This window comes from Sphingobacterium sp. WOUb80 (genome assembly GCF_050058145.1).
In the GTDB taxonomy this organism is placed as follows: Bacteria; Bacteroidota; Bacteroidia; order Sphingobacteriales; family Sphingobacteriaceae; genus Sphingobacterium.
In genome coordinates this window covers 4,613,721-4,671,391 of sequence record NZ_CP165617.1, presented here as the reverse complement: position 1 = coordinate 4,671,391, position 57,671 = coordinate 4,613,721, and the positions used below count along the sequence as shown (strand labels likewise).

The 57,671-nt window shown below is 40.7% G+C and carries 45 protein-coding genes (2 of these 45 cut by a window edge); 25 read left to right on the top strand and 20 right to left on the bottom strand.

The features are described 5' to 3' along the window. On the top strand, positions 1–19 hold the 3' end of the coding sequence (locus tag AB1Z56_RS19360; RefSeq protein ID WP_426789909.1) for a glutaminyl-peptide cyclotransferase. 1,010 nt of this gene lie to the left of the window's left edge; only the last 19 of its 1,029 coding nucleotides appear in the window; its start codon lies beyond the left edge, outside the window; the stop codon is at positions 17–19. Between the two features lie 452 nt (positions 20–471). Here the strand turns inward: AB1Z56_RS19360 and AB1Z56_RS19355 are convergent, their stop codons facing one another. Then, positions 472–1,494 (bottom strand): Kelch repeat-containing protein, encoded by a 1,023-nt coding sequence (locus AB1Z56_RS19355; RefSeq protein ID WP_426789908.1) that lies wholly within the window; start codon positions 1,492–1,494, stop codon positions 472–474. A 3-nt stretch (positions 1,495–1,497) separates the two neighbouring features. Further along, a complete protein-coding gene (locus tag AB1Z56_RS19350; RefSeq protein ID WP_426789907.1) occupies positions 1,498–2,865 on the bottom strand; it encodes a DUF4270 family protein in 1,368 nt (455 codons plus the stop codon). Between the two features lie 119 nt (positions 2,866–2,984). On the opposite strand from AB1Z56_RS19350, the gene AB1Z56_RS19345 reads away from it, so the two are divergent. Together AB1Z56_RS19345 and AB1Z56_RS19340 are read left to right on the top strand one after the other, a co-directional pair. Continuing rightward, entirely contained in the window at positions 2,985–4,421 is a 1,437-nt protein-coding gene (locus tag AB1Z56_RS19345; RefSeq protein WP_313269451.1) for a sensor histidine kinase, read from the top strand. 120 nt (positions 4,422–4,541) lie between these two features. Next, complete coding sequence (locus AB1Z56_RS19340) at positions 4,542–5,216, top strand: response regulator transcription factor (RefSeq protein ID WP_075994521.1); 675 nt, start codon at positions 4,542–4,544, stop codon at positions 5,214–5,216. A 39-nt stretch (positions 5,217–5,255) separates the two neighbouring features. Here the strand turns inward: AB1Z56_RS19340 and AB1Z56_RS19335 are convergent, their stop codons facing one another. Continuing rightward, positions 5,256–7,997 carry an outer membrane beta-barrel protein gene (locus AB1Z56_RS19335; RefSeq protein WP_426789906.1) on the bottom strand — a complete coding sequence of 914 codons (2,742 nt, stop codon included), beginning with the start codon at positions 7,995–7,997 and terminating at the stop codon, positions 5,256–5,258. A gap of 217 nt (positions 7,998–8,214) precedes the next feature. On the opposite strand from AB1Z56_RS19335, the gene AB1Z56_RS19330 reads away from it, so the two are divergent. Together AB1Z56_RS19330 and AB1Z56_RS19325 are read left to right on the top strand one after the other, a co-directional pair. Further along, positions 8,215–8,757 carry a TetR/AcrR family transcriptional regulator gene (locus tag AB1Z56_RS19330; RefSeq protein ID WP_309365450.1) on the top strand — a complete coding sequence of 181 codons (543 nt, stop codon included), beginning with the start codon at positions 8,215–8,217 and terminating at the stop codon, positions 8,755–8,757. A 464-nt stretch (positions 8,758–9,221) separates the two neighbouring features. Beyond that, a complete protein-coding gene (locus AB1Z56_RS19325; RefSeq protein WP_309365452.1) occupies positions 9,222–10,928 on the top strand; it encodes a glycoside hydrolase family 3 protein in 1,707 nt (568 codons plus the stop codon). Between the two features lie 94 nt (positions 10,929–11,022). Here the strand turns inward: AB1Z56_RS19325 and AB1Z56_RS19320 are convergent, their stop codons facing one another. Beyond that, the gene (locus AB1Z56_RS19320; protein ID WP_309365454.1) at positions 11,023–12,570 is read right to left on the bottom strand and encodes a glycoside hydrolase family 10 protein; all 1,548 of its coding nucleotides are present in this window, start codon (positions 12,568–12,570) and stop codon (positions 11,023–11,025) included. Between the two features lie 215 nt (positions 12,571–12,785). On the opposite strand from AB1Z56_RS19320, the gene AB1Z56_RS19315 reads away from it, so the two are divergent. The 7 genes from AB1Z56_RS19315 (at position 12,786) to AB1Z56_RS19285 (ending at position 21,035) form a co-directional block, all read left to right on the top strand. Further along, positions 12,786–14,213 carry an L-serine ammonia-lyase gene (locus tag AB1Z56_RS19315; RefSeq protein ID WP_309365456.1) on the top strand — a complete coding sequence of 476 codons (1,428 nt, stop codon included), beginning with the start codon at positions 12,786–12,788 and terminating at the stop codon, positions 14,211–14,213. Between the two features lie 76 nt (positions 14,214–14,289). Continuing rightward, positions 14,290–15,102, top strand: coding sequence for an MBL fold metallo-hydrolase (locus tag AB1Z56_RS19310; protein WP_426789905.1), 813 nt, complete (start codon positions 14,290–14,292; stop codon positions 15,100–15,102). 387 nt (positions 15,103–15,489) lie between these two features. Further along, on the top strand, positions 15,490–16,206 hold the full coding sequence (locus tag AB1Z56_RS19305; RefSeq protein WP_426789904.1) for a DUF4198 domain-containing protein: 717 nt from the start codon (positions 15,490–15,492) through the stop codon (positions 16,204–16,206). A 115-nt stretch (positions 16,207–16,321) separates the two neighbouring features. Beyond that, positions 16,322–18,736: a TonB-dependent siderophore receptor gene (locus AB1Z56_RS19300; protein ID WP_426789903.1), complete on the top strand. Its 2,415-nt coding sequence runs from the start codon at positions 16,322–16,324 to the stop codon at positions 18,734–18,736. 27 nt (positions 18,737–18,763) lie between these two features. Then, positions 18,764–19,096, top strand: coding sequence for a hypothetical protein (locus tag AB1Z56_RS19295; RefSeq protein WP_426789902.1), 333 nt, complete (start codon positions 18,764–18,766; stop codon positions 19,094–19,096). 10 nt (positions 19,097–19,106) lie between these two features. Further along, positions 19,107–19,385 carry a hypothetical protein gene (locus AB1Z56_RS19290; RefSeq protein WP_309365465.1) on the top strand — a complete coding sequence of 93 codons (279 nt, stop codon included), beginning with the start codon at positions 19,107–19,109 and terminating at the stop codon, positions 19,383–19,385. Positions 19,386–19,391: 6 nt separating this feature from the next. Beyond that, on the top strand, positions 19,392–21,035 hold the full coding sequence (locus tag AB1Z56_RS19285; RefSeq protein WP_426789901.1) for a PepSY-associated TM helix domain-containing protein: 1,644 nt from the start codon (positions 19,392–19,394) through the stop codon (positions 21,033–21,035). A 302-nt stretch (positions 21,036–21,337) separates the two neighbouring features. Here the strand turns inward: AB1Z56_RS19285 and AB1Z56_RS19280 are convergent, their stop codons facing one another. Beyond that, complete coding sequence (locus AB1Z56_RS19280) at positions 21,338–22,753, bottom strand: PLP-dependent aminotransferase family protein (protein ID WP_426789900.1); 1,416 nt, start codon at positions 22,751–22,753, stop codon at positions 21,338–21,340. A 2-nt stretch (positions 22,754–22,755) separates the two neighbouring features. After that, positions 22,756–23,127: a hypothetical protein gene (locus AB1Z56_RS19275; protein ID WP_426789899.1), complete on the bottom strand. Its 372-nt coding sequence runs from the start codon at positions 23,125–23,127 to the stop codon at positions 22,756–22,758. A gap of 172 nt (positions 23,128–23,299) precedes the next feature. On the opposite strand from AB1Z56_RS19275, the gene AB1Z56_RS19270 reads away from it, so the two are divergent. The 3 genes from AB1Z56_RS19270 (at position 23,300) to AB1Z56_RS19260 (ending at position 26,159) form a co-directional block, all read left to right on the top strand. Next, positions 23,300–24,877 (top strand): Na+/H+ antiporter, encoded by a 1,578-nt coding sequence (locus AB1Z56_RS19270; RefSeq protein WP_309365473.1) that lies wholly within the window; start codon positions 23,300–23,302, stop codon positions 24,875–24,877. Between the two features lie 64 nt (positions 24,878–24,941). Further along, the gene (locus AB1Z56_RS19265) at positions 24,942–25,580 is read left to right on the top strand and encodes an NAD-dependent epimerase/dehydratase family protein (protein ID WP_426789898.1); all 639 of its coding nucleotides are present in this window, start codon (positions 24,942–24,944) and stop codon (positions 25,578–25,580) included. Between the two features lie 330 nt (positions 25,581–25,910). Next, positions 25,911–26,159, top strand: a complete 249-nt coding sequence (locus AB1Z56_RS19260; protein ID WP_426792397.1) for a DUF4143 domain-containing protein — start codon at positions 25,911–25,913, stop codon at positions 26,157–26,159. 2 nt (positions 26,160–26,161) lie between these two features. Here the strand turns inward: AB1Z56_RS19260 and AB1Z56_RS19255 are convergent, their stop codons facing one another. From AB1Z56_RS19255 to AB1Z56_RS19245, 3 genes are all read right to left on the bottom strand, one after another. Next, complete coding sequence (locus AB1Z56_RS19255; RefSeq protein ID WP_426789897.1) at positions 26,162–27,007, bottom strand: HEPN domain-containing protein; 846 nt, start codon at positions 27,005–27,007, stop codon at positions 26,162–26,164. 92 nt (positions 27,008–27,099) lie between these two features. Then, the gene (locus tag AB1Z56_RS19250) at positions 27,100–28,788 is read right to left on the bottom strand and encodes a HEPN domain-containing protein (RefSeq protein WP_426789896.1); all 1,689 of its coding nucleotides are present in this window, start codon (positions 28,786–28,788) and stop codon (positions 27,100–27,102) included. A 22-nt stretch (positions 28,789–28,810) separates the two neighbouring features. Then, positions 28,811–30,082 carry a hypothetical protein gene (locus AB1Z56_RS19245; protein WP_426789895.1) on the bottom strand — a complete coding sequence of 424 codons (1,272 nt, stop codon included), beginning with the start codon at positions 30,080–30,082 and terminating at the stop codon, positions 28,811–28,813. A gap of 183 nt (positions 30,083–30,265) precedes the next feature. Between AB1Z56_RS19245 and AB1Z56_RS19240 the strand changes: the two genes are divergently transcribed. The 3 genes from AB1Z56_RS19240 to AB1Z56_RS19230 all read left to right on the top strand — a co-directional run bounded on the left by AB1Z56_RS19240 (position 30,266) and on the right by AB1Z56_RS19230 (position 32,531). Beyond that, positions 30,266–30,682 (top strand): hypothetical protein, encoded by a 417-nt coding sequence (locus AB1Z56_RS19240; RefSeq protein ID WP_309365479.1) that lies wholly within the window; start codon positions 30,266–30,268, stop codon positions 30,680–30,682. 29 nt (positions 30,683–30,711) lie between these two features. Next, positions 30,712–31,092, top strand: coding sequence for a hypothetical protein (locus AB1Z56_RS19235; protein WP_426789894.1), 381 nt, complete (start codon positions 30,712–30,714; stop codon positions 31,090–31,092). Between the two features lie 218 nt (positions 31,093–31,310). After that, positions 31,311–32,531 (top strand): hypothetical protein, encoded by a 1,221-nt coding sequence (locus tag AB1Z56_RS19230; RefSeq protein WP_426789893.1) that lies wholly within the window; start codon positions 31,311–31,313, stop codon positions 32,529–32,531. Positions 32,532–32,728: 197 nt separating this feature from the next. On the opposite strand, the gene lipB is transcribed toward AB1Z56_RS19230, so the two are convergent. The 10 genes from lipB to AB1Z56_RS19180 all read right to left on the bottom strand — a co-directional run bounded on the left by lipB (position 32,729) and on the right by AB1Z56_RS19180 (position 45,582). After that, the gene (gene lipB, locus AB1Z56_RS19225) at positions 32,729–33,424 is read right to left on the bottom strand and encodes a lipoyl(octanoyl) transferase LipB (RefSeq protein ID WP_426789892.1); all 696 of its coding nucleotides are present in this window, start codon (positions 33,422–33,424) and stop codon (positions 32,729–32,731) included. Between the two features lie 60 nt (positions 33,425–33,484). After that, positions 33,485–34,675 (bottom strand): GTPase HflX, encoded by a 1,191-nt coding sequence (hflX, locus tag AB1Z56_RS19220; protein WP_293900791.1) that lies wholly within the window; start codon positions 34,673–34,675, stop codon positions 33,485–33,487. Between the two features lie 512 nt (positions 34,676–35,187). After that, positions 35,188–37,293, bottom strand: coding sequence for an ATP-dependent DNA helicase RecG (recG, locus tag AB1Z56_RS19215; protein WP_426789891.1), 2,106 nt, complete (start codon positions 37,291–37,293; stop codon positions 35,188–35,190). A gap of 36 nt (positions 37,294–37,329) precedes the next feature. Next, entirely contained in the window at positions 37,330–38,043 is a 714-nt protein-coding gene (locus AB1Z56_RS19210) for a hypothetical protein (RefSeq protein ID WP_426789890.1), read from the bottom strand. A gap of 44 nt (positions 38,044–38,087) precedes the next feature. Next, entirely contained in the window at positions 38,088–38,498 is a 411-nt protein-coding gene (locus tag AB1Z56_RS19205) for a hypothetical protein (protein ID WP_426789889.1), read from the bottom strand. 357 nt (positions 38,499–38,855) lie between these two features. Further along, the gene (locus AB1Z56_RS19200) at positions 38,856–40,526 is read right to left on the bottom strand and encodes a RagB/SusD family nutrient uptake outer membrane protein (protein ID WP_426789888.1); all 1,671 of its coding nucleotides are present in this window, start codon (positions 40,524–40,526) and stop codon (positions 38,856–38,858) included. Positions 40,527–40,622: 96 nt separating this feature from the next. After that, on the bottom strand, positions 40,623–43,682 hold the full coding sequence (locus AB1Z56_RS19195) for a SusC/RagA family TonB-linked outer membrane protein (protein WP_426789887.1): 3,060 nt from the start codon (positions 43,680–43,682) through the stop codon (positions 40,623–40,625). Positions 43,683–44,115: 433 nt separating this feature from the next. After that, complete coding sequence (locus AB1Z56_RS19190; protein WP_426789886.1) at positions 44,116–45,048, bottom strand: EamA family transporter; 933 nt, start codon at positions 45,046–45,048, stop codon at positions 44,116–44,118. Between the two features lie 3 nt (positions 45,049–45,051). Next, the gene (locus AB1Z56_RS19185; protein ID WP_075994494.1) at positions 45,052–45,438 is read right to left on the bottom strand and encodes a RidA family protein; all 387 of its coding nucleotides are present in this window, start codon (positions 45,436–45,438) and stop codon (positions 45,052–45,054) included. A 12-nt stretch (positions 45,439–45,450) separates the two neighbouring features. Further along, entirely contained in the window at positions 45,451–45,582 is a 132-nt protein-coding gene (locus AB1Z56_RS19180) for a DUF6728 family protein (RefSeq protein WP_338112831.1), read from the bottom strand. A 147-nt stretch (positions 45,583–45,729) separates the two neighbouring features. On the opposite strand from AB1Z56_RS19180, the gene nagA reads away from it, so the two are divergent. The 3 genes from nagA to AB1Z56_RS19165 all read left to right on the top strand — a co-directional run bounded on the left by nagA (position 45,730) and on the right by AB1Z56_RS19165 (position 49,209). Continuing rightward, on the top strand, positions 45,730–46,836 hold the full coding sequence (gene nagA, locus AB1Z56_RS19175) for an N-acetylglucosamine-6-phosphate deacetylase (RefSeq protein ID WP_426789885.1): 1,107 nt from the start codon (positions 45,730–45,732) through the stop codon (positions 46,834–46,836). Positions 46,837–46,929: 93 nt separating this feature from the next. Beyond that, complete coding sequence (locus AB1Z56_RS19170) at positions 46,930–48,555, top strand: glycoside hydrolase family 10 protein (RefSeq protein ID WP_426789884.1); 1,626 nt, start codon at positions 46,930–46,932, stop codon at positions 48,553–48,555. 99 nt (positions 48,556–48,654) lie between these two features. After that, positions 48,655–49,209: an acyl-CoA thioesterase gene (locus AB1Z56_RS19165; RefSeq protein WP_426789883.1), complete on the top strand. Its 555-nt coding sequence runs from the start codon at positions 48,655–48,657 to the stop codon at positions 49,207–49,209. A gap of 15 nt (positions 49,210–49,224) precedes the next feature. On the opposite strand, the gene AB1Z56_RS19160 is transcribed toward AB1Z56_RS19165, so the two are convergent. Beyond that, on the bottom strand, positions 49,225–49,872 hold the full coding sequence (locus AB1Z56_RS19160; protein ID WP_426789882.1) for a DUF6266 family protein: 648 nt from the start codon (positions 49,870–49,872) through the stop codon (positions 49,225–49,227). Between the two features lie 606 nt (positions 49,873–50,478). On the opposite strand from AB1Z56_RS19160, the gene AB1Z56_RS19155 reads away from it, so the two are divergent. From AB1Z56_RS19155 to AB1Z56_RS19140, 4 genes are all read left to right on the top strand, one after another. Next, positions 50,479–53,634, top strand: a complete 3,156-nt coding sequence (locus AB1Z56_RS19155) for a SusC/RagA family TonB-linked outer membrane protein (RefSeq protein ID WP_426789881.1) — start codon at positions 50,479–50,481, stop codon at positions 53,632–53,634. An 11-nt stretch (positions 53,635–53,645) separates the two neighbouring features. Next, a complete protein-coding gene (locus AB1Z56_RS19150; protein ID WP_426789880.1) occupies positions 53,646–55,418 on the top strand; it encodes a SusD/RagB family nutrient-binding outer membrane lipoprotein in 1,773 nt (590 codons plus the stop codon). A gap of 51 nt (positions 55,419–55,469) precedes the next feature. Then, a complete protein-coding gene (locus AB1Z56_RS19145) occupies positions 55,470–56,117 on the top strand; it encodes an N-acetylmuramoyl-L-alanine amidase (RefSeq protein ID WP_309365516.1) in 648 nt (215 codons plus the stop codon). 460 nt (positions 56,118–56,577) lie between these two features. Beyond that, positions 56,578–57,671 carry the 5' portion of an exo-beta-N-acetylmuramidase NamZ family protein gene (locus AB1Z56_RS19140; RefSeq protein WP_426789879.1) on the top strand. It continues 151 nt past the right edge of the window, so only the first 1,094 of its 1,245 coding nucleotides appear in the window; it begins with the start codon at positions 56,578–56,580; its stop codon lies off the right edge, out of view.

The following is a 57,671-nucleotide window of genomic DNA, read 5'->3' as shown; positions in this document are numbered from 1 at the left end:
CAAGACAGTTGAAAAATAAATGAACTTCAGATCTTGATCCTTCTTCGTGAGGTCGACAGTATTGCAAGTTCGTATAAAATTAGAAACCTTGTCAGAATTAGCTGACAAGGTTTTTTTATTGCTCCCATTCTTTTTTTGAGTATGGATGTTATCGTGTGGGTTTTCAATTCAACCTTTTGTGTGATGGCGCCTCAGGTCGAGACAGAGTGCTTTTAAAACTGTATGAGGGAACGAACACTATGGCAAGCAGATCTCCCGGAATGGGGTTCCCTAATAAAGAAGAGTAGGAGTTAGCCGACATCAGTAAATAGCAAGCGGATTACGCTATTACTGATGAATGATTCGCCAGAGCGGATAGCTATAAAAGGGAACTGAATATTCCTTTGAGCCAATAGACGCAAATATTTGAAGCAAAAAAAAAGGAATGAAGTTTTAGACTCCATTCCTTTTTTTATATTGATTTTATTTCGATTAATAAATCGGAGTAAACATCCATGTATCATCAAAACGAGATGAACCGTTAAGTCCAGTCGTGATATAGCCATTGTTTCCTACCGCGAAACCAATAGCATCTTGGCGTGCTGAACCAGCGAAAGCACCGTTATCATTTGTCCAGTAGTCACCAGAAATATTATATTTCCAGGTGCTGTTGATCACTGCATTTTTGTAACCACCAACAACAAATGGTGTACCATTGATCGCGAAAGCAGAAGCGTTTGAACGGGTTAAATCATAAGTATATGAATCATCTGCTCTATTTAAATCGTTCAATTTAGTCCATTTGCTACCATCAAATTTGTAGAAATCTTTTGGATAAGCAGCATTAGAAATACCACCACCTACATAAGCTACATTATTGACAACAAATGAGAAAGCTGCTTTTCTTTTCGCTGAAAATGGCGCATCACTAATTGCTTGCCACGTATTAGCTGCAGGATCGTATTTGTAGAACTCATTCGTATTTGTTGTTCCACCATTAACGACAGTTTCACCTGTTCCAACATAAGCAGCACCATTTAAAGTAAAAGCCACTGCATTTGATAAAGCAATAGGAAGTGGAGCAATGCTTGACCAAGCACCTTTTCCATTGTCAGCTGTAGGATCAAATTTGTAGAAATCTGTTAGGTTGTTTGTTCCGTCGTTTCCGCCACCAACATAACCGATATTACCAATGGAAAAACCGATAGCACCGTTTCTCTCAACACCTGTGAAAGGCGCTTTTTCAGCCCAAGTATCTGACGCAGCGTCATACGCGTAAGTATCTTTCACGCGAAATGGTTTACCACCAGCATTACTTGCTAGACCAGTAGTGACATATGCAATGTTATTTATCAAAAAGCTAGCAGCAGATGAAGTTTGTGGACCTTTAAAGGCAGCTTTAGCAAACCATTCGTCTGATTTATCGTCGCTGTCGTCACTTTTTTTACAAGAAGAGAAAGTTGTAACTGTAAATACAAAAGCTAATAAAACGAGTAGCCAATTTTTCTTGTTCATAAATTATTGAAATTTAGTATAAAGGATGTTTAATTTAATTTTCGGATCATTCTCATTATCTTTTGCCAATATTAACCTATTTCCAGTTGAAAACAAACCCGATGTCGGTAAAGATAGATATAATGAAGTATTATTGTATGCTGTTGTTTTAATTTTTGTTAAATATTCAATCAGATTGAATGTATAAGTTCCATTAGAACCAAAATCATTGCCGCGCACTAACGTCGCTTGCTGTGTTGTTGTCGAATAAGGTGAAGTTAACAGACTAATCGGATTACCATTATTACTTGCAACCATCAAAACTAAACTTTGCGGCTGATCAAAAATGCTTGCGGCGCCATTAGGGACTTCAATGACAAGCTCAGCCTTATTAATCGCTATTGATGGATTGTTCACCAACTCTAATAACGTAGGAAACTCAATTTTTGCTACAACACCAGTTGAGCCCTCTAAAAATACATTTCCATCCGTTTGTTGACTCGCAATTTGAGGGTTTTTTAAGGTCAACGGTGCAAATTTTGTTGCAGAGCGATCCGCTTCAATTTGATTATACTGGTAAGCTTTGTTATCAATCGAAAAATACTGTTTACCAACAGATTTCGTTCCTTCATTATTCAGGAATGAATAGTGGACTTGTAGAAATACTGTGTCTTTAAAACCGATCAAGGCCGCATTGCTGTTGTCAGGAACAAGTGCCAATCCTTTGAAATATTCCTGGAAACTTGTGCTGCTCTGAATGCGGTTGTCATTATTTTTGATCATCGTAAACAGCTCATTGCTAATCGTGTTGTTGAATCTAAAAAATAAGGAATCTGCAGATTGTATACGTGGTTTAAAGGAAAGTTCTGCTAATGGAGTGTTTTCATAGGCAAACTTCTGTTTACTGAATATCGCTGCTGAAGTGACAAAAACAGGACGTTCGTCAGCGGGCTTGGTTAAATCAATCTGTGTTTGTGTGATTTCTTCCGTAACACGGTGTACCGATATCTTTTGTACTTTCGTTGTATCTCCGTAAAAGTATTTGTTGGGTGTCAATACCAAGGTCACAGAATCCAATACAGCATCATCAGGAATAGAAGCATTACTTATGGTTCCAATACCCAAGCGCATATAAGCTGTAGATTTCATACTGCCCGTAACAGCATTGCTATTCTTTCCGACAAGCATTGTTCCAGTAGCGGAAGTCGGGATGTCGTCCAATTGATAAGTCGAAACTTTGGCTGAAACCGTATCAATTGGTACTAAACCGATTGTTTCATCTCTTGAACTATCCAATGAGAGCGAAATGTCTTTATTACAACCGACGAAAGCGGCCAATGTAAAAAGTGGAAGTAAAAGTTGAATACTACGTCTCTTAAAGTCTTTAATCATATTAATTTTTGAATAGTGCAAAAGTAATCAATGCGAACTGTTAATCAGTGTTATATTTTGTTAAATATGGTTAATTACCACAGCGATTGCAAATCTAGTAATTTAAATTTGTTTTAGTTATGGGTAGAAGATTTAAATTACTGATCAGTTTGATCGTTTTAATAGGTGCAGGGATTACTGTGGTACTGGGGATTTGGCTTTATGGAAGTTATACAAATCGTAGGGACCTATTTCTATCTACCGCCGAGCGATCGCTCTTTAATGCTGTTCAGGAAGCTTACCAAGCCCGTAATGGTGATCGGCAGTTAGATGGCCCTGAGGCTGATCGGAATCGCCTCCTGCAAGATGTAAAACGGGAGCTTTCAACCCTAATACCCGCTTCTGAACTCGATAAAGCATTACAGCGCGTAAGTGCTGAACGTCCCAAAAGCGAACGATTTGACCGCGAAAGTCACATCCGAAGAGAAAAGATGTTCCCCAAAGACCGTGAAGGTCAAGGAGCGATTATTCCGCCTTTTTTGTTCCGAGATTTTGAAATGAACAGCGCCAATCTGGATTTGATCGAAAGAAAATTCAAGGAATCGCTGAACAACAAGAGCATATCGGTGCCATTTGAAATGGCTATTGTGAGGATTCCACACGATCAAATTAAAGATGTGCGTCGCAAGTACCGTGAAGCGAATCTCGCTTGGACGAGGCCCATGATGGTCAACCCGCAAAAAAATGAATTTCTTGTGATCAAATTTCAGGAGGATTGGAAGTATTTATTGTATAGCTTGAGCTGGCAGCTACTCATCTCGCTGCTCTTGATAGGGCTGCTACTAGGTACATTTTTCTATCTGATGAAAACGATTCTCAATCAGAATAAGATGGCCGAACTCCGTAAGAACTTTGTCGATAACATGACGCATGAGCTTAAAACACCGGTATCTACGGTCATGGCAGCCATAGAAGCGATACAGTTGTATGGGGTACAGGATGACAAGGAAAAGATGAATCGTTATCTGAATATCTCCAAAAAGGAACTGGAGCATCTTTCCAATATGATTGAAAAAGTACTTCAAATGGATATTGATGCGACGAGAGGGATTGTTTTGCAACGTTCGGATTTTGATCTTGTTGCTATGGTGAAAGGAGCGATTGAAGTTGCTCAGTTGAATAAAGCAAAAAAGGTAGACTTTAAGCTAATTGCTGTTCCCCCTGAAATCAGGATCAATGGCGACGAAGCCCACCTAAAAAACGTGGTCAATAATTTACTGGAAAATGCGATAAAATACGCTGGGCAGGAAGTTTATATTGAGGTGGAAGTGAAGGAAATGAAGGAAAATGTCCATATTCGTATTACAGATAATGGCAAAGGGATTTCTCCAGAATACCATAATCAGATTTTTGATATGTTCTTTCGGGTGCCCTCTGGTAATCTGCATGATGTCAAGGGGTTTGGCCTGGGGCTTGCCTATGTCAAGCAGGTGGTAAAAAGGCATGATGGTAAGATTACTGTGGACAGCGAGCTGGAAAAAGGAAGTACCTTTAGTATCCGCTTGCCTTATGAATAGATTATTCTTGACTTTCAGCAAAGGAAATAATGTAGTTTATCGGACAGTGATTAGGGTGGTCTAACCTAAAATTGTCGTTGCAGCAGGACCAAAATATATTTTTGATTGAATCACAGTACTATGATTGAAATTTTATATGTAGAAGATGAGCCGAGTCTCGGAATGATCGTTGCCGATAGCCTAGAAGCAAATGGGTTCCATGTTACCCATTGTAGCAATGGGCACGAAGCCCTGGAAGCATTTACAGCGGCTCGGCCGGATATTTTGGTGGTAGATGTGATGATGCCCGTCATGGATGGCTTTACATTGGCGACAAAGATAAGGGAGTCAGATACGCAGGTACCCATTATCTTCTTGACGGCCAAAGTGCAGACCGAGGATGTTGTAAGAGGATTTCGTTTGGGCGGCGATGACTATGTCAAAAAGCCATTTAAGATTGAAGAACTCGTTGTGCGGATAGAATCCTTATTAAAAAATAGTCCAAAGATGCTGTTCGGTCAAAAACTGATGATTGGAGACTATAGCCTGGATAGTTTGAAACATCAGTTGACCTATCAAGGTGAGGTGCTCAAGCTGTCTTTCCGCGAAAGTGAACTGCTACGGAAACTATACGAACAGAAAGATAAAGTCATTCCTCGAGAGGATATCATGCGGGCCTATTGGAGCCATGATAAGTATTTTACAGGGCGAAGCTTGGACGTGTTTATCAGCCGGATCCGAAAATACCTCAGTCAGGATGATCGGATTAAGATTATCAATGTCAGAGGAGTAGGATATATGCTTACCGTCGATTAATTGAAGTGTTCCACGTGGATTGATATGAAGAGCACTTGGCTAACGACGATTTTTCATGCCTGATTTTCCTCCGAACCCACGAATATGATAAGTGAAACTTAATATCGCGTAGCGCGTTATGGTATTGGATTGCGAAACACGTACCCAAAGATCGTTGACCTGCTGATTGATATTTTTATTGTCATTAAAAATATCAAATACTGTAAGATTGATCTCGGCATTCCTCCGCTTGAACAATTTCTTGCCTATAGAGACATTCCATAACAAACTTGTTGTACTTGGTGAATTCAGTATGCTGCCATTGTATAGATAGTTGAACGTTGAATTGAGTGTCCAAGTTTTTAACAGGGTCAAAGCGATAGAATTACCGATGGTATGCTTATAGACCGAATAATTGGATTTCTCGGTCGCTGAGTTCTTAGAAAATGCTATATTTCCATTGTAATCCAATCCAATGATAACGTCTTTACTGAATGCTGTATTGACACCGACGCGTTGACTCATCCCATATGTTTGCGCGTTGACCTTTTCGAGATTCAATAAGGTGTAATTCTGGTTGAAATACATATTGTTGTTCAGGTTGAAGTTAAGTTTCAACGGTTCGAAGCGATACCCAAGACTGTTCTGCCATTTCAGGTTGTAGACCCCATTGAAATTTTCGGGTCTGATATATTGTCCGCCTGGACCCAATATTACGTCCTCTGTGATTGTAAATGCTGAATCTGTGGTGAAAATGGTGTTGGAAATTTTATGTTGAATAAAATCCGCCGTAAAATCAGAAGTGAAGCTTCTGCCTGTGCCTTTATTGATCGACCTGAATTGCACAACAAGGTTATGGTCATATTCTTGCTTAAGATCCGGATTACCCGAGCTGATACGAAGCGGGTTTTGATTGTCTATAAAATCCTGCAATTGCTCGATTGAAGGTGTATTTGTCTTGGCATTATACCGAAACTCAATCCGCGTGTCCTTATTGAAATTATACTGGAAGTTTAAATTAGGCAGCAGACTGGTAAAGTGGCTTTTTGTTGTCAGTGTATTGGGAAATAATTTGTCATTGACTTGTGCTGCAGTCTGATAATCTAAGCCGATTTGAAATCTTACACTGTCTTTTTTGTTAAATAGGTAGGAGACACCACCGCTATGGTAAACAAAATCATTGCGGAATTCATTGGAAAGACGATTTTTTAATTCCCCCAGCTGGCCTGTTTCGGCCAGGAATTCATAGGTCTTCCGGTCCGAATAACGTGCAGTATTTCGAAATGTATAATTCCCCTGCAACCGGGAATATTTACCTAACATTTCTGTATAGGCCACCTTGGAACGAAAGCCATTATTGTCACCAATGGAATAATTCCTATTGTTTACGGTGTCGACCCGATTGAATAGGCCATCTTTATAATAGGAGTTTAGCGCAAAATTTTCCGCGTGGCTCTTATTGCTGCTAAAGGAACCATTGATATTAAAACTGATCGTGCGGCCAGGTTTATTGAGCCTCCGCATGTAAGTAAGGTCTCCACCCCAGTTGAAGTTTTCTCCAAAGCTCTTATTCCTTCGGTCAGAACTATTCAGCATCTCGGTAAGATTTAATAAGGTATTGCCCATGGAACTTGTAATCCTATCGTTACTCTGATAAGAAAAATTAGGCTGAAAGTCCAGCTTCTGAATGGAATCTATCTTCCAGTTTGCGCGGGCTGACAGCGCATGACTGTTGCTGTAGACACTGTTTAGTTGCTCCTGATTGTTGATTTGGTTGGCTCGATTGCCTGCTGTATATTCTGTTTTGTTTTGGCTGAGGATATTATTGTCCGTATAGTTGTAGGTATAATTTGCATTGAAGTCCATCCGGTCATCAAAAAAACGATCCAAATAGTTGAATCCCGCATTGAAACGTGTTGTCACTCCTTGTCCAGTACGGCCTCTTGTGTTTCCGCGGGTCGCGAAACCATTTGGCTGATTGACATTGTTGGTATTTATGTCAATTGAATATTGCCGTCTGGGGTTCATTTTGGTTACCTGTGTATTGACTGCATATTTTCCGTCGAGACCTGCCCCCCCGGAGAGCTTGCCAAAATAGGATTTTCTTTTATCGGGCTTGGTGACAATATTGATTACTTTCATGCGTTTGCCATCATCAAACCCGCTAAATTTGGCCTGCTCGGTTTTGTCATCGATAATCTGGATTTTGGCAATAACATCGGCAGGAAGGTTTTTTAAGGCGACCTTGGGGTCAGTACTAAAAAACTCACGACCGTCAATAATAATCTTATTAACAGGCTCACCCTGAGCTTTGACGTTGCCATCTTCATCAATTTCAACTCCTGGAATCTGTTTGACCAGTTCGTCCGCATCTGCAAAATCCTGTGTAACATACTTCTTGGTGTCAAATTCAAGCGTATCTCCCTTAACCTGTATGCTACTTGAGGAAATATTAATTTCATCCAATACAATTTCTGCACTATTGAGTTTAAACGTTAGGTCGATTGTTTGACCGCTGAGTTTTACCCGCCGGAGATCCATGGTATAGCCCATCGGTTGTGCGGTGACCAGATAATCACCGTTGGAAAGCGCTCCGCTGCTGAATTTACCCAAAACGTCTGTAGGTACCAGAGATTTACTGGAATCTTTTACCGCTATAATGGTGACACTAGCACCCCTAATGGGCTGTGAAGTTGCCTGATCAAGCAATTTGCCTGTAATATACTGTTGGGCTAGTGCACTTTTTCCTAATAACGATAAGGTCATAAATAGGAGCAATGTGAACCATAGATTGATCTTCATAGGTTGATCTGCAAATGTGTTTTAATGTACTGTTGACGGTTATATAATTTTATTTCCCAAAAATATGGTACTATTTGTTACGAATTATTATCATTTTAGTTACAATAACCCCAAGTGAATGGAAAGATTAGATATATTTGCAGTAGAATTAAAAATCAACTGAACAAAACCGTATAGAGATGTGGTGGCATACGGATATAGATTAAAAGAATAGAAGATGAAAGAAAGTGTTTTGAGTAGAAAAGAGCGTATTATGAAAGAAGCATTGCTGCTTTTCTCAGATCAAGGCTATACAAATACCTCTACCAAAACGATTGCCCAAAATGCAGGGGTCTCTGAAGCATTAATCTTTAAACATTTTGGAAATAAAGATGCACTGCTGGTTTATTTGATTAAATCGGGGTATCGTAAAGTTCTTACGCATCACCGTGGAATGATGACCTATCGTGAGCCGAAGGAATTTCTACGTACAATGATCAATCTACCAGGCAAGCTGGTCAGCGCAGAACCTATATTCTGGAGATTACAGGAGCGTTTGTCCCATCATCCTTTTTCCAAACAGCAGCATGAACAATTTATGAAGCCGGTTCAACCCATCATTCATCGTGCTTTTAAAGAGCTGGGGTATGAGAGCCCTGAATTTGAAACGGAATTTTTACTGCTGATAATCGATACCCTTTGGAAAAAAGAAGCCATTGGAGAGCTGGAGAATACCATCGAACTAACACTCTTCCTGGAGAAAAAGTATAATCTGATTTAGAGACCAGGCTCTAATTGTTCTATTTCCTGCAACCTGTTTCGGTCTTAATGTATCGCTGCTAATTAAAATAAATGTGGCCTGGTAGATACGTTCTAGGTCGCAAAATAGGCTGTTAATAGTGGATACCAACTTCGACTATAAGACGTTCTTTTTGCGAAGATTAAACGGTGCTTAGTCGTATTTTCTTCGGTTGCAACCGAAGAAGCACCGAAGAAGCTCCGACTAAGGTACGAATGAAGTCCTAACTTGGCACCCCGGCTTACCTAACTTTATGTAAAACGATAGATCGCTAGGATGTCCAGCTTATTTTCTCAAATAGACCAGTCTTCAGCATCTCTTGTAAGTCGTACTGAAATGCTGTTTTATGCATGTTTATATGAAATTGTTGCAAAAACAATTTCATAATGTCCAAAATAATAACGTTCTTAGTATTTCTATTTTAAATACATTATACAAACTAATTTATGTTCAAAAAACTCGGTCTGGGAATATTGGCATTAGTCGGCACAATTTCTTTTTTGAAAGCTCAGGACAAAAAAGATTTTGTGAAATACATCAACTCCCAGCATGAATGGGTCGATGCGGTATTCAATACCTTGACGCCAAAAGAAAAAGTCGCTCAGTTATTTTTGGTTAGAGCACATACAAATCTGGGCCAGAAGTATATTGACTCAGTTGCTCAGGTGATACAAGACGAGCATCTGGGTGGTCTGGTTGTCTTTCAAGGTGGCCCGGTGCGTCATGTCGATATGTTCAACCGTTATCAATCCCTGTCCAAGGTGCCTCTGATGATGACTTTTGATGGAGAATGGGGATTAGGTATGCGTATGCCGGATTCTACCTTGTCGTTTCCTTATCAGATGACTTTAGGAGCAGTTCAAGATAATCAGTTGATCTATCGTATGGGACGTGAGGTAGCACTGGATTTTCAACGCATAGGCATGCATTTCAATTTTGCTCCCGATGTGGATATCAATAATAATCCCAAAAACCCGGTCATTGGTATCCGTTCCTTTGGTGATAACAAATTTAATGTGACCCAAAAAGCGAAGGCTTATATGGATGGTATGGTGGATGGCGGTATATTGGCTTCCATCAAGCACTTCCCTGGACATGGTGATACGGATGTGGATTCACATTACGATCTGCCGCAGCTCCCTTTTGATAAAAAACGCCTAGATACCTTGGAAATGTATCCGTTTAAGGAGCTTATTAAAGCTGGAGCTCCCGCTGTTATGGTGGCGCACATGAATATCCCGAGTTTGGATGATACGCCTAATATGCCATCGTCTATTTCTAAAAAAGTAGTTACTGACCTTTTGCGCAATGAGCTTGGCTTTAAAGGGCTGACAGTCACCGACGCAATGGATATGAAAGGTGTAAAGAAATTTTTTCCCAATGGAGAGGCCGATGTACAGGCGATTATTGCAGGGCATGATTTACTTGAAGTGTCCGAAAATAGCAAACGTGCAATCGATTTGATCTTAAAAGCCATTGAAGAGGGACGCATCGCACAGGCGGATATTGATGCGCGTGTTAAAAGAGTGCTTGCTGCCAAGTTGTGGCTGGGTTTAGACAAATACCAAGCGACTGCCCAACAGAATTTATACAACGATCTGCATCGTACCTCTGCAGTTCAGCTCATTGACGAATTGTCAAATGCAGCGATTACCGCATTGAATTCGACAGATAAACTAAAATCATTCAAAAAGGATTTACCTACTGCTATTATTAATATAGGAATTACAGCCAACCAGACTTTCCAGAATGAATTGGCTAGTGCGCTGACGAATGAAACGCAATATTTTATCACCGATAGTATGAGTAAAGATGATATTAAGCGTATAACCAAAGAAATCAAGAAAAATAAGCAGTTTATTATCGCTGTTCATGATACGAGACTTCGCCCGCGTCCGACAATGACACTAAATAAAGATGTTCAAGGGCTTATGAAGAAGTTTGCTAAAAAATCGATCCTGACCTTGTTTACCAACGCTTATGCAGTGGATGGTTTTGAAGCAACAAAAAAAGCGAAAACCATTTTGCTGGCCTATCAAAATGATGCATTCATGCAGAAAGCAGCAGTAAAAACGATTTTGGGGCAAAATACGCCAAAAGGAAAACTTCCGGTTACGATCAACAAAAAATTTAAATACGGACAGGGGAAATAACGTATTATAAAATCACACAAACAGGATGCCTCTTTCGAAAATGGTCCCATTGCATTAGCAAAGCCATTTAGGAAGAGGTATTTTTTGTCAAATTCTAAATTTCTTCGTTAGCACTCCTGCTATCTGATGGCTTACTTTCATTTTTCATGCGATCAATAGCAGTAACGACATATTTGTACTGTTGATGCTGCTTGATATCGTCATCGGTATATTGAAGTTTATCGCCATCAAAGGTGATAAAGATGATTTTGCCCGGATCTTTGATGTTCACTTTTTCATCGAGGTTGAACCGATAGATTACATAACCATAAGCAGACTCCCCGTCAGTGGCCATATCTGGCTTTTGCCAAAATAAGGTGTTCATTTTGCCGTTGCCCGAATTTTTCACCAGAAGACCAAATGGGGCATTGGGCGGGATACTGTCTAACCAGGGCATCGTTGGCGGTAAGGCCGGGGTTCGATACAGGTCATTCCGCATGGAATCCTGCAGTCCAACAAGATTGTCCGTGAGTGATTTGGAACTGAAATAAATACTTCCTTCCACATCGTGCTCCTCCCTGAGATGGCGTACCTGTCTCGGTATTTGACTCCGATCTGTCCAGCCGATCTTATTTTCAGTAACACGATAAGCACCATGACCCACATAAAAGTGCCGGCCATAGGTGTGTTTTTGCCACCAGTCAACTAGGATCTCATATGCTGCTGCGCGATTTTTGAAAGGAAAGTAGATCTGGGGATTGATATAATCTATCCAGCCTTCCCGCATCCATTTGACACCATCAGCGTACAGTTCCCGGTAGGCACTTAGGCCACGGGTATCTGAACCATCACTATTATTGTCTTTGTTGTCCCAAACGCCGCAGGGACTAATACCATATTTGACGTAAGGTTTTATCTTTTTGATGGCAACACCAAGATCGCGCACCAGTACGTTGACATTATTCCGTCGCCAGTCGTCTATTTTCTCGATCCCATTATTATATTGACCAAAGGTAATCTGATCCGGTACAGGTGTATTTCTGTTATCGGGATAGGGATAAAAATAATCATCGAAATGAATGCCATCTACATCATAGTTTTTGACTACATCCATGATGACATCAATAATATATTTGCGAACTTCTGGAATACCCGGATTGAAGAGCTTCTTGCCAGCATAGGTGAAGAACCACTCGGGGTGACGTTTGGTGATGTGGTCATCCGAAAAATGAGCCGGATTTAACGTTGTCGATGCGCGATACGGATTGAACCAGGCATGTAGTTCCATCCCTCTTTTGTGTGCTTCGGTGATTGCAAACTCCAATGGATCATAAAATGGCGAAGGGGCCAATCCCTGTTTTCCGGTTAAATATCTACTCCATGGTTCTCTGCCCTTCGCGTAAAATGCGTCGGCAGCAGGACGTACCTGCAGAATAATCGCATTCAAGCCCGCACTGCGGTGCTGGTCCAGTAAATCTATAAACTCCTGTTTTTGCTGTGCGACATTATTGCCAGCCTTAACGGAGGGCCAGTCGATATTACCTATGGTTGCGACCCATACACCACGAAATTCCCGTTTAGGGAGTTGCTGGGAATACGTTCTAATCGAAAATAAACAAATAACAATGGTAAAAAAAGAATATAAATATGTTTTTCCCGTCATTCTATAAATTATAGCCAACAAAGATAGGGAAGCATTTCTTACTTTTTCCCTAAAAAATGTAAGATGTTTGTTGGATACTTGTTAAAAGAACCTGAGCTTGGTTTTCAAATTGATAATAATGCAAATGCAGGTAACATTGTACTTTATTTGTGCTAATTTAGATGCGGTTTTCACAAAAGCAATGGCTTGATCGGCCAACCGCTATATAAAAGATTATGAGCAAAGAACAAATATCCGTTTTTGATATGTTTAAGATTGGTATCGGCCCCTCGAGTTCGCATACCCTAGGACCTTGGCGTGCAGCCCAGCAATTTACCGCTGTTCTCAAGTCAAAGGGCGTATTGAATGAGGTCGAACAGGTCAAAATTTTGCTTTACGGTTCTTTAGCCAAAACTGGCGCAGGACACGGTACTGATATTGCTGTTCTGCTTGGACTGAGCGGCGATGATCCTGTTACTTTTGATGTCAATAGAGTGACTCCCAAAGTGGAGCATATCAAGGCTGTTGGTGAACTTGAAGTTGCTGCTGAGCGGACCATCCCATTTTCCTATCAGGAAGATCTCTTGTTTCTATACACTGAAAGTCTACCTTTTCATCCCAATGCCGTTACGTTTCAGGCTTTCCTATCCAACGGTAAGGCAATTACCGAAACTTATTATTCTATAGGTGGCGGTTTTGTGGTGCAGGAAAATGATACGGAAAGTGTCCTGTCGGAAGTGGATTTGCCATTTCCTGTAGATACGGCACATGAACTCTTGCACTGGACGATGAAAACAGGCCTGAAAATCTCGGAGCTGGTTCTTGAAAATGAATGTGCATGGCGTGAAGAAAGTGAAACCGTAGCCGGAGTATTGAATATCTATAAAACCATACATGAGTGTATTTATCGGGGCTGTCATACCGGCGGAACATTACCCGGCGGATTAAATGTCGAACGGAGAGCCGCCAAACTAAATAAAAAGCTCATGCAGGGACGTAGTTATCAAGATTACGAGTCCTGGGTAGCGGCTATTCGTGAGGGAGGTCAAAACTTTCAATATATACTTGACTGGGTAAGTTGTTTTGCTCTTGCGGTAAATGAGGAGAACGCCTCTTTTGGACGTGTTGTAACAGCACCTACCAATGGAGCCTCAGGCGTTATCCCGGCGGTATTGCAATATTATATTACTTTCCACGATGGAATGCGTGAAAATAAAATTATTCAATTTATTCTTACCGCATCCGAGATCGGATCGATATTTAAAAAAAATGCAACCATTTCCGCAGCAATGGGTGGCTGTCAAGCGGAGATTGGCGTTTCATCAGCGATGGCAGCCGGTGCGTTGACAGAAGTGCTGGGCGGATCACAGCGTCAGGTTCTCATGGCAGCCGAGATTGCCATGGAACATCACCTCGGATTAACATGCGATCCAATCGGTGGACTGGTACAAATTCCTTGTATCGAACGTAACACAATGGGAGCCATTAAAGCCATTACTGCAGCACAATTGGCATTGCAATCGAACCCGGATAAAGCAAAAGTGAGCCTAGATACAGTAGTTAAAACCATGTGGGAGACCGCGTTGGATATGAATGCTAAATATAAAGAAACAGCAGACGGTGGACTTGCCGTCAATATTCCATTGAGTTTGCCTGAATGTTAATGACTGTCGGAGTTTTCTTGTTTTTCGTATCTTTGACGCGGTAAAATAGATATATTCTTATAAATAGCGTAAACGAATGAAATATTGTGCAATCGCCTCCGGAAGTAATGGAAACTGCTATTATGTTGCTAAAGATGATTCTGCTATCTTGATAGACGCTGGAATCAATAGCAAACATATACACCTTCGGATGTATAATTTGGGTCTTTTACCGACTCAGATCAAAGCAATTTTCATTACCCATGAACATTCTGATCATATCAGAGGCCTCTCAGTATTTGCCAAAAAATATAATTTACCGGTTTATATTACCAAGGGGAGTTACGACGGTACCCGATTGCATCTTCCATCCCATTTAGTTCATATAATCTCTCCGGACGAAGTTGTTGAAATTGGAGGTCTCAAGGTCTATGGTATTCCCAAATTTCACGATGCCAAAGAACCCTGTAGTTTTCTGGTTTCAGACGGAACATATAATATTGGTGTACTTACAGATATCGGACGCCCTTGTGAAAATGTGCAGCATGTTATTCAACATTCAGATGTATTGCTTCTGGAATCAAATTATGACGAGGAAATGTTGCGTACAGGACGCTATTCGTACTTTCTGAAAAATCGGATCAGTAGTGGTTGGGGACACCTTTCAAATCGTGTTGCCGTCGAACTGTTTAACGCCTATAAAACCGATCGCCTTAAACATCTTATCCTAACTCACCTCTCCGGCGAAAATAATACAGTCGATCTGGTACAGCAAACTTTCGAACCACACTGCGAACGTATCCAGCTTCATGTCGCGACACGTTACCAGGAAACGGAATTATTCGACCTGAAACTTGTGCTAGAGAATCATGTAACAACTTTTTCAATTCCTTCTGCACTCTCTTCCTAGCTTACAACGCTCCTTGTGCTCGCCTTATCTATGAAATGAGAGCGTAAGAATACTGTAAAATAAAAAAATTAGTTGATTTAAAAAGATTTCCTGTTATATTTGCTTTGTTTTTAATCAGTCTAAATAGCACAACATATGTTTACTTGGACAAAAGGAAACAAAAACACCATGCAATAGACGGCAATCTATTACATGGCGTAAGTCTACATACAGCGGCAACTGGATGTAGATGACTGAAACAGCACGCTGTGTCAGTTACTCCCGATATACGATATGGAAGAACTTGCAAGATAACGAATTTTATTATTTTATTCGTTCCAGAGCTCGCTTAAACCAGCAAATTCTCCCATAATAAGTTGAAGAAAACTAAACATCAATCAACATATTATGAAAATTTTAATTTCATTTTTTACATTTCTTGCGGTATTACTGTGTAGTCATACCGGTCATGCACATGCCCTTTGGATTGAATCATCTTCTTATGGGACACTAAACCAAGCCCATGAAGTCAAAGTATATTACGGTGAGTTTGCAACCAATGAGAGAGATCAGGTCGATAAATGGTACTCCGACGTAAAGGACTTCTCGTTAATGTTGCATGCTCCTGGAAAGGAACCCGTCAAGCTTCAGTTGACGAACAACGGCGATCATTTTAGTGGCTCATTTCAACCTACAGCAGCAGGAACCTATTTTCTATCTATTGTTAAAGCTCCTAAAGATCTAGGTGGTAAAACGAAGTATGAATTTTCTTCCTTAGTACCTGTTGTCGTCGGAAAATCTGCAACACTAGATTATAAAGACGTGAAAAATCCATTGCAGATTGAGTTACTTGGTGCAGCCAATGCAAAAAAAGGGCAACCTGTAAAAGCAAAGATCACCAGCTTCGGTAAGGCTGTCCCTCAGGCCAAAGTTTCTGTTTTTTCTACGACAGGCTGGGGAAAAGAGTTTGTTGCGGACGAGAATGGTATCCTAACATTTGATGCAATCTGGTCAGGTCCTTACGTATTAGAAGCAAGTACGTTTGCTGAGACCGCAGGTGAACATGAGGGAAAACCTTATGCTTCGGCATGGCAGGGTAGTACCACTTTCTTTGCGGTAAAATAGCTGCAGTTACAGCGCTGACTGAAAAAAATAAAGGATCCATTTGAAACATCGGAAACAACAATGGATCCTAATACAACGAATATCTACTATAAAAAACATCTACCACACTACATTCATGAATAAAACTTTATCTTTTCTGGCTATTCCTATGATTAGTTCGGTTTTTTCTGTTGCACAGGCACAGACGAACAAAGTAATTGAAGGAATTCTTATCAATGAAAAATCCGAACCTATCACAGGAGCGACAGTAAGATTAACTAATACGGGGGTGACCACCAGCACAGATAGTGAGGGGCATTTCACTTTTCATAAGCTTTCATCCAAAACCTATCATATCGAGATTAAAGCGATCGGTTATGGTAAGCACACGATGGAAGTGAACGTAACAGATGAGACGACAAACCTTGGCCCCATCATCTTAAAAGACCAATCGCAAGCCATCGACGAAGTTGCGGTTTATGGTAAATACTATGAGCATTATAAGTTTGACAGTATTTCCGGATCTTTGCGCCTTAAAACACCAATCTTAGAATTGCCTCAAAATATTCAGGTTATTTCATCAGACCTGATGGCAGATCAACAGGTTTTCGACATTGTTGACGGTATTACGCGTAATATCAGTGGAGCTACACGCCAGGGACACTGGGACAATCAGTATGCGAATATCCGTATGCGCGGATCAAAGATCCCAGCATTCCGTAACGGGATGAATATTGAAGCTTCTTGGGGGCCTACAGCCGAAGATGCGAGTATGATCGAGCGAATCGAGTTTGTGAAAGGACCTGCAGGTTTTATGCTAGCCAATGGCGAACCGGGAGGATTTTATAATGTCGTTACCAAGAAGCCGACAGGAAACACGAAGGGGTCTGTAACGTTGAATACAGGTAGTTTTAGTACGTATCGTGCTGCTCTTGATTTAGATGGTAAATTAAGGAAAGATGGTAAGTTACTTTACCGCCTTAATGTAGCTGGTCAACAGAAAGATTTCTATACAAAATATAACTATAGTGACCGTGTTGTAATTGCTCCTGTCGTGACTTACAAGATGGATTCACTGACTTCATTGACATTTGAATATACCTATCAAGGTTCTACATACTTGTCAAACGGTAACTATGCCTTTTCGCCAAAAGGATTCGCCGATCCAGGTATTTCAAATGATTTTTTCGCAGGAGATCCTTCATTTGCGCCAAATAAAATCAAAGATCATAGTGCATACGTATATTTTGATCGAAAACTAAATTCCAAATGGAATTTCCATGGGCAGCTTGCTTATTTTAATTTTAATATGATCGCTACCAGTTCGTGGGTGGGTGCGATGCGTGCCAACGGTGATATGTCTCGAACCTATAATATGGCTGATGAAGCTGGGGAAAACAAATTTGGCCAATTCTCCTTTACAGGAGAGGAATATACGGGAAGCGTTCGTCATCGTATCTTGGCTGGTGCTGACTTTGGTACTAAAAAATTCTGGGGTGATTTCGATGTATTGGCAACAGATTCATTGGTGACAAAGCCATTGAATGTTTATAATCCTGTTTATGGGATTAAGGAAGAAGTAATACCTAATCCCGACAGGTCTAAAAGTATTAAAGTAAGGGCCGGGGGACAAAATTATGTGAACTCTGTATCGTATTCGTCTTTTTATGTACATGATGAGATGGCATTTTTGGAAGAAAAACTACGTCTGTCTTTAGGCTTACGCTATACGATAGCCGAAACTGTAGGGAAAACCGCTGTAGCAGATCGGACAGATAAAGCATTTACACCGCGTGTCGGATTAAGTTATTCCATAGACAAATCAACAAGTGTGTATGGATTATTTGACCAGTCTTTTGTGCCGCAAGCGGGAACCGATTGGGAAGGAAATGCTTTTAAGCCAGTCAGAGGTAATGATCTTGAGGCGGGTATTAAAAAAGAGTGGGGTGGAGGAAAATGGATTTCTACATTGAGTGCCTACCAGATCAAACGTAAGAATGCTTTGACAGATGATCTTGACCATCCAATTGCAGGTGGTAATAGTTTCTTTAAAATCGCTCTTGGTGAAACAACAAGTAAGGGAATAGAGTTCGATATTACCGGTGAAATTGTTAAGGGATTAAATGTTAACGCAAACTACGCATTGACAGATTCCAAAATATCGAAAGATGGAAAAGAAGAAAATATCGGAAATATCACACCGAATACAGCGAAACACACCGCGAATGCTTGGTTAACCTACCGTTTGCAACAAGGGCCACTGAAAGGACTAGGCTTAACAGGTAGCGTTCAAGGTATGTTTGACCGTGCTATAGGAACGACAAAAGAAAGTAACTTTAAGAATTATATAAGAACGGATGGTGGTATCAGCTATCAAAGTGGAAAATATAGTATCTCTCTTATGGTGAATAACTTGTTGGATAACCGGAAGCTGCTGACCTCAGGTTCGACAACAGCAAAAAATGCAAGTGTTCCAGAAAGTGTTAGTTATTACACCTATATCGTAGAAGCTAGACGTAATTTCCGTATGGGGGTTACCTATAAGTTTTAAAAACGATCTCGATAAATTATAGAATCGATGTATAGTACATTACTAGTCGTTATACTCTTTGGGGCATACCTTTTTTACAATACGAGCAAAAAGGTGAAATTTGGCCCCCGACCGCAATGGCTTGAAAAATTGTGCGCACAAACTAAGTTTGTGCGCACTTTGAGCATCTTATTGCTGCTCTTTCCATTTGGAGCTGTTCTTTATCTGCAAGGATTTGGAGCGGGCTTTTTTGCTTTTTTTGCCTATTTCATGTGCATGATGTGCATTGTGGTCTTATTGAATCCTTATCGCTATTTCAAACTGTACCCAATTGTGGGATTGTATGTATTTAGCCTTTGTGTTGAACTATTGATTTCTTAACCGATTAAATATGCCTGCTAATAAAAAATACCTCAGTACGCCCTTTCAGCGATTCCTGAAAATTACAGCCGGATTTATCGGTGGTTATGTCGTCATGCTCGCATTTCATGTCTTGGTCACACATATTTTTGATAAAAAAGATGTTGTTGTAACGGCTTCCTTCACCGGTTATCTCTTATGGGCGGTGCTGCTGTTGTTGGCCTTCCTTGCAAAGAACGGATGGAAAATATGGGGAATATATTTACTCTTGGCGGCAGCTTTCGCCCTGCCCTATTTCTTCAAAATGTAATTGATTATGAATAACCGAAATTATAATATCTATTTCAATACACATACCATTAGTGGCATTATCATCTGTGCGATTCTCTATGTGATATTTTTTGCGGGATCATTTGCATTTTTTAGAAATGAAATTGCTGCCTGGCAGAATAATACGTCCTATAAGACCTATCGCGAAGATCACCAAAACTTTGATCGTTTGCTCGATTCACTCAAAGGACAAACAAATTTGCATGGACGCGATATCACTTTTTATATGCACCGGGAAGGGACCTCCGCTTATGTTGGGCTCAGTGCATCCAATGACAGTATCTTAAATAAAGAAAATCTAGCGAAGGTAACACCTGAGCAGAAAGCAGCAAAAAAGAATAGCCGCAGAAGAGGTGGCGATGATGATTCAAAAAACTTTACCTATAATTTTGCGAACAAGAAGTCCGGTGACTATACGCAGAATTATGATATGGGCGAATTTCTGTTTCGTTTGCACTTCATGGCCCAGCTCAATCAGGTGCCAATCCGAGTAGGTATAGCTCCCTTTGGTTATCTTATTGCTGGAATTACCGCTTTTATTTTCCTATTTGCTCTTATTACAGGATTATTGCTGCATTGGGACAAGATCGTCTCAAATTTCTTCGTGTTCAGACCCTTCAGTAAATGGAAAACGGTATGGACCGATATGCATACGGCATTGGGTGTGATTGGTTTTCCCTTTCAATTTATCTTTGCGGTAACAGGTACATTTTTGATCATTAATTCTGTCCTGGCTTTACCGCTGAGCAAGTTGCTATATGATGGTGATCAACAAAAAATGTATCAGGAGATGGGGGTTAGTGCCGAGACCGATTTTCCCTATACCTACAAACCTTTAAAAGCAGACATTAAGATTGCTCCATTTTTGGATCTGGCAAAATATAAATGGCCGGACGCCGATTTCCAGCGTATTACGATCAAAAACTATGCAGATTCCAATATGCATGTTGTCATGGAGCTGGAACCGCATTTTAACAAGAGTTTTGCTGGATCGGGTTTATTGTCTGTGCGAGCGGCCGACAATAAGGTGGTTGCCGAGAAATCTCCGGTCAGTGACGCTACCTATGCCGATGGTGTCCGGAGCCTTTTATATCGCCTGCATTATGGTGATTATGGCGGTTATCCGCTTAAGATGGTATACTTTATTTTAGGGGTTATGGGCTGTTTGGTCATTATCTCGGGTATTTTAATCTGGCTGGTAGCACGTGACAAAAACAACGTAATTCCACGAAAGCGAAAATTCAATTTCTGGGCTGCCAATATCTTCACGGCAATATGTCTGACGATGCTGCCTGTCACTGCATTGACTTTTATTGCTATTAAATTGAGTCCAGAGGTTAATCAGGATTTTATTTACCGGGTGTATTTCTACAGCTGGCTCGTATTTTCACTGTATTACATTATCCGGAGAAGCATTCGAAGAACCAATCGCGAAACCTTGCTGGTTGGAAGCATATTGGCATTTTTTATTCCGCTTGTCAATGGATTTATAACTGGTAATTGGATCTGGGATACCTTCCGCAATGGACAGCGCGATATTTTTGTAGTCGACTTTTTATGGCTGATGATCGGTATTATTGGTGTAATCGCCTATAACAAGACCAAAAAATTCTTTGAGACGATTCGTTAACAAAGATTCTTTTCTCTCTGCGAAGTATAATTACTTCGTTTTTTAATTCAAAGGGCACCTATATGGTGCCCTTTGAGCGTATAGCAGTGTGGTATAAGTACCTCCAAGGATTAGTTTTGCACTACATTTCTTCGGCATGGCTTCGGGAAGTATTGGGGGCTTGTTGCAGATTGCTCCCAGACAGCGTCGGGGTAACTTCGGCTGTTGTTCGACTGTATCACGATTCAGGTCAATGATCGGAATGATATGCTGCTGTCCATTCAGGATGATGATGGAGGTGAAATAGACTGGGTTTGATTTCCTTATAATACGGTCTTAAAAAATCGGCCAAGACGCATCAGGTCCTGAGCAGTCTTCTCGTTCCAGTCCACGGCATAGTTGAGCCGAATACAGTTCTTAAACTGATCGTGCTGCGTAAACATCCTTCCTGGGGCAAAACTCAACTTTTGCCTGAGCGCATAATCGTAGAGCATTGTTGAGTCAATTTTAGCATCCAGTTCTAGCCAAAGTACAAACCCACCCTCAGGCTGTGACATTTTTGTGTTTTCTGGAAAATTGGCTTCAATGCTGTTTCTGAAATTGATATAATTGCTGTACAGTTTTTTTCGGAAGCTATTGAGATGATGGTCGTACCTGCCGATCTGTAGGAATTTGGAAACAGCCTCTTGGTAAATAGCAGGTTGTGAAATCGTCTGTATGAGTTTTTGTTTTAGGATCTTATCCTTGTACTGCCCGGGCTCAACCCATCCGAGCCGAAAACTTGGCGCCAATACTTTGGTAAATGATCCACACCACATCACCAGTCCCTCCTCATCAAAATATTTGCATGGTTTGGGGCGTGACGAACCGAAATAGATGTTTCCATAGAGGTCATCTTCAATCAATGGAATATGGTGATGGGCGAGCAGTTTGACAAGCTCTTTCTTGTGCTCTTCCGGCATTAGCGCACCCAATGGATTGCTAAAGTTGGTAACGAAACAACAGACATCAATTTTATGAATAACTTTTTTCAGGGCATCTAATTCTATTCCTGTAATAGGATGGGTCGGAATCTCGATGGTTTTGAGACCGAGCAATTGAAAAGCCTGAATAAAACCAAAATAAAGCGGGCTTTCCACAGCTATGGTATCACCGGGCTTAGTGACTGCGCGAAGGCAGCTGTAAATCGCATTCATAGCACCCGACGTGATAATCAGATCCTCGTCACTTATTTTTCCTTCAAGTACCAACGACCATTTGGCAATTTCTTTCCGTAAGCTGGGACTTCCCTGTACTTGTCCATATTGATCCCCGTAATCATGCAGTTCATGAACAGACTCTACAATGCATCGATTGAGTTTCTGAATCGGAAGTAATGATGGGCTGGGTAAACCCAGCGAAAAGCGTGTAATTTCCTTGTCTTCCAGCGAGTGGAAAACTTTATCGATCAATGCTGCAGGATCTTGTTTCTTTTCATCGATCTTAAATGTGGAAATAGAAGGAATAGCCATCCGACGAAGTCCAGACCGACTAACGAAATAGCCCGATTTTGGGCGCGATTCAATTAGAGATCTGCTCTCTAGTTCCATATATGCACTTTTTGCCGTGTTTAAACTTACATTGTATAACTTTTGTGCACTCCGCACAGAGGGTAAACGATCGCCATAGACCAAAGACCCATTTTTGATCTGATTCTCAACAATATTGGCTATTTTCTTATATAACAGTTGCTGTTCCATCCTTATGCTAATTTACTGTTTCTGTTTTGATTTAACCAGTTGTTATATCGATGCACTCCTTTTCGGAGCGATTCTTCTGAACCAAACATGTCCATCAACTGGTGCTCGAAGAAGAATTGCGCTTTGTCCATGAATAATTTGGAAAGCGTATCCGGAATAGGCGCTTGGCAGGTGATTTCGATCGATAAACGGTTCTTTTTACAGATTGTTACGGACGAAACGGCTGTTAATTGATTACATTGATCGAGCACCATAAAAGGCATGCCTATGAGGGCTGTATCTATCTGTTTTTTGTTGAGCATTTCTTTGATAAGCGCTAAATCAGAAAGATCTACTTGTCTGATCAGATACGGTTGATTTGCAGTTGTCGCCATAAGGATAAATCTTTTTGCTAATTTAAGAAGGGTACAGGATGCTGTTTAGGTACAGAGTGTTGTTAAAACAGGGGTACAGAAAAAAATAGGATGACCATGAGTTTTTTTAATTTCCATTTGAGATATTTACATTAAAAAAAGGATATCTCAGGACCATAAATTGTGAAGTAGTATGCATAGCTTGTTTCCTTTATTTATCGCGATGATCGCGATCATTGTATTGATCGAAATGTGGGCAACCAAACTCAGGATAGCCTATCCAATTCTTTTGGTTCTAGCGGGACTATTAATCAGTTTTATTCCCACTTTGCCTGTCGTGACGATCGACCCGGATGTCATATTTCTCATTTTTCTGCCACCATTGCTCTGCGAGGCTTCCTGGTCTATTTCGTTTAAGGAGATGAAGAAGTGGTGGCGTATTATAGGGAGTTTTGCATTTTTGGTGGTATTCTTTACTGCACTTTCCGTTGCGGTGGTAGCCAATTATTATATCCCGGGATTTACACTTGCGCTGGGTTTTCTGCTTGGGGGCATCGTGTCGCCACCGGATGCCGTCAGTACGGGGGCTATTATGAAATTTGTGAAAGTCCCCAAAACAACTTCGGCTATCCTGGAGGGCGAAAGCCTCTTAAATGATGCATCTTCATTGATCATTGTCCGTTTTGCCCTTATTGCTGTGGGAACAGGGCAATTTGTATGGGGACAAGCCGCGGTATCCTTTATCTGGATGCTTGTCGGTGGGGTGGGGATTGGCCTCTTATTGGGTTGGTTCTTTATTCAGGCACACAAACGCCTGCCGACAGATGCGCCATCGGACATTGCACTTACCTTGATCGAACCCTACTTTATGTATTGGATCGCAGAACAGTTCCATAGTTCAGGTGTATTGGCTGTTGTTGCAGGCGGACTCCTGATGTCCGGTCAGCGGTTGACATTTCTCAATAGCACGAGTCGGGTGCGTGGGTTAAGTGTTTGGGAAAGTTTTGTATTTATTCTAAATGGTATTGTATTTTTTATTATCGGATTAGATCTTCCAGAAATTGTTGATGGTTTGCGTTCCAATGGCACTTCGCTGCGGGAAGCAATAGGATACGGTCTTTTGGTAACAGCAGTATTGATTCTTGCCCGTATCATCAGTTCGTATGCAGCTATGATTGCTACGCTAATTTTCCGTCCTACTGTCGCCCCACGGTCACGGTCACCCAAACAACGTTTTCTAATGCCCCTATTATTGGGCTGGACTGGCATGCGGGGAGTGGTGTCACTCGCAGCAGCACTTTCTATTCCTGTAGTCATGAACGGCGTGGCCGTTCCGCAACGAAATCTGATCCTATTTATCACCTTTGTGGTGATTCTGTCCACACTCTTGGTGCAAGGGCTTACGCTACCTTACTTGATCAAAAGGACCAGGTTATTTGAAACCTTTGAAGAGGAACCCGAAGAGCAGGTTCGCCGTCGCATGAAACAGGGGCTGAAAAACCATGTTTACCAATTTTTAAAAGATAAACATGAAAAAGAACTGCATAACCGTGATGTAATGGACCGAATTTTGAAACATTGGGAGGAAAAGGTAAATGCGGCAGATGATTCCTGGATGAACGAAAAAACGAAAGTGATATTTATGGAGCTTTTGGATGTGCAGCGAGAATACCTTCAGAAATTAAACTGCGAGTCAACCATTGATGAGGGACTTGTTCGTTCGCAGTTATACCAGCTGGATCTGGAAGAAGAGCGATTGCGGCGGATATAATGACTTAGTGGAAACGATAATATTTGATATAGAACTAAAGCCTCTGAGTGGGCAGCGATAAAATATGAAAGTAATCATAACAGGAGCCACCGGAATGGTTGGCGAAGGCGTTTTATTGGAATGCCTTCAAAACGATAAGGTAACAGCTGTGCTGAGCATTTCGCGTCGTACCGCGGCTATTCAACATCCTAAATTGAAGGAACTTTTGGTAGAGGATTTTACTAAACTTTCGCTATTTAGAGATGCGATTGCAGGATATGATGCCTGCTTTTACTGTGCAGGTGTGAGTTCTGTGGGAATGAAAGAAGACAAGTACCGTTATATTACTTATGATACGACACTGGCTTTTGCAAAGTCCCTGTTGGAGATTAATCCAGCCATCAGCTTTATTTATGTCTCAGGAGGGAGTACGGATAGCACGGAGCAAGGCAAGGTCATGTGGGCAAGAGTGAAAGGAAAGACTGAGAATGAGCTGGCAAAGTTGCCGTTCAAAAAGGAGTATAACTTTAGGCCGGGAGCAATGACAACCGTTGCAGGGCAAAAACATGCCAATCCCTTTGCTTTTGTTGCCAAAATAATCAAGTTTTTTGCCCCTTCATCAGTACTTTCCCTACATGAAGTCGGACGCGCCATGATACATGCCGTGGAAAGCGATGACGTTAAGAACATCTTGGAGATTAAAGATATTCGCGCCCTTGCTTAAACCGCTTTGTTAAATATTTATATAGTAATCGGAATAATTCCGATTATTTACAAATTATTTGACATAATTGTAATTGGATTATCACTATGTAATACGCTTTCTATCCAAATTCGTTCGATCAGCTGTTGGCTAGAAATTTTCTCAAAATAGCTTTCCATCTCATGGTTACATTTTTCGATAAATGTTTTGGTGAGTTCCTAAAGGCTTCAACTGATGGATTTCTGCGGATTTAATCGTATTTAAAGTAAGTATTTAATTTTACTCCAAAGTTTTATAACATGTGTATTCACCAAAAGTAATGCTTTTTGGTGAGTTTGTTCACCGAAAAGCATTACTTTTGGTGAACGCTTAAAAAACAACCGTTATAGCCGGCGTTTTGTCAACAAATACTTTTGGCGGACTAAACAGCAGCAAGAAATCGATTATGTAGAAGAAATGGATGGTAAAATAACTGGTTACGAATTTAAATGTAATTCTAAGGCGAAAGCAAAAATACCTTCAAATTTTGTAGAAGCCTATAGCGCAGATGTTCAGGTAATCTCAAAAGATAATTTTAGAGCGTTTATTGGTCTTGAATAAAATTATTTAGCTAATTTGTCCAGTAATCGTATTTCTAATAATGTGCTTAGTTGTTCTAATTTTTTTGCCTTAGTTAATAGTGTCCTGATCAATTTTTTATTGATGTGATAACCTAATTCGTATCGTGCTAAGACGTAGCTGTCTTGCAGAGAACGAAAGTCCGAAATGGCTTGTTGTTGTTTTTTTCCTTTCGTAAAGAATATCTTATCTATTTGAGGAGTAATATGACGGCAATATCGGGCTAATTGCGATAGGTTATGGGTCTTTGGGTCGTAACGCGTATGTGTTACCAATATGCTTCTCATCAATAATTCGGTGGCTTGATGTAATAGAAATATACTAACATGGAGGTCCTTTGAGAGATATGTAATATTGGCTAGATGTAGAAATTGAGAACCTTTGATATGAAAATTATTGAAAACATCTTTTACTCTTTGTATTTTCGACTGGGGGTTTATCTTAAAGTAAGTCGTTATTAGAAATATATCAGATTGATATATTATCTTTCCTCGCTCCATTATATCAATAAAGAAATCCTGCCCCCAAGATAATCCCTCATTGACGAAATCAATACTATGAACTAAAACTGATGATTTCTTTATCCGAAGAAGACTGTTCTCGATTCTACTAATTAAGTTGCTTTCATTGCTTTGAGTATCTTTTGCATCAAGTATTACTAACAGATTTAAAATGTCATTAGTGTCTATAGATGGATTTTTTCGAGATTTTTTGTTCGAAAATATCCATAGCCCATAATGGATAACGGCAAGGGGCGAAACAATATTTACTATTTCATTTATGATTGTATTATACCCAGAATTAGTGGTATGAAGTAAATTGGTGTTCATAATTAATGTATAAGTATAGCGGGTTCAAAAGCGAAATTGATTATGCAAAATTATGTTTATTTTTTTGTGATTAAAAATGCGCAAAAAGTTGACTAAACTATCCCTATGTTATTATTTAAACTTTCTATTTTTCCAAAGTAATCTTCCATCTCATAGTTACATTTTTCTATAAACGTTTTTGTGCATTGTTGCAATTCTATAATTGTTAGTGGATCTCCTTTATAATTTGCATTATACCTAAATTCCTGCTGTGCTTCAGTAATGTTCTTAAAAGCGGCAACATGATCCTCATGGTCAAGGCAGAATATGGCGTAGGCGTCAGGCACGATTAATTTGCAGAGTTTTATCAGAAAAGTAAGGTTGACTCGTTGTGGTTTGTATTGGAGTATCGTGTTAATGACGCCCAGGCAAATTTGTTCCAACACTTGTGAAAGGGTGTAATATACCGCTTCTACACCAAACGACCGCCCCTCTTCAAAGGCGTAATATAAGCAACGTGCATTGTTATAGCGCGTCTTCCATTGTTGACGTACATATTCAAGATCGAGCTGTGGGGCGGCGATACTTTCCCGATTGATATTGGCTATTGATGAATTCTGAAACCAGATGTCACCCGCTTTTAGGAGCGAAAGGAAAAAGGGATGGCTCTTTGAAAGCTGTTTGGTGAAAGCTGCGGAGTTTTCCAGGACCAGCGTGAGCGATACATTGTTGGGGAGCAAATCTGCTATGAGCTGCGTTAGATTATTGATCTCGGTGCTTAAAATATCATAAGCGACAAAAATATAATAACCATGCGTGATGCAATCATTTTTTGCCCTTTGGAGCGCATTATGATATTTGTGATGATCAGAATCATAACCGAAACATACTACTAGAGCAGGGGTGCAATTGCACTCTATAGCATTTAAAATGAGGTCCCGATAATTGGCGTTGCAATAGCTTTGTTTGTATATTTCATTGTTGTTTTTGCAATTTTCAACTTCACTGTTGGCAATTGGGAGTGGGTTAAGTTTTGACTTAATTTCTTGGAATAAAATATTGGAATAATCGTAGATCCAGTTTAATGTGTTTATAGAAATCTGATAGGCGGTTTCTAATACAACTTCATCTATAAAATAGTCAAATTGATATCGATAGTCAATGTATGCCTTGTTGATTTTCTCCAAAGCATGTTTGTTTTCGTTGTTGTCTGCCAGCTTGCCGAGCCGATCGTCGAAAGTTTTGAGATAGTTTATATGGTTTTTTAGCGAATGGGACTTTTTATCCTCAACGACGAGGATATTTTCTGCCGTTCGAAATGCAAGTTCTAAAGCTTGATGTAGCATAAATGCTGCGTGTGCATAATTTTTATGCTCGAAATAGAAATTGTATCCATCTACAAAAGATCGAATCTTGCTCTTTTCCTTTTCGATATATGTCCGTGTTTTTTCGATGACTTCGTCACTTTTATTATTTGGTAAGACAAGGGGTATATCTTGCACAGGATTTTGATAAATGCGGTTTTCAGGTTGGCAAATAAGATAAGCCCGACCTAAACCTTGATTCAATTTTTGCTGTATCTCGTGCGTGAAGTTCACATTGATAAATACATTTGGATAGGGGTCGATAGTTTTGTTTATCAGGCTGTTTGCATCAGAAAAACGAATTCCGGCATTTGACGTAAGATTGACCTGTAGCATCAGATACTTTTTATCATCGTGGTCAAAAGTCCATTGGTAGATTTCATCGACAGCAACGGCACGAAGTATTGCTTCGATAATAGGGGTAATATCGGTGTTCATAATATGGGTTGATAAATGGAGGTTATATTTCTGTTTCTAGAAGAGTTGTTTGTTTTTGATTGAGAGATTCTATCTCTTCAGAAAAAGCTGTTAAATAGGCGAGTTCTATTATTTTGATCATAGTCTGGTAAATTCGTGTACTGTAATCTGCATAGGCACCGGTATATCGGTTTTTGGCGAGGCCATAGTTGATCCATTCATACAAGATTTCATTCCATTCCTGCTGATCGTATGTTTTAACTGTTGCCAATAGTGCTGACAAAGGATCGTCTAGTTCTTCATTCGATACATAATAAAGTATAATCTCCTCTTTTGCATGCCTAATCAAAACTGATTGGCATTCGGGCAATATCGAAAATGAATCGTCCATGCCGACTGGAAGAATAGGGGATTCCTCAGATGTATTGGATAACATTTCTAATAGGGAGTAAAGACAGGCGTAGTTAAAGAGTAGATTTGCCCCCGAAAATTTACTATTTTCATGGTCGGCAGACCAGAATTCTTTTTCGTCGATGACCGTTTGGTACCAATACCGGATGTCTTCTCGCCAACCATTTAGATCGTCTCTATCAAAGAAATCCTTTAATGCTGAGATGGAATAATGTTGGGAAGCAAGCCAGTCGGGTAATATGATGCTTTTTTTGGGGTGAAGTATTTCGTCTTCGGTTTCGTCCAAAGATTGCTGGGCTTGGCGCTGCTTATTTGCAATGTCTTCTTGATTTTCTATAACATTGTCTGGAAGTATTTTATTTTCATAGATCTTTCCGAGAGAAGCCGCCAGACGAAGTAAGAATTCTTTTACAGCAAGTATTTCATGGCCGTTGTTGCCTAAAAAGCCGTTATCTCTGTCTCCTAAACTTATCCATAAATCATCAAGAATGCTGTACCATTGTTGTAAAGACTCGTAAGAAAAAAAACGGATAATGCTGTCTGCTGCTGTATCAATATTACTTGCCCAGGGGTCTGTTGATAATATATGATTCCAGTAGTCTGAAACACGTTTATTGAACTTCAACGGTTGTTCTATTGTTTTTAGTTTACATTTCCTAAAAATGACATACGCCAATTCTACCTGTTCAATTAATTTTTTGGTGAGATATCCGGTAGAGGAACGCGGTGGGTTCATCTTTGCGTTTGAAGCCGCGTTGATTAACATATTTAGATCTGCTAACCAGTCACGTATGGATGTTTCGCTTTCAAAGAACTCTATAAGATATTTCATCGGATCGTCGATGTGTTCTTGGCTTAAATAGCGAAAATGTTTCGCTTTTAGTTTCTTTTGCGTATTTTTCATCAGATTATATTTTTTTGTTGATGAAACTGCTATTAGGGCAAATACTGATCCGTGCACTGATCTAAAGCCTTGTTGGTTTCATATGTTTTTTGATTAGTAAAATAGTCTATAATTGTCTTCGTTAGGACTAAATTAAGAACTATTTTTCGGTAAAACAAATATTTTTTATTAAAATTTTCGGTAATGAGTTCTGTTTTGAAGAGAATTAAGATTGTTGCGGATAGAGAGGGGATGAGCGTATCGGCCTTTGAGGCAACTATTGGAGCGAGCAAGGGTGTTTTTACGCGTGCATTGGCCAATGGTACGGATATTCAATCTAAATGGTTAATCAGCCTTGTTGAAAAATATCCTCAATATTCATCTGAATGGCTATTAAAAGGTGAAGGCGAGATGTTAAAACCTGTTCCTGTAGCAAAAGAAGAGGAGGAAACTTATCTAACGCCAGAATTAGAAGGGATTACCAATTCTGTTATTTATACACTAAAACAAGTTGTCGCATCTCAGAATATAACTATAAAATCTCAAGAGAAGACAATTATGTCTTTGGAGAGATTATTGTCTTCATTAGAACGCGAACTTGATTTATTAAAGAATAAATGAACCACAAACATTTTTAAAAACGGACGAAAGTGAATGTAAAGGAACGTGTGCTGCTGATTGCTGAAACCAAAGGCATCAGTAAAACCGAATTTTTCAAAGATGTGCAACTTTCTTATGCAAATTTTAAGGGAGGGCAGAAGAATACCGCACTCAGTTCGGATGCCATGGTTGCAATATTGTCCAAACATCCCGACATTAGTCCCGCATGGTTGTTGATGGGTGAAGGAACTATGATGCGGAAGGATGAGAGCGTTGAGGTAAGTGCTCCACCTGCCGAAACTGCTGCTACAACAGCCGAAGGCCTTGGAATTTATAAGCAGCTGGTCAATGCCTTAGAGCAAACGGTAAAGGCACAAGAAAAGACAATCCTCTCATTGGAAGGTCAGGTGAGTTTATTGCAGCGCAAATAATTACATCCAGCAGTTTAGAAAACTGTTTTTTTTTCCTATCATCCAAAATACCTGATTCCGGTGATTTCATTGGCCTCTTTTTTGTTTTAATTTCGTTATTGAAGTGGTGTTTGTTTAACCGGCTTCTGGGAAGGCTTCTGTTTATTTGTAAAAGGAACATTGCCTGCCCGTTGATCTAATTACATTCGTCAGCTTCATGTATTCAAAGAATTAATTTTATGTCGAAAAAAGTATTTGTTATATGCTGTCTGCTTTTAGCTTGTTTTGTGCATCATACAGTGGCACAGTCAGTGGGCCAGCGGCCAATGTATACCTCAACATGGGGGCACCTTTACCGTGAAGGAGGGAATAATAAGGATCTCTTGGGGGTTTTTCCGACGGAGGCACCTGTGTACCTGCTAGATTCCACCAATACACAGTATAAGGTGCAGGTGAGTAATGGGGATATCGGCTATATTGATCGTCAGCCCTTGAAAAGTGCAATGTTCGGAAAAAGATCTGCCGGCGAGCCAAAGCAATATTTCTATCGTGGAACAACAGATGCCCAATGCCCACATTTCTATGTGCAGGTGTCGCAATTGCGCGTGCGTAAGGCTCCTAATACAACAAGTACCGCTGTGCGTAGGGCAGGGCTCAATGAAATGGTATGTATCGATTATGTGCCGCTCTACACAGATGGATGGGTCTACATTGGAGACCACTTTCATGAAAGTCCGGAGTATATTCAGATGAAATTTTTGGGGTCTGAACTAACGTATGACAAGGTGCTAAAAGAGTATCTGGCCGTAAAAGGAAAGGACCAGGAGAAAGAGCTTGCTGCAGTTGGACGCCTGCGTGAGATCGGGTGGACCAAGTATCCCAAATTAAAACAGGCGCTTACCTATTGGAAGGAATCCTATACCAAAGCAGGAGTAGTAGACCCCAAAGTTGATATCGATTTTGAATTGGTCTTGGCCGATAAGTTTCAAAATGAGCTCCAGTCCGAAGTCTATGCAAAGAAACTGAAAGCGCTAAATTTCCATTTCGATTGGAAAGGAGTGTCGTTATCTGACGGTAAGATCACGGATGCGCAAATGAAGCAATTGGCTTTGCAACGGGTTTCCGAAATCCCCGATATGCCGGAATGTGGCTGGGAACCGCAGTATTACTATAAAACCCCAAATATGATCGTTGCTTTCGAAGAAAATTATAAGGGAAAAGTGGTCGGTACGATGTACAAGCTGTTTTTTAGTGATGGCGAAAGCATTGTCATGGGCAACGAGCGGATGGATGCCAATTATGCAGAAAAAGACTTTGTAAACCACTTTGGTGAACTGCTTTCGGCAGATTGGATTTCAACGCCACATACGTACTATATTCAAAATGGCGATGCCGGTTTATTTATTTTCAGATTTGTCGATGGGAAACTGGCCAGCTATGAGTGCATGTATTATTGTTAATATTCAGAAATTGTGTCATGGCTAAGTAGTCGGGGCTAAATAAAGACGTCAACGTGTTTGAAAATGTTCGTCGTTTATGATGTTAGCAAGGATTTTTATTAACGAGCAGGAATAGGGATGCGCAAAAAACAAGGCCCTTTGAAGGGGAATTAAAACTCCGCTTTCAAAGGGCCTTTGGATGTTATTGAAATCTTAAATTAGACGACTTGCATCTCAAAGAGCTGTGCGATATGGCCTTTCAATTTTTCTTTCACGTCTTCCAGATCGACTTCTTTACCAAGTTCCCGCTTTAAAGACGTTACATCCTTATCGTCTATGCCACAAGGAATGATGTTGCCGAAATAATCAAGATCTGTATTGACATTGAATGCAAAACCATGCATGGTCACCCAGCGTGAAGCGCGTACTCCCATTGCACAGATCTTGCGTGCTGTCGGTTTATCGGGCTCTATCCATACGCCGGTAAATCCGGGATATCTTCCAGCGTCGATACCATAATCTGCACAAGTCAATATAATTGCTTCCTCCAATGTGCGCAGATAAAGATGTATATCCGTAAAGAAGTTGTCGAGATCCAGGATCGGATAACCGACAATCTGTCCCGGACCGTGATAGGTAATGTCCCCGCCCCGGTTGATCTTATAAAATTTGGCCTCTTTCTCTTCAAGTCCTTTTTCATCTAACAGCAAGTATTCCTCGTGACCGCTTTTACCTAAGGTGTAAACGTGGGGATGTGCTGTAAAGATCAAGTAATTGGGGGTACTGGTTGCTGTTGCGTTGACCCTATTGTCGTGCTTAATGTCCAATACTCCCTTAAAGATGGATTCCTGTCGGTCCCAGGCTTCTTGGTAATCGACAAGGCCCCAATCTTGAAACTGCACCTCTTTGTTCATCTCTTATTTTTTTAAGATCTGAATGGGCTTAACGTCCAGTCAGATCATTGTTTGTCAAAATTAATACAATAAGTTATTGTATGGGTAACGTTCATTGTGCATCTTCACAATGATATCGTAAAGTTTTTGTTTGAACTCTTCGATATTCGTTTTATTTGTTGCTGACAGGAAGATCGCTGGGTCTGAATTTTTTGCCATCCAGGAATTACGGAAATCCTCCAATGTTACCTCGATTTCCTCGCCATCGTGTCCTTCTTCAATCGCGGGTTTATAAAGGTCAATTTTATTGAATACTGTAATTACTGGTTTGTCCAACGCTTTGATATCCTTTAATGTTTCGTTTACCGCCTGTATATGATCCTCAAAGTTAGGGTGTGATATGTCTACCACATGAATCAGAACGTCTGCTTCTCTAACTTCATCCAGTGTGGATTTGAAACATTCCACCAAATGGTGAGGTAGTTTGCGGATAAAACCAACCGTATCTGAAAGCAGAAATGGGAGGTTGTCAATGACAACTTTGCGAACTGTTGTATCCAGTGTTGCAAAAAGTTTATTCTCGATCAAAACATCAGACTTGGAGATCATATTCATGATTGTCGATTTTCCGACGTTCGTATAGCCAACCAGGGCCACACGGATCATCTCGCCGCGATTTTTACGCTGTGTCTCGTTTTGCTTGTCGATTGCTTTTAGGCGTTCTTTAAACAAGGAGATCTTGTCCAGGATGATCCGTCTATCGGTCTCGATCTGTGACTCACCTGGACCGCGCATACCAATACCCCCGCGCTGACGTTCCAAGTGGGTCCACATACGGGTCAGACGTGGTAAAAGATATTGCAGCTGTGCCAATTCCACTTGTGTCTTTGCTTGTGCAGTTTTGGCATGTCGGGCAAAGATATCCAGGATAAGATTGGAGCGGTCCAATATCTTGCGTTTCAGTTCTTTTTCAATATTACGCAACTGCGAAGGTGAAAGTTCATCGTCGAAAACAACGATGTCAATTTCTTCCGCTTCAACATATGCTTTTATTTCTTCCAGCTTTCCGCTACCCACAAAGGTAGCACGGTCCGGGAAACCCAGTTTCTGTGTAAACATGCCTTTGGTCTCACCACCGGCGGTCTGCACCAAAAATTCAAGTTCCTCCAGATATTCCTTTGCTTTTGTTTCCGTCACGCTTGGGGTGATAACACTCACCAAGACGGCTGTTTCGGGTTTTATTGCTGTATCGTGTATTTTAATTCTGGCCATTTTGTACTATTAAGTCTTTCAAGTGAAGCCGGTAGGTCATTACGCTATGAAATACGAGCTCTTGCCTATCGCTTGTTATACGTTCACTTTTTAAATTATTTTTCAATGAGCTCGCAAGCCCGGTTTTTGTTTGAAAAGGTAAATTTAAGAATTTATGTGTTTGTACACCACACAAGACTGATGCCGATTATAACATAATTCTTCATTAACCAATAAATTTCCTGTGATTTGCTTACCAGGGCAACTCAAAATATGTAAGCGTTCGGTCGCCATCTTTTGCCTAGTAAAAGAAGGGATATTTTTCTATATCATGTTCATAATGATGCAAAAGTAAATAAATTTGGTTTTATATACAAAAAAGATAAATTGTCTTCAAGAGCTAATTAACAACAATTCGTATCCTATTTATGTTGACGAGCGGCCTTTAGATTCCACTGTGCTCTGTTTATTCACTTAAACACGTTGTTGATTTATTTGCTGGCCCCGTTTTTTATTTCGAAAATGACATGCGATTAAGAAATCTTATCCCAAGCAATGCCATCGGATTTTCTTGCCAGAAAGCTTCGCAGCAAATGATTCTTTTCGCTTTGTAGTGTTGGGTCTTCTTTGAAAATAGCAATGACGGTGTTACGGCATTCAGTAAGCAATTCCTGATCCGTCGCTAGGTTCGCCATCTTGAGGTCCAGTACACCCGACTGCTGTGTACCGGATATATCGCCCGGACCACGTAGCTGTAGGTCGACTTCTGCAATCTCAAACCCGTCATTGGTACGCACCATGGTGTCCAGCCTTAATCGCCCTTCTTTGCTCAGCTTATTGCCCGACATCAGGATACAGAAAGACTGTTCGGCACCACGGCCTACACGACCCCGCAATTGGTGCAGCTGTGATAGCCCAAAACGTTCTGAATTTTCAATGACCATCACCGATGCATTGGGAACATTAACTCCCACCTCAATAACTGTAGTGGCAACCATGATCTGCGTTTCATGTTTGACAAAACGCTGCATCTCAAAGTCTTTATCTTTTACGGGCATCTTGCCGTGAACAATACTGATCTTGTATTGTGGTAGTGGAAATTCGCGTTGTAAGTTCTCAAGTCCTGCTTCCAGGTAAATCAGATCCAGTTTTTCGCTTTCCTTGATGAGGGGATATACCAGGTATACCTGCCTTCCCTTGGCGATCTCCTCGCGCATAAAACCAAACATCCGCAAACGCGAGCTTTCAAAAAAGTGAACAGTCTTAATCGGTTTACGTCCTGCAGGTAATTCGTCTATGACGGAGATGTCCAAGTCGCCGTACATGGTCATCGCCAATGTCCGTGGAATTGGCGTGGCTGTCATGACCAGCATGTGCGGTGGAATGATATTCTTTCGCCAGAGTTTGGCCCGTTGTTCCACACCAAAGCGGTGCTGTTCGTCAATAACAACAAAACCCAGGTTTTTGAACTGTACTTTATCCTCGATCAGGGCATGTGTACCAATCAGAATGTCCAGGCTGCCATCTTCCAGTGCCTGGTGGATCAAACGGCGTTCCTTCGTGCTTGTGGATCCCGTAAGTAGCTTGATAGTGACGATGTCATCGCCCACGAGCTGCTTTAGCCCATGATAATGCTGTGTCGCCAGGATTTCTGTTGGCGCCATCATGCAGGCCTGAAATCCATTGTCGACAGCGAGCAGCATGCTCATGAGGGCAACAACTGTTTTTCCGGAGCCAACATCACCCTGCACCAGACGATTCATCTGCGCGCCGGTATTGGTGTCTATGCGGATTTCCTTCACAACGCGCTTCTGTGCTCCTGTTAACGGGAATGGAAGGCGCTCATTAAAGAACGTGTTGAATTTTTCGCCGACTTTATTGAAGCGCTGGCCTCTAAACTTCTGGGTATTGAGCTGTTTGTTGTTGAGCAACTTGAGCTGTATAAAGAATAATTCTTCAAACTTGATGCGTTTGATTGCTTGGTTCAGTTCCTTTTGATCGCTTGGAAAGTGTATGGAAGCTAAAGCATTCTGCCTGGAAATGAGACGGTGTTTAGTAAGGACATCCGAAGGGAGCGATTCGTTAATACCACGGAATACGGTTTCCAATGCAGTCTGCTGTAAGCGTTGGATTCCTTTGGTATCCAGATTGAACTTTTTAAGTTTTTCTGTTGATGAATAAACTGGCTGTAAACTCATGTTGCCGATCTGTTTAACCTGTGGGTTATACAGATCCATTTCGGGATGCGTAATGGATAATTGTCCATTGAATTCGCTTGGCTTGCCATAAATAATATAGGCAGACCCGACTTTCAATGATTTCTGGAGCCAGGGGATGGACTGAAACCAGACCAGTTCCATGGAGCCGGTTTCATCTTTGAATGAGCCAACAAGACGTTTCGTTCTTTTCTCGCCCACGAGTTGTAGCGAAACCAAACGGCCCAGGACCTGCGCGGCCATCATATCGGGATGAAGTTTCCGGATTTTATGGAACTCCGTACGGTCGATATAACGGAAAGGATATTGCGTCAATAGATCACCAATGGTAAATACCTGTAGCTCTTTTTTGAGTACATCTGCCTTTTGTGGACCTACACCTTTGAGGTATTCTATGGGGGTAATTAAACTTAATTCAGCCATTCTTCTTGAATGGCTAAATTACGAAAAATTTAATTTTTAAGATTTATATACTTCTACAAATGGTTTGCCATCCTTGCATTGAACTGGTCTGGCCATATTTGGACAGCCACCTTCACATTTTGTTTTCTCCAAACGCAGCTTGTTTTCCATGAGACGGTTGTAGAGCTCTATTTTTTCTATCATCTCGGTTGATCGAATGGTTTTGTGGACTGCAATTCCTTCCATACAGCAGCCTGAACGTAGAAAATGACTGGTCCAATCGTTTGGATTCGAGCAGGTCACGTCTTTATAGAACTCCTTCAGCTCCTTGTATCTTTTGGGCAGTTCGGCATTGGTTTCCTCAAGCGATAATTCGTAAGCAAAGCGAAGTGCGGCCTTACCGTTATAACAGACTTTTCCCACGGGTGGATTGGGTATAGGCATGGACAGGTTTTGTGTATTATAGAACGTTTTATCTTCACGTTCGGCTGCTTTATTTCGCTCACTCTGGAGATGATCTAATTCGAGCTTCAATTTTTCGAATTGATTTTTCAGTGAAGAATGTACCAGGTAATAGGTATAATAAGGGTGTTGTATAATTTCAAACTCTTCAATATTTGTGCAGGGAACAGATTGTAGCAATGTGGTGAGCTCCTGTGCTTTTGCATTGACTTGTTCATTCCAGTATTCGTATGATTTAGAATTGTCTTTCGAACAAGCAAGGAAAAGTATAAATCCAATAATCGGAAGTAAAAAGGTGATTTTTTTCATGTTTGGCAAATCTAGGTGTTGTTATTTTTATGGTTGTAATCTGTCTACTCATATTTAATGTCTGCTTTTCCTTCTTTGCAGATCACGCCCAATGGTTTGCGATAAGGTATACAATTTATTCTGGGCGCCACCATTGGCTGGTATATTTCCATCAGCCGGTTGTTGTCATTGATCATATTTTGCAAGGTTGTTTTGTCAACGGATTTGTGATAGGGAAGGTAATTTGTCCCACATACTGTCTGCATTTCTATCATTTCCCATTCCGTAGCATCACTACATGCTTTGGGGCTAGCAAAGGCAATGATTTTACTGTATTTTTCATTGGATAGGGACTCGAGTTCCTTTTCTGTTTTGTTCTTGTAGGGGTTTTCTAAATGTGACTCCGATTTACAAACAACAAAAAGCATACAGCATGCCATGAGAGTGGTTATACCCAAAATGGAAAGATTTTTCATAATGTTCGTCTTGGTTTTATTAAAAAAACGGGTAATTCTTGGTCTTTGCTACAAAGGATTTCTATTAAGTTTTTGTTAAGGGAAACTTGATTTTGAGATCCAGTGCAGATGATTTCTGTTATTTTGTAGGTTTGAAACAACAATATGTTAGTAAAAATGTAGTTTTAAAACAACATTCATGCAGAACTGGATGTATTTGAACCCCGGACTGGTAATTTTTTAGTCGAGCAGGGCCATATCGACCTGCTTTCTTACATTGTGAGCTTGCGTTGGATAGGGTATAAAAATTATATAAAAACGGGGCTATCCAAATTTTGAATAGCCCCGTTTGAAAATTTATTACGGATGATCTCTTGATTAGAAATTACCCTTATTTACATCCCACCAAAGTCTGGTACCGCCGTTGTCAGGTCCGCCCAACAAGGAGATTGCAGATTGTACTTCAGCTGCATTTGTGTTATATTCATTTTGTGGGAACGGTAAACGACGGATTTGTATTTTCGTGTCGATTAGTCCACCACTGTTGTTGACAACAACTGGGAATAGACGTGGATATCCTGTACGGCGGAACTCACTCCAAGCCTCTTGTCCTTCTGGGAAGATTGCCAACCATTTTTGTGTGATAATGCGTTCCAATTTTTCTTCGTTGGTAGCACCGTCATTCCATTTGATGGTCAGCGCACTCGGTGAATCTGCGTTATTCTTCGCATTGAAAGGATCCTCATAAGCTGCTGCCTTACTTGTATTGTCATTTAGGTAAGTGCTTAGACCCGCTGTTACACCCCATTGCGTGAAGGAAGTCTCCACACCTTTTTCATAGAGTGATTGCGCTGTTCCGCCAGCATTGTTCCAACCTCTCAATGCTGCTTCCGCACGCAGGAAGTATACCTCAGCAGCAGTCATTAATACCGGTGCTGTTGTCGCAACGAAAGTTGGCGTTGTACCTTCGGTATTCAAAGCCGATAGTTTTTGGTATTTATCCTTTTCGATACCCTCTGCACCTGTACGAATTCCGATGTATTTACCGGCGAAAGCTGTTGTGGTAGCATCTTTAATGACGGGAGCCATGTATTTAGAGATACGAGGGTCGTTTAATCCCACCATGTAGGACGACAGCGTGGCATTGATACGTGTATCAGCCCAGTTTTTGGAAATAAACCAAAGCGGATTGCTATAGGTTCCATCTGCCGGGATAGTGATCTTGAAGTTTTCGCTGTTGCTTTCCAATACGCCGCCATTTGCTGGATCCAATGCTTTTTCAGCTTGCGTTTTCGCTAATGCTGCATCGATTTTAACCAAACGCATCGCTAAACGAAGGCGCAATGAATTGGCAATTTTCAACCAATTTTTAAATCTGACCTGATTATCTGTATTCGGAAATACAAGATCGATCTGGTCTATTTTAGCAGCCATTGGGCTATCCGCTTTGTATGATTTTAATGCTGTTACAGCCTCATCGAGCTCTTTGAAGAAAGCAGCATATACATCGGATTGTTTGTCGTATGGAACGGTATTGGAGGTGCCTACTTTACTATATGGGATAGGACCATAAATGTCCGTAACACGGCTGGCCGCTTCTACTTTGATCACTAATGCGGAGCCCCATAGTGCTGGATATGTTTCTGCAAGTCCATTGCTTTTTAGCTTTTCAATAGATTTGATGACATTCAGATAGAGTACTTTAAATGGTTCTCCATTCCAGCCGTTCACCATGGCATAATTCAGGTTGTTCTGTCCACTATTAAAAGGCGTAGGAGACATGAAGAAACCTGAAAATACATCCGCGTTCAGATTCTGTTGTACTTGATAAGAGTTGGGGTCGCCTGCGCCTGAGAAATTGTAAATAGACATCTGTGCATTTCGCAAGAAAATGACAAGATCTTGGCCATCACCTTTTAAATCCTCATCCGTAACGCCAATGTTATTTTTGTTATAGTCCTCAAAATTCTTGGTGCAACTACTTAAGGTGCCGCCAAGCATTAAAAAAGCGAGTGAGAACTTGGATATGTTTTTTATGTTAAATTTCATCTTTTAATCGTTTGTATTTTAAGACTATATAAAATACCCTCGCCATTTTTACCGATATATGTATTTTTTAGCGATGGATATTTCATTGTTGGCCGTTTAGAAAGTTGCATTTAGTGTAAGACCGTAGTTACGTGTTGCCGGCATCATAAAGATGTCCACACCACTTAAGGAATTACCCGTAGACATCGTTACTTCAGGATCGAAAGGAGCCTTTTTCGAAATATAGAATAGGTTTCTTCCTACGGCATTTACGCGAAGTTTTTTGAAGAAACTGTCTTTAATATTGAAGTCATAACCGAAAGTCAATTCACGCAATCTCACCACCGTTCCGTCGTAAATATATTGGCTGCTAACAGGGCCCATACCAGCCGTAGAAGTGTACCATTTTTCGGCGTCCACTGTTGTTACGGCTTTACCGCTTGGTGTAACCCCATTGATACTAACACCCCCATTGGCACGAGCATCGCCACTAGCTTTAGATACGCCATAGCCGTCAAGCAATGCTTGTGTCACGGACATCACTTGGTAGTCAAATTTACCGTCGATCAAGAAGCTTAAGTTGAAATTTTTATAATTGAAACTGTTGTTCCAGCCCATCTGCCAAATTGGGTTTGAATTCCCAAGTTTGGTGTAGGTGTTGTTCTTCTGTGGAATACCGTCCTCGGAAATAAGAATCCTTCCTTGGGCATCACGTACAAAATCTTGACCATAGATGTCTCCGAATGAACCACCAACTTGCAATTTGGATGCAAAATTATTACGTCCCTCACCTGTTAATGTAAATTCAGAAATACCGTCAGCAAGTTTTACAATTTTGTTTTTATTGTACGTAAAGTTGAGGCTGGTCGTCCATTTGAAATCGTCATTTTTGATCGCATCCAGGGATACCAATGCTTCTACCCCTTGATTTTGAATGTCTCCGGCATTAACCGCATACATGTTATTGAGGGATGCATTTCCAGCTGCAATTTTGAAAAATTGATTTGTGGTGTTTGTTTTGTAATACGTAACGTCAACATTTAAACGGTTATTCCACATGCGCCATTCAGTACCAATCTCCAAAGAAGCTGTTTTCTCTGGCTTTAATTCTTTCAAGAAGGCAATATCATTTACCGTTAGCACCGCATAAGGATCTACCCGGTTGGTAAGCAATGTGGTATAAGGCGGAAGATCATTTCCGACTTTTGCATAGGAACCACGGATTTTGGCCATATTCACAAATTCGGGAAGATTAAGTTTGTCGTTCAATACAACACCTAAACCAACCGATGGATAAGCGTATGGGTTTTGCGGTGTATAGGCCAATGTGCTCGACCAATCCCAACGTGAAGTCAAATCCAAATAAATCCAGTTGTCGTAGGCTAAGTTAGCCGATGCAAATACCGATTGTAATTGTCTTCGGTTTGCAGACAGTGTCGAAGTGACCGGAGTAGTCGTATTTTGGATAAAGAACTGATTGGGAACTTTCAAACCATCTTTACCGGTGTTGAAGTCTGTACCTTCTGTTTTCCAGTCGGTGATACTTGTACCAACCAATCCTGTGATTTGTAATTTATCGCCAATATTAAAGTTCATGTTGGCGGTTAAATCACCATATTGTTGGGTGATCGTGGTATTTGTATAGCTATAAGCCCCATTTTCACGCGCTAAAATGTGTTGTGTGCCGGCATAAGCTTTCCGGTCCCATACTTCGCTGGTACGGTCTACACTACCACGGGCCTGTACGCTGATCCAAGGTGCAATTTTGTATTTTGCGCTACCATTCAAGAGTAAACGATTACGTGTTGAACGCGTTGAATTACGGTTCATGATCCACCATGGATTTTGTTGGGTAGTCTCGTCGTCCGAAAGAGTAAACCAGTTTTGATCATAAAGATTACGGCCTGTGTTGAAGGTTTCGAAATTTTTATAATCCGCAATATTTAAGCTTCGAGGTAATAGGTAGGTTCCAACCAATGGATTGTAATAAAAGCCTGAAGTAGGCGCATTATCCAATTTTTGGGTAATGTAATTGGCACTACCTTCAACGGTTAACTTATTATCAAAAAATGATGCACTCTCCTTAAGGTTGAAATTGTGACGCATCAGGTCATTTTCTGGAAGAATACCTTTAGCTAGAGTATTAGCATAGGAGAAGTACGTTTGATTTTTTTCGTTACCTCCGGATAATGTCAATGAATTGGTGAAGTTGCTACCTGTGCGGAAAAATTCACCTACATTGTCATAATTTGCGCCATTGGTTTTGTCGCCCCAGCTAAATACACTGGTGTTACTGTTTTTACCACCCGAACCTTGGCCATATTGGTTTTGGAATTTAGGTGTCGATACGGCTTGTTCGATCTGTGCACTTGATGAGAAATTGATCGTTGTGCGGCCTTGTTTGCCTGATTTTGTTGTGACCAAGATAACGCCGTTGGCAGCTTGGCTACCATATAATGCCGCTGCAGACGCACCTTTCAATACAGAGATGTTTTCGATATCTTCTGGATTGATCAATGAAATAGGGTCGCCACCGTCACGCTGTCCACCGAAGACGTTGTCTGGCTGGCTAGCTAATGTCTGGTTGTTGATTGGAACCCCATCAACAACGTAAAGTACCTGGTTGTTTCCGGAAGCCGACTTGTTACCACGCAAAATAACTTTTGCTGAACCACCCGGTCCAGAAGAGCTGGAAGCAATGTTAACACCCGCGACTTTACCATTTAAATTATTGGCCAAGTTGGTGCTTTTAACTTTATTTAATTCGTCACCACTCACCTGTTGTGTGGAGTATGTTAAAGATTTCTGTGCACGGCTAATCCCCAAAGCAGTAACAACCACACTTTCAAGTTGCTGTGTCTGTTCATCGAGACTTACTGTTACTGTCGTTTCTCCAGGTCCTAATGTGACTGTTTTATTTTCATAACCGACAGTACTGATATTCAATATGCGGTTTTTGTCGTCGACATTGATCTGGAATGCACCTTTCACATCCGTAGAACTTGCGTTGGAAGTACCCAATACTTTGATTGTGGCACCTGGAATAGGAGCTTTGGTTTTAGCGTCTACAACCGTTCCCTTTATCTGGTTGGTTTGCGCGTGCAATAAAGATGCTGAAAAAAGCATTGTTGGAACAATACCTAACACCCTTAATGTAGAGTATAATTTGTTATTCATATAGTATATGTGTTATATTCAGTTTTTTATATACATATTTTCATAACGGTGAAATTTCTAATGAAATGGGCTAATTCCATTTAGCATTTTGGTTAGAAGATGGGATATTGAATAATCGGGGGGCAAAATAAATGATTATCTGTAATAGTTTGTGCTACTCAATACCTAATTTATAGGAAGAAAAAGCGGTGTGATTTCCCTTAATAAAAGTCTAATTTACTATAGTTGAGCAAAAATCAAAAATTTTATGAAACAGAAATGATACATATAATGTATTTTTTGTTATTAAGTTGTTGATAATTAATTAATTGTGTGTTTTGTCATTTTTTTTGCATCGAGATTATGCTGTTGTCTTTCATCATCAGAAAGATGTAATCTGTGTAATTTCAGACAATGTACTTGATTTAAGAGCTATCTGAAAATAACGGATGATCTATTGTTTTGCATGCGTCTTCGATGTGGACAAAGCCGCTTTGATGTTTTTTAAATTAAAAATGACAATTGCAACAAATATGATTCCATAAGCGGCATACTTGACTGGCGAAACAGGCTCTCGAAAATAAGTTGCTGCCAAAGTAAATGCAATCAATGGATTAACGTAAAGCAGAACACCGGTCGTTGTCGATGAAATGCCAATGAGTGCATACATGCTCAAGAAAAGGGGGATGATCGTAAATAGAGACGCGATAAGAAATATGGTGCCCCAAAATATGGGTTCTGCAGGAATTGTATGATGATTGTAGATCAGTTTGGGGATCACAAACAATGCACATATACTGAGTTGGATCACCAGTTGATTAAGTTTGTCAAAACCTGTAGAAACTCGTTGCACGATCAGATAAAAAGCGTAACAGGTGGCAATAGTAATAGCCCAGAGGACATCATGTAGTGAGCCATTTGCAAGTAGGCAAACGCTGCCAAAAGCAATAAAAAGCGCTATTTTCTGCCAAAGGGCCAATTTCTCCCTGAGTATAAGGTAGGCTCCAGCTGCAGTTATCAGGGGACAGGTCAGGTAGGCCAATGCCGCAGACTGAATGCTGATGTGGTTGACAGCGTAGATATAAGTAAACCAGTTTCCAAAGATGAACGCTGACGCGAGTAGGGTAAAGCAGGTCTGGCGGAGCTTGTCTGTCCGTGGTAGAAGTTGGAACTTACGAATATCTGCAGCCATGGTTTTTCTGCGGAAAAGCAAAATATATATCCAGAGGACCAGGAGTGCCGTTATTATTCTAAAATACAGAATATCTTCCGCCGGATAGCCGCGTATCCAGCGTACAGGGATAGACATAAATCCCCAGATAAAAGGCGCCAAAAAAGCCGCGAAAAGATATTTTCCGCGGCTTGTTGTTTCGTTGCTGTTTTCCACGGATTAATCTTTCCAGGCAATGACTGAAATTTCGACATTGACGTTCTTGGGAAGAGTTTTGACCGCAACACACTCGCGTGCAGGCTGCGCTTCTTTAAAATATTCCGCATATACTTCATTGACTAATGCAAAATTGCCCATATCACTTAAGAAAATTGAAGCTTTGACAACATCTTCAAAAGTATATCCCGCATGTGTCAGGATGGCTTCAACATTTTTCAGTACCTGGTGCGCTTCGTCTTTCACGCCCGATGAAATTAACTCCATTGTTTCGGGAATCAATGGAATTTGTCCAGAGACATATAATGTATTACCGGCTTTGATAGCCTGATTATAGGGGCCAATTGCAGCAGGAGCTTTGTCGGTATTTAAAATTTCTTTTTTTGACATGGATAACAGTGTTTAGGATGTAAAAAATATTTTGTAGATCAGGCCCAATAAAAAGACAATAATGGCCGTTGCATTAATAATATGCATCGCTTTTATGCTGCCATTTGAGGGGCGATCGGCGTTACGCTTTCTAAAAAAGTACATGGAACTAAGTTACAACAGTAAATTAGAAAGTGAAAATGAAAAGATCAAAAACTTTGAAGGAACTCTCGGTATACGATAAAACAAAATCTTGTACAAGTGGACGGATTTTTTTGAATTTTGGTAACTTGGTAAACGAAAAAAAATTATATGAATAAGATAGCATTAATTGGAGGCAGAATATACACTGGTGAGTCGATTTTGGAACAAAAAGCATTGCTGATCAGCGAAGGTAAAATTGTAGCGATTGTCAGTGATCATGAGGTGCCTGCAGATTATACCAGTTATCCAGTTAACGGGTCTAATGTTTGTGCTGGGCTGATTGACCTTCAATTGTACGGTGACGGATCGGACTTGTATTCCGCTGAGCGTAGTATAGCCTCTTTGGAACGGATCGCCGAGGGTTTGGTCGGTAAAGGTACAACTTCTTTTATGATGACCTTGGCGACAAATACGATCCCCGTATTTAAGGATGCCATTCGGGTGGCAGAAGGCTTCCGGCACGATGCATTTTTAGGATTGCATTTGGAAGGTCCTTTCTTGAATCCTAAAAAACGGGGTGCTCATCCTGCGGAATTAATTATCGAGCCTACTAAGGAAAAGATTGACGATCTTTTGGTGGGAAATCAGGTTGTCAAGATGATGACTATAGCACCGGAGTGTATTGCAGACGATGTGTTACAGCACTTACAGGGCTATAATTTGTTGCTCAGTGCAGGACATAGTGATGCGACCTTCGAAGAAGGAACCCATGGTTATGATCTTGGGATTCCAACAAGTACCCACCTGTTTAATGCAATGTCGCCTTTACATCATCGTGAAGTCGGGTTGGTCGGCGCAATTTTTAATCATCCGACAGCGCAAGCAAGTATTATTGTCGATGGGCATCATGTAAGTTTTGAAGCAGTGAAAATTGCAAAACGTCAGATGGGAGCCCGCCTGTTTATGATTACCGATGCTGTAGCCGCGTGCGATAAAGATATTTATCAGCATGTATTGAACGATGGATATTATGCTTTGCCGGACGGCACCATTTCAGGAGCCGCAATCTCCTTGCTTGAGGGGGTAAAAAATGCTGTGCAAAAGGTTGGCATACCACTCGATGAAGCGATCCGAATGGCTACGCTGTATCCCGCAAGTCTTTTAAATAGAGCGGATATCGGAAACCTTAATAACGGAAGCATGGCGAATGTCATAGTCTTTAACGGCGACTTTAAGTTGGAGCAGGTGATCTTCAAGGGTGAGTTAAAGCGCTAATCCATTTCGGGAAGATTGACCGACTGGTCGGGATTGACTAATATTATACGTATCTTCGTTAGTTATTTTGAAAAAACACTATTCTATAGATTGATGAAACGTTCCCTACTATTTTTAGCGACAGCATTTTTTGTTTTATCTTCTTGTTCATCCAAGAAAAATAAAAAACAAGAGCCTGTCAATACCACAACTACTAATGTCGAAATTGTAAAAAAAGATCCGCCGACGGTACCAAAGCGCGAGCGGGTGAAAAACACAATTGAGACAAAAGAACAACCAGTTGCAGAAAAAAAGAAGGAAATTGTTGTAGACTTACCCAAGTTACCACGTGAATTTCGCGCAGCTTGGGTGGCGTCTGTTGCAAATATCAATTGGCCCAGCAAGAACAATCTGAGTACAGCTGAACAACAACAGGAAGCGATCGGTATTTTGGATTTTTTGAAAAACAATAATTTCAATGCCGTTATTTTTCAAGTGCGTCCATCGGCGGATGCATTTTATAAAAGTGATCTTGAACCTTGGTCTTACTTTTTGACCGGTACAGAGGGACAAGCACCTTCTCCTTATTACGATCCACTCGATTTCTGGGTGGAACAAGCGCATAAAAGAGGAATCGAGCTGCATGTTTGGTTGAATCCTTATCGTGCCCATCATACCGCTGGCGGTGCTGTTACTTCAGCTTCTATGGCGCGCAAAATGCCCGAATCGGTTGTCAAATTGAAACAGGGCTATTATTGGTTTGATCCATCCAAAAAATCGACACAGGATCACGCAGCACGCGTGGTTATGGATATTGTTAAACGTTACGATATCGATGGTGTGCATTTTGACGATTATTTCTATCCTTACGCGGAATATAATGGTGGCCAGGATTTCCCAGACTCGGATAGTTATAATGAATACAAACGTAATGGAGGGGATCTATCGCGCGGTGACTTCCGTAGAAATAGTGTCAATACCTTTATCGAACGTATTTATAAGGATATTAAGAAAGAGAAGAATTTTGTGAAATTCGGTATCAGTCCATTTGGCATCTGGAAACCAGGCTACCCGTCGGGTATCCAAGGTTCCAGCCAGTATGATATGCTTTATGCAGATGCTAAATTATGGTTGAACAAAGGCTGGATAGACTATTTTGCTCCGCAGCTATATTGGCCTATACAGCCAGCCAAACAGAGTTATACGGCTTTGTTGAAATGGTGGGAAAGTGAAAACACACTGGGACGTCACCTTTGGCCAGGTATCAATACGGTGGGCAGACGTGGTCCGGAATATGTTCAGGAAATTGTCAATCAGGTTGAGGCAGCACGTACACTATTGCCAGATAATCGGGAAGGTGTAATCCATTGGAGTCTGGCGGGGTTGACCAAAAACCCAGCCATGACACAAGCTTTGGTGAATGGACCTTATCAGGTGAAGGCATTGGTGCCTACTAGCCCTTGGTTGAATGCTAATCCTTTATTGAAGCCGACTTTGCTGGTAACTCCACAAGGCGGTAACGTCTTTTTGAAATGGCAGCACCAGCAAATTGATCAGGTTTCAAAATGGGTACTATATCTCAACTACGGTGGGGTATGGCAATATGAGATTCTGGATCCGGAGGTTACAAGTAAGGACATTCCAACGACATTGAACAACAAGAAACTGCAGTATGTTGCGGTAAAAGCTGTTGACCGCTTGAGCAACGAAGGGCCTTATGTCGCTGAGAAGATAAAATAACGAGCTGTTGTATCATCAACAGTTAGAAGAGGGATATCTGAATTTTAGATATCCCTTTTTTGTTTTGAATTGTAATCTATCCAAGGTAAATTTATAGGTATGGAAGAAATCTATAAAACGGTAAGCGACTCTGTGATTCGGATGTCACAGCTGATGTTGCCCTCGAATGCTAATTTTGGCGGTAAGATACACGGCGGTTATATTTTATCATTGATGGATCAGATCGCATTTGCTGTGGCGTCCAAATTTTCTGCACATTATTGTGTAACGGCCTCCGTTGGCAAAGTTGATTTTTTGAAGCCTATTGAGGTGGGGGAATTGGTGACATTGATCGCTTCTGTGAATTATGTAGGTAACTCTTCTATGGAAGTCGGTATTCGGGTCGAAGCCATGAATATTCAGACGGGTGAAACCAAGCATTGTAATTCCTCTTATTTTACGATGGTGGCAAAAGATGAAACAGGCAAGCCTGCCCGGGTGCCAAGGTTAATATTGGAGACCGAAAAAGATGTATTTCGTTTCTACCGTTGTGTGGTGAAGATGGAGGTCGACAAAGAAAGAGATCGTGCTATCCACGATCTGGAAACGGACTCTGCCGAGCAGCAAGCTTATATCACAGCGCATTTTGATGTGAGGATCAGTCTGAGCTCTTAAGTCTTCATCCCTTTCTTACCATTCAAATGTCCCTAGATATTTACTGTCTGTGCATTCATCGCTTCCGTCTGTTTTGTAGAAAAAGACATAGACATGATAGTTGCCGACAGTTTGCTGTAGGGCTAGGTTGGCTGTCTGTGTTTTATGCGTCAGGGGATTCATGCTTTCATTTGTGAATGCGCACTCATCGGGATTGTATAGCAGCAAACGGCAATTACTTGAGCTAATGTCGTATTGCGATGCAGTATTTGCATCATATTCCCAGGTGAGTGTAAATGTTTTTGTCTCTTTATCTACCTGAAAGGTATGGGTGGAAATGGGATTGGGGATCCCTTTACTCACGCGAAAGTTTTCATAATTGATGGCATAGCCAGTTTCGGTTTTTTCTGTCGCATGATTGAGATTATAAGACATGGCGTTACTATAGGCCTTTTTATCGGAGTTATAATTTTTAAATCCGATCCTTAATAAGCCTAGCATTGGAGAGATGAATTTCTGGATAAGGGAAAAACGCGACCTTGATTGAATTTGATCTGCAGAAGGTTTTTTTTGGGTTTTCTTTGGTAGACTCCTTGCGTAGGTTGTATTTCCATTGGTAACAAACACTACTGATCCTGCTTTGCCCGAAAGCGTGCCATTGGCACCGTTTTTAATGACTGCCATAATATTAAGTTAATTGCTATTGATTTTTCTTTAAGTTACAAAATAAATAGATATCGGTCAAAATTAAGTTCGGCCTTTTCTCGGAATTATAACGAAGCTTAAACGGAATTTAGTCGGACTTTATTCGCTTGCAACCGAAGAAGCACCGAAGGAGTACCGAACAAGTACCGAAGAAGCACCGAACGAGCACCGAAGAAACGCACAAGATGATCTCTATTAATTAACATAAAATGACGATAGATAAGCGGCATTTTCTTGCATAAAAGCGATGTTATTTGTTGGATGATGCGTGATATTGGTGGTTTTATTGCAATAGTGTTTTGTTTTTTAGCTGTAATGTAGGGTAATTAGGGTGCTAAATGCTTTTATATGGTGTTTTTGCTTTGATTTTGCTGTGATGTGCGTTTTTGTCACTATTTTTATTGGGTTTGATGGGTTTTTTGCTGTCATATTATGCGTTAATGTGTTTCTTGTTATTTCTTTTTCAAATAATTGCGCATAAGCTTGCAAAAACAGGAAGCTTTTCATAGTATTGTGTAGTAATTGATATAAACCTAGGGTTGGAACCGCCCGTTATGGAAAATTATTAACAACTAACTAAAAACCATGAATAAAAAATTTCTCTTATTCTGTTCAGGGGTGATGCTGTCAACCAGTTTATGGGCACAGACCAAAACTGTAACGGGTAAAGTGACGAATGCCTCTGATGGTGGTACTATGCCTAATGTAACCGTGAGCATCAAAGGTAAATCTGTCAGCACCCAGACCAAACCGGACGGAAGTTTCACAATCAATGCGGAGCCAGGCGACATTTTGATTTTTAGAGCCGTGGGTTCTCAAGAAAGACAGCAATTAGTTGGTGCCAATGCAACGATCAACGTTGCGCTTTCAGGAAGTGAGGAGGCGCTTGACGAGGTTGTTGTGACGGCAATGGGAATTAAGAAGGAGAAGAGAGCGCTCGGTTATGCCGTTCAGGATATTAAATCGGATGAGTTGATGAAAAATAAAACCGCGAATGTCATTAATTCTTTGTCCGGGAAAATTGCGGGAGTTAATGTAACCCAATCATCTGGTTCGGCAGGTGCCGGCGCACAGATTATTCTGCGGGGAGGTACGTCGTTGGAACGTGACAATCAGCCCTTGTTTGTGGTGGACGGTGTAATTTACGATAACTCCACTATTATCGGTGGAAATAGTGCTTTTGATGGGGCTACGGCGACATCTTCGTCCAATAGTAACCGCGTAATGGATATTAACCCCGAAGACATTGATAATGTGTCGGTATTAAAAGGTCCGGCGGCTGCTGCCTTATATGGATCAAGAGCTGCTGCAGGGGCTATTGTGATTACAACAAAAAAAGGAAAGGAGGGCCGTACTGAAATTGGTTTTTCAAGTCGTTTCTCAGATAATTGGGCGAATAGGCTTCCTGAACAACAGGGCAAATACAAACGAGGGTATTATAATGATGCTGGGGTATTAGATACTTATACCACGCAATCCTGGGGTGAACAGTTCGGGTCTAATGATGTTGTATATAATAATGTAAAGGATTTTTTTCAGCATTCAACGATAGTTGACAATACGGTAAACCTTTCGGGAGGAAATAAAAATGGATCTTTTTACCTCTCGGGATCTCGTTTTGATCAAAAGGGAATCGTTCCATCCACGAAGTTTAACAAGACGACTTTTCGTTTTAATGGTGATCAAAAATTCGGCAAATTGACCGTTGGTGCGAATGTAGCCTATTCGCTTGCTAATACTGATAAAACATTGACATCCGCGGGTTTATGGGGCTCTGGAGGGGCTGGTGCTATGGAATCGTTATATGGTTGGTCCCGGAGTGATGATATGAAAAAGTATCTCAACGATGATGGAACGAAATATCGGATGTTTGAAGGTAGACAAGAATTGATAGATGATGTTGAAAATCCGTATTGGACAATTAACCGCAATAAATTAGGCGATAATACAGAACGAATCACAGGTAATATTAATGCTAATTTGCCAATTTTTGATTGGTGGAGCCTTTCTTACCGTGTAGGTATGGATAGTTATCTGACAAAAAATTCAACTAGGATAGCGAGAGAGGGGGCGATCAAGAAAATTTGGCAGGATGGTATGCTCTCGGAAAGTGATCTGAAATTCAATTATTGGTCATCTAATCTGATGTCCAATTTCAATAAGAAAGTCGGTGATTTTGATCTAGGGGCTTTAGTCGGATTTTTCTCAGAACAGACCAAAACAACCAATAACAGGCGTATCGGATATGGTTTTGCAGTAGAGGATTTTTATAGCTTTGAAAATACGGATGATGCACATAAGCAATTTACGGTGACGCATGCGAACAGACGTTTGTATGGTGTTTATGGCGAGTTGAGGGCATCGTATAAAAATATCTTGTTTTTGAATGCAACGGGGCGGAATGACTGGACTTCAACATTGCCCGTCGCCAACAGATCCTATTTTTATCCATCGGTGGGTGGTAGCTTTGTCTTTAGTGAACTCTTGAAAGATAGCCGGCCTGATTGGTTGGATTTCGGAAAGTTAAGAGCGTCTTGGGCTCGTGTAGGTAAAGACGCGCTACCTTATGTAACCAATACTTACCTCTGGAAGCCGGTAGAATACCTGGGTGGAATAGTCGGTTCTGGAAATAATTGGCAAAAGGGAAATCCGATTCTGAAACCTGAAACGACGAGTTCTTTTGAGGTCGGTGCAGAGTTACGCTTCTTCAAAGGCCGATTGGGCGTTGATTATGCCTATTATACCAATAATTCCTATAATCAGATCCTTTCCCCTCGTATGGCGCAGTCAACTGGATACATCTTCGTTTCTGTGAACGCGGGTGATATCTATAATAAGGGGATGGAACTGTCCTTGACAGGAAAACCAATTGTAAAGAAAGATTTTGTTTGGGAGTCGACTTTAAATCTGTCCAAGAATAGAGGTACAGTAGATAACCTGATTGCTGGAGTAGATATTCTTTATGTAACAGACGTTCAGGTCGGAAATGCGAAAGCAGCTTCTTTTAATGGCGGTAATTTTATGGCGATTTCTGGGTCAAAATGGTCACGAACAGCAGATGGAAAATTGATCCTGGACGCAAAGACAGGTATGCCTACGAGTGATAATCAAGTTACTTATGATATTGGTAATCGTGAACCTAAGTTATTAGGCGGTTTCAATAATAGTTTGACTTATAAAAACTTTAATCTTTCCTTCTTATTTGATTTCCGTATCGGTGGTGATATCTATAACGGTACAGAATATGCGATGACCCTTGCGGGCTTGAGTAAGCGGACCGAAGATCGGGATAAATTGATGATTGAGGGGGTTGTTCTTAAGGATGGGGCTACCGATGTTTATGAGGATAAGACTTTTACGTTTATCGCCGATCAGATGTATCCGTTTAACGGAAAGAGTACGAGCGGTAAAAAAATTATTCAAGATTACTGGGGGGACTATTACATGCGTGAAAGCGCCAACTTTATGACAAAAACAAACTGGTTGCGGTTGCGGAATATTTCGGTGTCTTATAATTTTTCTGATGGTGTCTTAAAGAATGCCGGAGTATCTAAGGTTGTGAAAGGGTTGACGGCGACATTGACGGGTACGAACCTTTGGTTGTTGACCAATTACAAAGGACTGGATCCTGAGGCTTCAGCGGCTGGCTCTGGGGTTGTGGGTTCGAGCTCTGTTGGTATTGATTATAATGGTGTGCCGAGTACCGCTGGTGTTATGTTTGGATTAAATTTTAGATTTTAAAGAGAGAAGTCATGAATAAATATAAAAAAATCGTTTCCATGCTACTGGTCTTGACGTTGTTTTCTTCCTGTGGCAAAAATTGGCTAGATATTAACGTAGATCCGAATACACCGTCAAATACAGTGGCTTCTGTCAAAAGTCGGTTGGCTTGGATACAGCATTATTATATGTATGCGCAGGGTACTGCCGGTACACGGGCGGGATTTGTGACCCAACAATTGACTTATTCAAGTGGTACGGCGTCCAATAGTTTGGTTGCGGGCTGGAATCCATCTTCAGGTATGTCCACGACGCCTTATCAATTCTTCTTTGTGGGGGCGGGGGCTAATTTTCAGGATATGGAAGAGAAGGCGAAGGCAGAGGAAGCGTATCACTATTTGGGGGCCTTGCGTGCAATTCGTGCCATGGGCTTTATGCTGATGACCGATTGGTATGGCGAAATGCCCTATACCGAGGCTTTAGGTAATGCAATTACGCCAAAATTTGATGATGGTAAGACGATCTTCGAAGGCTGTCTAGCGGATATCGATCAAGCAATCGCTTATTTTAAAATGACACAACCCGCTCAAGCGACTCCACTGTCAGAAGGGGATAGTTGGAATGGAGGTGATGTTAATAAATGGTTGAAGATGTGCTATGGGCTTAAGGCAAGATGGTTAAATAATCTTTCTAAGAAAACGAGCTTATATAAGCCAGATGAAATATTGGCGGCGTTAAACAATGCGGCTTTATCTGTGGGCGAAAGTACCGTGGTTGCGCATATTGATGATAAAGCTGACAATATTGGCGATATCCTCTTTGCAGACCCTGTAAAGACTTCTATTGTTTTTGATAATGCTGGTATGAACAGAAATGTATTTGTAACCCGTTGGTATGAACAACTATTGACAAACTTTGACAATAAAGGAGTGGAAGATCCTCGTGCGGATAAATTGTTACCGTGGGCTGAATTTGGGTATCCAAAAAAGTTTGTCCGGACTAAAGGTGTCGATATGCAATCCAGTATCCGAATGGACAAAGGTCCTATTATGGCATCTTATAATGAAAAGGATGTGGCCATTGAAAGTAATGGTCGAAAAGTCGCTCCACATTCGTGGTATATCAATGCTGCGGAACAAAATCGCTGGGGGGACACAACCTATGTCTCGGTAAAGAGCAGCTCTATTGGATATGACGGCGATAATTCAGATATCTTTAAATGGGGTGATGGTACAGTAGGCGCCTCAGGAACCTTTTATTCGCGTCCCGATGCTCCTACACATTTAGTCGCTTATCCGGAGATGTGTTTTATCAAAGCTGAGGTTTTATTTAACAAAGGTGACAAGGCTGGTGCTTTTAACGCCTATAAAGATGGGATTAAAGCACATATCGATTTAATGAACATTAAATTAAATTCTTACGGAAATATCAACGTGAGCAAGTCCCCTATGCAACAAACCAAAATTGATAATTTTTTAAATAATGGAATTGGTACTGCTGCAAATATTACGCTAGCTAAAATTATGGCGCAAAAATTCATCGCCCTCTCCTTTTCACAACAAAATTGGAATGATATGAGGCGGTATGATTATAGTAATTTAGTTTACCCGGGCTGGGCAGTTCCGTATGAATATACGGTAACATCACTGGCTCAGACGAAAATACCAATGGGCAAACACTTCAGAAGAGTACGTCAGGTTTCGCATGAAATCAATTACAATTCCGATAATTTAAAAGCGTCTCACCCAAATGCGTTAAATGACGATATATGGTCATTCCCGGTTTGGTGGGATATCAAAGAATAATTTAAATTTGAAAGCCGCAACTGCGGCTTTCTTTATCTAATTCGTTTTGTCATGAAATATTGTATCCATTTCTTCTTCTTTTTTATGCCGTTTGTGCTTTTTGCACAATCACCCAAGATTATTCAAAAACCCATTACCTGGGATAAAGATCGTATTCAGCTTTCGTTGGATTACCTTAAAAATAGACATGGCTTGACGCAGTCGGCTCCTGTTATTCATCCCAAAATGGTTGTTGTGCATTGGACAGCAAATAATAGCGTGAAAGCAACCTTTAATACATTCAATCCTACACGGCTTCCGGGCAGACCTGAATTGACCAAAGCCAGCGCATTGAATGTTTCTTCGCAATTTGTTATCGATCGTGACGGTACGATTTATCAGTTTTTGCCAGATTCTATTTTTGCACGGCATACCATAGGTCTCAATTATTGTGCAATAGGGATAGAAAATATAGGTAGCCGCCAACATCCATTAACGGATGCGCAATTGAAGGCAAATGAAGAACTTATTCGTTACCTTGGTAAAAAATATCCCATCGAATTTGTTTTAGGTCACCACGAGTACCAACGTTTTAAGAAAACGAGCTGGTGGAAAGAAACTGATCCCAATTATATCACAGGTAAAGATGACCCGGGGGATAAATTTATGAATGAGCTAAGAAAGCGTCTTGCTGATCTGAAACTGAATCCTCTACCTTAGTGCGCTGTTGATAGCAATCAATTTCGTCCATGCTTTCAACCGGCATGGATTGATTTTCGCTTTCGAAGGATGGCTTGTTCATGAGGAAAGATATTGGCTGCTGGTTTAATTGCTATGCAGGTTTGCCGTATTATGCTGTGTTTCTGTATAGTTTTAATTGTATCTTTTATTTTACAAACAGGTGTTTTTAATACACTTAGCTTTCTCTGTTGCCTTCTTTTTTATTTTGATTAATTAGCTTATTATTAGGTATTTGTGTTGTTTTTTGGTTTTTATATTTGGTTATGTTATGCGGATATGAGTTGTTGTTAAAAACTTTATACAGATAAATATTTGTGTTATTTTGCGTTTTTGTGAGTAATTTAATTTTAAAAACGAAAACTTCTACTTATTTTTATTCTGATTTTCAATTATTCGTGCATAAAGACGCAAATTGTACCTGATCTAATAGTCTATTTTTATGATAAAAGATGCCTTGCTAAAACTAACCTTTATTATTTCCGTTGTTGCTTTTGTTTCTTGTGGAAGTTCGTTAAAGTCTACACAGGTTAATCAGAAAAACAACAATAATACTTCTACAAATGCGGTCAATAATGTCATTGTTCCGGGAGCGGATCAATTTGCCTTATACTTGCCGCAATTGAAGGGAAAAAAAGTGGGCATCATGGGAAATCAGACTTCCATTGTTGGAGCTGATAAAAAACATCTTGTAGATGTCTTGATCGATAATAAGATTGATTTAAAGTTTGCTTTTGCGCCGGAACATGGCTTTCGTGGGAATGTTGAGCGCGGAGAGAAATTCGGTAACGATGTTGATCAAAAGACAGGTTTGCCCTTGTTTACGCTTTATGGAGGCAATAAGAAGCAGGATTCAATAGTCAGGTCAATTGATGTGATGATTTTTGATCTACAGGATGTTGGGGCGCGTTTTTACACCTATATTACTTCATTGCACCGTGTTATGGAGCTCTGTGCAAAGCATAACAAAAAGTTGATCATATTGGATCGGCCAAATCCAAATGGAGACCAGGTCGACGGTCCTGTGCGTCATGACGACAAGTTTAAATCCGATGTGTCTTGGCATAAGATCGCCATGATACATGGCTTGACAATTGGGGAGCTTGCACAGATGATCAATGGGGAACACTGGTTGGAGAATGGTCGTCAGGCTGATATACAGATTGTAAAGATCAAGAACTGGGATCATAATAAGATGTATGATCTGCCTGTGGTTCCTTCACCAAGTTTGCCTAACCATCTTTCTGTTCGTCTTTATCTTTCACTTTGTCTGTTTGAAGGAACGGATATTTCTGTAGGACGGGGGACTGATTGGCCGTTCCAAATTTTGGGGTATACAAATCCTGTTTATGGATCCTTTACGTTTACACCTGGCGAACGTCATGGTATGACTAAGCATGTGGAGGGGAAAGGAACGAAAAACTATGGCGTCGATTTGAGAGGTTTGAATGCAGATAATCAAAAGTTTACATTGAAATATTTATTGGACTTTTATCAAAAGACTCCCGATAAATCCACTTTCTTTGCTAGGCCTGA

Excerpts from the sequence above, each read along its gene's own strand:
- AB1Z56_RS19355 (WP_426789908.1), bottom strand. The coding sequence starts at position 1,494 with ATGAACAAGAAAAATTGGCTACTCGTTTTATTAGCTTTTGTATTTACA.
- AB1Z56_RS19350 (WP_426789907.1), bottom strand. The coding sequence starts at position 2,865 with ATGATTAAAGACTTTAAGAGACGTAGTATTCAACTTTTACTTCCACTT.
- AB1Z56_RS19345 (WP_313269451.1), top strand. The coding sequence starts at position 2,985 with ATGGGTAGAAGATTTAAATTACTGATCAGTTTGATCGTTTTAATAGGT.
- AB1Z56_RS19340 (WP_075994521.1), top strand. The coding sequence starts at position 4,542 with ATGATTGAAATTTTATATGTAGAAGATGAGCCGAGTCTCGGAATGATC.
- AB1Z56_RS19335 (WP_426789906.1), bottom strand. The coding sequence starts at position 7,997 with ATGAAGATCAATCTATGGTTCACATTGCTCCTATTTATGACCTTATCG.
- AB1Z56_RS19330 (WP_309365450.1), top strand. The coding sequence starts at position 8,215 with ATGAAAGAAAGTGTTTTGAGTAGAAAAGAGCGTATTATGAAAGAAGCA.
- AB1Z56_RS19325 (WP_309365452.1), top strand. The coding sequence starts at position 9,222 with ATGTTCAAAAAACTCGGTCTGGGAATATTGGCATTAGTCGGCACAATT.
- AB1Z56_RS19320 (WP_309365454.1), bottom strand. The coding sequence starts at position 12,570 with ATGACGGGAAAAACATATTTATATTCTTTTTTTACCATTGTTATTTGT.
- AB1Z56_RS19315 (WP_309365456.1), top strand. The coding sequence starts at position 12,786 with ATGAGCAAAGAACAAATATCCGTTTTTGATATGTTTAAGATTGGTATC.
- AB1Z56_RS19310 (WP_426789905.1), top strand. The coding sequence starts at position 14,290 with ATGAAATATTGTGCAATCGCCTCCGGAAGTAATGGAAACTGCTATTAT.
- AB1Z56_RS19305 (WP_426789904.1), top strand. The coding sequence starts at position 15,490 with ATGAAAATTTTAATTTCATTTTTTACATTTCTTGCGGTATTACTGTGT.
- AB1Z56_RS19300 (WP_426789903.1), top strand. The coding sequence starts at position 16,322 with ATGAATAAAACTTTATCTTTTCTGGCTATTCCTATGATTAGTTCGGTT.
- AB1Z56_RS19295 (WP_426789902.1), top strand. The coding sequence starts at position 18,764 with ATGTATAGTACATTACTAGTCGTTATACTCTTTGGGGCATACCTTTTT.
- AB1Z56_RS19290 (WP_309365465.1), top strand. The coding sequence starts at position 19,107 with ATGCCTGCTAATAAAAAATACCTCAGTACGCCCTTTCAGCGATTCCTG.
- AB1Z56_RS19285 (WP_426789901.1), top strand. The coding sequence starts at position 19,392 with ATGAATAACCGAAATTATAATATCTATTTCAATACACATACCATTAGT.
- AB1Z56_RS19280 (WP_426789900.1), bottom strand. The coding sequence starts at position 22,753 with ATGGAACAGCAACTGTTATATAAGAAAATAGCCAATATTGTTGAGAAT.
- AB1Z56_RS19275 (WP_426789899.1), bottom strand. The coding sequence starts at position 23,127 with ATGGCGACAACTGCAAATCAACCGTATCTGATCAGACAAGTAGATCTT.
- AB1Z56_RS19270 (WP_309365473.1), top strand. The coding sequence starts at position 23,300 with ATGCATAGCTTGTTTCCTTTATTTATCGCGATGATCGCGATCATTGTA.
- AB1Z56_RS19265 (WP_426789898.1), top strand. The coding sequence starts at position 24,942 with ATGAAAGTAATCATAACAGGAGCCACCGGAATGGTTGGCGAAGGCGTT.
- AB1Z56_RS19255 (WP_426789897.1), bottom strand. The coding sequence starts at position 27,007 with ATGAACACCAATTTACTTCATACCACTAATTCTGGGTATAATACAATC.
- AB1Z56_RS19250 (WP_426789896.1), bottom strand. The coding sequence starts at position 28,788 with ATGAACACCGATATTACCCCTATTATCGAAGCAATACTTCGTGCCGTT.
- AB1Z56_RS19245 (WP_426789895.1), bottom strand. The coding sequence starts at position 30,082 with ATGAAAAATACGCAAAAGAAACTAAAAGCGAAACATTTTCGCTATTTA.
- AB1Z56_RS19240 (WP_309365479.1), top strand. The coding sequence starts at position 30,266 with ATGAGTTCTGTTTTGAAGAGAATTAAGATTGTTGCGGATAGAGAGGGG.
- AB1Z56_RS19230 (WP_426789893.1), top strand. The coding sequence starts at position 31,311 with ATGTCGAAAAAAGTATTTGTTATATGCTGTCTGCTTTTAGCTTGTTTT.
- lipB (WP_426789892.1), bottom strand. The coding sequence starts at position 33,424 with ATGAACAAAGAGGTGCAGTTTCAAGATTGGGGCCTTGTCGATTACCAA.
- hflX (WP_293900791.1), bottom strand. The coding sequence starts at position 34,675 with ATGGCCAGAATTAAAATACACGATACAGCAATAAAACCCGAAACAGCC.
- recG (WP_426789891.1), bottom strand. The coding sequence starts at position 37,293 with ATGGCTGAATTAAGTTTAATTACCCCCATAGAATACCTCAAAGGTGTA.
- AB1Z56_RS19210 (WP_426789890.1), bottom strand. The coding sequence starts at position 38,043 with ATGAAAAAAATCACCTTTTTACTTCCGATTATTGGATTTATACTTTTC.
- AB1Z56_RS19205 (WP_426789889.1), bottom strand. The coding sequence starts at position 38,498 with ATGAAAAATCTTTCCATTTTGGGTATAACCACTCTCATGGCATGCTGT.
- AB1Z56_RS19200 (WP_426789888.1), bottom strand. The coding sequence starts at position 40,526 with ATGAAATTTAACATAAAAAACATATCCAAGTTCTCACTCGCTTTTTTA.
- AB1Z56_RS19195 (WP_426789887.1), bottom strand. The coding sequence starts at position 43,682 with ATGAATAACAAATTATACTCTACATTAAGGGTGTTAGGTATTGTTCCA.
- AB1Z56_RS19185 (WP_075994494.1), bottom strand. The coding sequence starts at position 45,438 with ATGTCAAAAAAAGAAATTTTAAATACCGACAAAGCTCCTGCTGCAATT.
- AB1Z56_RS19180 (WP_338112831.1), bottom strand. The coding sequence starts at position 45,582 with ATGTACTTTTTTAGAAAGCGTAACGCCGATCGCCCCTCAAATGGCAGC.
- nagA (WP_426789885.1), top strand. The coding sequence starts at position 45,730 with ATGAATAAGATAGCATTAATTGGAGGCAGAATATACACTGGTGAGTCG.
- AB1Z56_RS19170 (WP_426789884.1), top strand. The coding sequence starts at position 46,930 with ATGAAACGTTCCCTACTATTTTTAGCGACAGCATTTTTTGTTTTATCT.
- AB1Z56_RS19165 (WP_426789883.1), top strand. The coding sequence starts at position 48,655 with ATGGAAGAAATCTATAAAACGGTAAGCGACTCTGTGATTCGGATGTCA.
- AB1Z56_RS19160 (WP_426789882.1), bottom strand. The coding sequence starts at position 49,872 with ATGGCAGTCATTAAAAACGGTGCCAATGGCACGCTTTCGGGCAAAGCA.
- AB1Z56_RS19155 (WP_426789881.1), top strand. The coding sequence starts at position 50,479 with ATGAATAAAAAATTTCTCTTATTCTGTTCAGGGGTGATGCTGTCAACC.
- AB1Z56_RS19150 (WP_426789880.1), top strand. The coding sequence starts at position 53,646 with ATGAATAAATATAAAAAAATCGTTTCCATGCTACTGGTCTTGACGTTG.
- AB1Z56_RS19145 (WP_309365516.1), top strand. The coding sequence starts at position 55,470 with ATGAAATATTGTATCCATTTCTTCTTCTTTTTTATGCCGTTTGTGCTT.